We start from the raw sequence: 51,130 nt of genomic DNA, 5'->3' as shown, positions 1-51,130 counted from the left end.
AAAAGACCCTGCAAAGGAGCATTTTCGGCCTCCACCTCATGGATATGCCGGACGAAGGAATGTTTGGATACAATCCTGAGAGACATGGGAGGGTCAGCGACCATGAGTTCTGTGGAGATGGAAAAACGCGCGATTATAGTAAAATTTTCCATCACCTTCCTGGGAAGGTCCGGGTCGTTATCCTCCATTGCATCGGAAAATTCCGAAATGAAATGGATGCAATGAAATCGATGAGGGAGCTTCAATCAAACCCCTGAGAAAATCAAAGTAATTTGGAGTAATTGGAAGAAAATCATTTATTTATAGAGGGAGGTGAAACAAATGAGTGAACAGCGCTTAGAACACGTGGAAGATATGCTTTCCCAGCTCATTTCAATGGTAGGCGGCATGCGAACTGAACAGACTGCGATGAAAGAACAATTGAACGGGGCCGTAAAAGATCAAACTGACATGAAAACACAGTTGAACGACGTCTCTAAAGAGCAAACTGACATGAAAACGCAGCTGAACGGCGTCTCTAAAGAACAAACCGAAATGAAAACGCAGCTGAACGGCGTCTTTAAAGAACAAACTGTTATAAAAGAAGACCAAGCTTCTATGAGGGAAGAGTTAACTTCAATAAAGACAGACCAGTCCTCCATGAGAGAAGTCATGACATCTATGAAAACGGAAAGTGACAGACGTCACCGTGAAATTATGGATGAATTTAAAATTCTCCGAGCCGATCAGGACCATATCTGGAGTAAAACCGTCCAAAACGAACGTGACATCGCCCAATTAAAACATCGATTTTCAAACTAACCCCTAACCCCACAAATTTTGATAACACACAGACGATAAAACAAAACCCTCGTACCATGCTCTCTGACAACATGTACAAGGGTTTTTTATTTTTAGGAAGTGTCACCTGTTCGCAAAGAATTCTTCAGCTTCGTCCAGGTATTTTTCCTGTTCAGGTGTCATCTCATACTCTTCAACAATTGCATCAACCGGGCAGACTGAAACACATGCACCGCAATCAATGCATATATCCGGATCTATGTAAAATTGTTCCGGCCCTTCTTCAATACAATCAACCGGACAAACCGTTACACATTCGCCTGACTTTTCACCGCGGCACGGATCTAATATGACAAAAGCCACACTTTTCCCTCCTTCCAACTATACTATCATGATACACGATACCGCAACTTCCCGTAAACTTCCAGACTCGTATCACCGCTCAAAATACAAATGATAATGCCACGCACATCCCGGATTAAAATCTGCATCACAATTTGGACAGCGGTAACTGCTGCTTAAGTACGCGTTAATCGTCAGTTCATGATGGCAACTGCCGCAAAGAATCGCCCGTTGATCAAAATACTTGCGTGGCCAGACTTTTCGATCGCTACAGCCGTATGCTTCGTGACAGTCAATGCAGGAAAAATATTCACCGCAGCAGTAAAATTTAATTGCAATCCGGTCATTTTGCGCATGATAATGTTTACATCTTGTTTCAGCGTCAATTGCACCTATTACTCGCATACCTCGACCTTGCCTCCTTGTCGCTTATAAAAAACTTTATCATAAGTTATCATTAACCACTACCGTTCAGAGCGAACAATGAAAAAAAATTATATTGACATTAGGCTATAAGTACTATATTATTTATAATAGTTTAATAATTCTGTTAAAGGGGTGGGGAGGCTTATTTAAGTGAAAAAGAATAATTTTATAATCAATACACAGCACATTGAAGATGCCCTTCAAACTGATGAACAAGATCTGTTTATCGGGCGGGAATGGGAAAGAGCTTTATTCCGTCATTATTTGCATTCTGACAACCAGGATGTAAGGGTGCTCTATGTCCATGGTACCGGCGGGGTCGGGAAATCATATTTGTTAAATGAATATCAGCGGTATGCTGCAGAAAAAGGGACGTTTTTTCTCAGCATGGACTGCAGAGATTTTTCACAGACTCCTGAAGGATTTACTGAACACCTTCTTACACTTATTGAACTCCATACACCACTGAATAATGTTACCGAAAAGCCCTCTTTCCGGAAATTATTACAGACCATATCAGAATTAGCCTCGGAAAAACGAATGATTATGGCAATTGATTCCTACGAACATATGGATTCACTCGATCGTTGGTTTCGGGAAGTATTCGTAAAACACCTTCCAAACACAAGTTTTGTTATCATGGCCGGACGCCACGCTCTATCAGGTGGGTGGGTCGAGTCACCTGCCTGGCGCAGGATAACCAAAGCGGTAGAATTAAAGGATTTTTCACTGAATCAGACAAGCGCATTTCTTGAGCACTATGGTATCCACAATAAAGACCTGATCGAAACGATGTGGCGTTTTACCGAAGGGCACCCCTTAACGCTTACATTAGCCGCCATAACAGATGGTGTCATTTCAAAAGACACATTAAATGGCAAAGCGCCGAACATTTTAATCGATCTTACCCGCCGCTGGCTGAGTGAAGTAAAAGATGAGAAATTGCTTTTATTAATTGAAGCGGCTGCACTTTTTTATACGTTTAACCAATCAAACTTGTCTGCTGTTCTTAAACAGGACATTGATAATGCGACGTTTAATGAGCTGACTGCTTTATCATTTGTGAAACCCGCTAAATACGGATGGACGATGCATGATTTAATCAGGGATTCCATCCAGATCGACTTGAAGCTGCGGCACCCTGACCGCTCAGCTTTATTAAATCAGCGGAGCGCTGCGTTTTTTTATAAACGGACCATCGCAAGCCGTAAACCGGAAGATGCCGCATCTTTCTTTTATCATCTGGACAATGATTTTATAAGAAGTGTGTTCTTTCAGTCGGAGATGGATAATTCGATGTATTTTGAACCAATTGGTGAGTATAACTTTGAAGAAGTGAAACAATTTTTCGCCTTTCAGCGCAAACGTTCAATCGAAAGTGAGGTACAGTTTTATAATCGTGGCACAAATGAGTCGTTCCGCTTTCATGCTTCAGCCGAACATAACCAAAAAGAAATGGAGCTTATTGATGCCAGCTATATTAAGAAAATCAATTATACAGGTGCACGTTTTTTAAAAAACAGCGACGGAACCGCGTTGGGAATGTCAATCATCGTTCCTATTAACAAAAAAACATTGGGACTGCTGGCTAAGGAACCGGTCTCCCGATCCTATTTCAGCAGATTAAACACGCACGAGCTTGGATCTTATTCCGTGCCTGAAGATGAGGTTGGCGGTTGGTTCATTCGATATTTGGACTATATTGACCCTGTAGACACAGCAGTCCGATCATACATGCTTTATAATTTGTTTCCGCTTTTAGTTACCGGTGGCCGGATAGTTGTATCAACCCCGCTCCCCTTCTTCCAGCAGCTGCTCGAAAATTTCGGGTTTGAAATCATTCCCGAAGCAACACATTATGACTATGGCGAAAATTGTCCGGCAACAACTTACCTTCTTGATGTCCGCGGCCCGAGACTGGCAAACTATTTACAGCACTTCATGTCCGCACCTGCGGCAGAAAATGATATGAATGTGATTGCATCAACATTCAACTTAACCGAACGCGAAATCGAAATCGTTAAACTGATACTCGAAGAACAAACCAATGCGGCCATTGCGCAGCAAATGTATTTAGCAGAAATCACTGTCAAAAAACATATCACACGTATTTTCAGAAAAGTTGATGTTAAAAACAGGTCCCAGCTCGTTAACCGTCTGTTAAAAATCATTTCTTAACGGACACGGCAGGCAAACTGGAAGCCTGCCGTGTCCGTTTAATTTATCAGCTTAAAACTGCCGATCAGCGGTAATTGCTTTTTCTTACCATTGGATGCGTTTATAATCCCGATGATTAAAAGAATAAACCAGAATAACGTTCCAAAAGGCAATACGATCAGCCAGCCTATTATCGGCACAATTGATCCAATAATCCATGTGGCCATGCCTAACAGAAACAGGTTGAGGCCCTGATTGGCATGATACATGGCAAACTCAGAATCCTTAGCAGCAATCAGCGGAATAAAAAAGATAATATACGCTAAAATTGCCATTCCTTTATTATCTTTCACGTCAGCAGATTCTTCCCCTGTGATCACATTTGACGTCTCCGTCTTCGTATCGTCCCTCATACTAACCCCTCCCTTAGTTAAATAATTCGCTGTCTTAAAATGACCTTCAATCAGTTGGGAACTTTCTTATTCCCTACTAATTATAGAAACTTTTAATAATTAAATAAATTTTACCATGCTGAAACCTTATCTGTAATGTATACTTGGGTATACAATTGCGCGTCGCTGTGCAAAAAAGAATGAAGCAGTCATTTGACCACTTCATCCTCACAAAAAACAATTAATCATTCGGTTTTTCTTTTAATTCTTCGCCGTTCTTTCCTTCATATCGCAGTCCCCATCCAGTCAATGCCGCAATCAGCATGATAATAAACAGGAACCAGCCTTGGAAGACGAATGGAAACACCGCATTCGGTTCAACGATGGGTAACCAGCTATATGATTGCTCTTTCATCGTTTGGATCGTTGACCAGCCTAATAACACCGGTGCTCCCCATGGAAAAATATAACCCAATGCTGATGTTACCGCATCAAGCATATTCGCCATCCGATAGCGGTGAATGCCGTATCTCGTACCAATTTCTTTTACAAATGGCGCCGCTGCAATTTCAGCTGCCGTGTTGATGGTGATAGAACTATTCAGCAAAGCAACAATCGCCCAAATTGCTACCTCAGCTTTACGGACGGAGTTTTTAATCCATTTAACCAGGCCTTCCGTGATGGCTGCCATTGTTCCGCCCAGTCTCATCAAGTGAGCTGCCCCTACTATCAGCAGAATTAGGATCGCCATATTAAAATAGCCGGTTAAACCAGAAACCAACGCACCTTCTACAACAGCATCGGAGTCCGGGTTAAAGTTTAAAATATCCCCGAATGTTCCTAAATTCAGCAACAAAATCAACGGTATAGCAGATATAATCCCCCATGTTAATGAGGTCAGCAGATGCTGTCCAGACAGAGCAAGGATAAGGACGATCGCGAAGGGTACGAGCATAATCAGTCCGCTTGCATTGACAGAATCCATTACAGAACTGATTGAAGCTTGATCGGCCACGGAACTTCCACCACCGCCAAAGATGGCAAACAAAATAACTGCCGGTACAGCAGCAACAATTGAATATTTGAAGCGGCTTCTTACCACACCGGGCACATCGGCATCCTGTGTTGTTGCAGATACAATTGTCGTATCGGAAACCGGCGCGAGGTTGTCCCCGAATACCGCTCCGGCCAAAATCGCAGCAAACATAAACGTCGGGTCTGCCCCTACAGCTACACCTGCGGGATACATCAATGTACAGAACGCGACGGTTGTGCCATATCCGGTACCGACAGCTGTTGAAAACGTTGCTGCCAGCAAGAATGTCAGGGCAACAAACATGCCGCCTTCAACACCTGTTACCGAACCAATCCAGACCAGTCCTTCGACAAGTCCGCCAACCTGAAGTACCTGGGCGAACATGCCGGCATAAAACCATGCCACCATGGCAATAACACCCACGGGCTGCGCCAGTCCATCGAACAAACCTTGTGCATAGTCTTCCCATTTACTTTTACATAACAGCAATCCGAGTGTCAGGCCCATAATAGCACCCAGCACAAGTGCAACCTCAGACGACAGCTGCATGACACTGATGGTAATTGCCCAAACGACAAAAAACAGTAAAGGAACCGCTGCTCCAAACGGACCAAGGCGAAATTCCAGCTTTTGCACAGTCTTATCCCCGGTCGCTTTTGCTAACTCTTCATTCTCTGACAATTTTTTTCCTCCCCCATAGCACTTCAATTATGTTTTCCCCCTGCAGTTTAGCAAAGGTTCAGAAAATTATCAATGAATAAAAAGACCTCTTCATTAGAGGCCGTATACATTTGCCCGTTTGAATACTGACATTTTCACAAAAACGGTACAGTCTTATAAATCTTTACTACTGGCAGTTGCAGGGTATTTTATACATGAACAGTGATCCCCGGACCAAATGGTATGCCAAGCAACACAAAAATTAAAAATAGGCTAATCCACAGAATCAAAAATATAAGACTGTATGGCAGCATAAGCGCCAACAACGTTCCTAATCCGGCTTTATTATCGTATTCTTTCATAAAAGCCAGGACAATGACAAAATATGGGTTCATCGGCGTCACAATATTCGTGGATGAATCGGCAACACGAAAGGCTGCCTGAATAAACGCCGGATGGTAGTCCAAAAAATAAAACAATTTTAGAAACACTGGGGCCTCAAGTCCCCATTGAGCCGAACCGCTGTAGACAAACAAATTTAATAAAGCGGTTAGGAGGATAAACAACACAACGGCTGTTATGCCTGTCAAATTAACCGATTCCAGCAATGAGGCACCTGTTATCGCCAGCCATGAACCAATATTTGTCCATTCGAAATAAGCAATAAACTGGGAAACAGCAAAAATAAGCACGATAAAACTTGACATGTCTTTCATAGCTTCTCCCATATAACGAGCAACTGAGCGCGAATCTTCAATTTTATTTACCGTGATACCATATGCCATACCAACCGTTATAAAAAACAGCATAATAATTGGAACAATACCGGATATAAACGGGGATGGAATCATACCACCTTGATCATTGCGCAATAACGACTCCGGCCATGCGATAAAAAGAACCAATAACGCCACATAACCGACAGCAGCCAAAAAAGCATTTCGGAGTCCTTTCTTTTCTTTTATTGTCGTTTCTTCAAACGATTTACTTAATCCTCCTGCATATTGACCAAGCCGCGGTTCAATTATTTTCTCGGTTACCAACCCACCGGCTGCCGTCAAAACCAGTGCGGACACAACCATGAAATACCAATTATCAACCGGTGTAACAATAGGCGCACCCTCAATGGTCTGCATCACTTCGGTTGAAATCCCGGATAAAACATTGTCGGTATTCGCCACGATAAGATTGGCCGTAAAACCGGCGCCAACACCGGCGAATCCAGCTGCCAAACCTGCCAGCGGATGTCTTCCCACACTGTAAAAAGCCATCGCTGCAAGCGGCGGTACAATCACAAAAGCAGCATCTGCAGCAAGATTTCCGAGAATACCGGTAAAGACAACTGCATAAGTGATTAATCGTTTTGGAGCACGAAGAATGGTGTTTTTCATAAAGGCTTCCAACAGCCCGACTTTATCCGCTAATCCAACCCCAAGCATCATCGTAAGAACAATCCCGAGCGGTGCAAATCCGACAAAGTTTTCAATAACGGATGTAACCATGAATCTTACTCCTTCAACAGACAGCAGGTTTTTAATCGATGTCTGTTCATCACTGCCGGGCTGTGTAAAGGTCACATCAAATAATGAAATAAATCCCGATAATAGCACCACTATAACAGCAAGGGTTACAAACAACATGAAAGGATCAGGTAGTTTATTGCCAATGCGTTCAATAACATTTAAAAATTGTCTGAAACCCTTATTCTTTTCTGTCTTACTCGTCATGTATCATGTCACCTCCACTTTGGTATGTAAATCAAAAGTATGAATTATCATTTAATTACATTAACATAATCTCACTTATAAAACTATTATCCGTTTTTAATGCCTGCTCTCTTTGTTTATTATGCAGGAAACTTTCTGGGTAAAGCAGTAAACAGCCTAAGCTGTTTAAAGTCAGAGCAAAAATAAACAGTTCAGTTTCCGGTTTACTGAACTGTTTATTTACGGTTTGGATTTAGTATCCTGCTTCATGTTTAACGCGTTCGTTACCAAAATATTATTGAAGCCATTGAACTAAACAAAAAGCTTCCGCGGCAACTTATTCCTTCAACTTGGACAAGGCATCTGCCAGTGCGTTGTTCTTAAAGCCGTCATCCTGCTTTTTCAAATATTTATTGACATCTTTTTTGGATACTTTCTTGTTTTTCTCCTGTTCTTTTCGTTTATTGAACGCTGACAGTTTCTCAGAAAAGCCGCACTGACATGTGAATGTCTGACCGTCACCTTCACCGCGCAGCACCATCCGCTTGTGGCAGTTCGGACAGCGTGCGTTCGTTCGTTTAAAAATATTCTTTTTATGGCCGCACGAACGGTCCTGGCAAACAAGCATTTTGCCTTTTTTGTTATCAATTTCCATCATCAGTTTGCCGCAATCCGGGCATTTACTTCCGGTCAAATTATCATGTTTAAATTTATCATCACTCGTTTTAATCTGATAGACGACATCTTTCGTATAACCTTTAATCTCATTGATAAAGTGCTTCTTATTCAATTTGCCTTCTGCAATTTGACTTAGTTTGGTCTCCCATTCAGCAGTCAGTGCCGGGGAACGGAGCTCTTCAGGCACGAGTTCCAGCAGCTGTCGGCCTTTCGAAGTTGTGAAAATGTGTTTACCGCGTAATTCCATTGACTGGCTGTTAAACAATTTTTCAATGATATCAGCCCGGGTTGCAACCGTTCCGATTCCGCCGGTTTTACTGATGGTTTTCGCCAAATGCTTCTCTTCCTGATTCATATAACGGACAGGATTTTCCATTGCCTGCAAAAGGGCCCCTTCTGTAAACCGTTCAGGCGGTTTTGTTTCACCGGCTGTTAAATGAAGGTCCATATCGGAAAGCTGCGCACCTTTTTTCACGTCCGGCAATTGCTGCTCCCCATCTGATTCATGATCACCATATATTTCTTTCCAGCCTTGCTTCTTAATTTGTTTTCCTTTGGCAGTAAAACGCTCTCCTGCGATTTCAGCCTCAATCGTCAGCTGTTCAAACTCATGAGGATCCGACAGTACCGCCAGGAAACGTTTCACAACGAGGTCATATATCTTCCGTTCTTTGTCGTTTAAATCGGCTAAAGCAGGCGATTCCTCTGTCGGGATAATGGCATGGTGATCCGACACTTGCGTATCATTAACAACCGACTTCGGCAATTTCCATTCTTTTTTCATCAGCTTTCCCGCCGTCTTCGCATACTGATCCACATTGACAGCTTTTACACGGTCTTTCAGTGTAGGAACTATATCACTGGAAAGGACACGGGAGTCTGTACGCGGATAAGTAAGAACTTTATGCTGCTCATACAGTTTTTGCATCAGTGACAGTGTCTGTTTTCCGGAAAAACCAAATATCCGGTTGGCATCCCGCTGCAATTCGGTCAGGTCATACAATTGCGGTGCATGTTTTTTCTTGTATGACTTATTAACATCGGCAACGGTTGCTGGTTTGTTTTTCAATTGACCGATTATTTTTTCGGCTTTTTCTTTGGAAAAAATACGGCTGTTGTTGTTCGTATCCTGCCATGTCAAACGCATACCCGTGTTTGTTTTAGCTTCAATACCGTAAAATGTCTGTGGCTTGAATTCATTTATTTCTTTTTCCCTTGTCCGCACCATTGCCAATGTCGGCGTTTGTACACGACCGGTGGACAGCTGAGCATTATATTTCGTTGTAAGCGCACGTGTAGCATTCAGCCCAACATACCAGTCTGCTTCAGAACGTGCGACAGCAGCGGCGTATAGACTTTCATATTGTTTACCCGGTTTTAGATTTTTAAAGCCATCCCTGATCGCTTTATCCGTAACCGATGAAATCCAGAGCCGTTTGACAGGTTTGTTGACACGCGCTTTGTCAATAATCCAACGGGCAACGAGCTCGCCTTCACGGCCTGCATCCGTAGCGATTACAATATCACTGGCATCTTTTCGGTTAAGCTGTGTTTTGACCGCGTTGAACTGTTTGCCGGTTTTCTTAATGACAACAAGTTTTAACCGCTCCGGCAGCATCGGTAAATCATCAAGCCGCCATGTTTTCCATTTATCTTCATATACCTCCGGGTCTGCCAACGTTACAAGATGCCCTAAAGCCCACGTTACAATATAGTTGCTTCCTTCTATGAAACCGTCGCCCTTCTTGTTACAGTTCAGTACTCGAGCGATATCCCGGCCGACAGAAGGCTTTTCTGCTAATACGACTGTTTTGCCCATAAAAAAATAAATCCTCTCTCAAAAAATTTCTCTTAATACTGTAACACAAATCCGCCTGATATGTGCGCCTTTCACACCATTCTCCTATTTCCATACACTATGTTAGACAGTTACGAAAGGAAAATGATTCGATGCTTCACTATACCGGATTAATATTATTAATTTTCGGCGTCAGTATCGATGGGTTTGGTGTTGGCATGTCATATGGGGTCAGGCGTGTGCATGTTCCGCTTGCCGCAATTGGGGTTATTATGTTCTGTTCCGGGCTTGTCGTCTATCTGGCAATGACAATCGGCAATGTACTAAAGACATGGATAACACCGGGAATCGCTGACAATATTGGCGGATTTATTATACTCATTATCGGTGTGTATTGCTTATATAACGTGCTGCGCTCCAAAAAGGAAACAATACCGTCCTCCTCATACACTCAAGAGACATGGAGCCAATTCAAAACTGTCATGAAAGAACCGCAGCAGGCAGACCTCGACCAGTCCGGGAGCATCTCATTTTCAGAAGCATTTTTGCTTGGATCGGCGCTTGCTGTCGATGCGTTTGGAGCAGGACTTGGTGCAGCGATGCTTTCATATTCACCGGTTTTGACTGCGTTATCAATTGCGTTGATGAGCGGTATTTTGGTTTTTTGTGGTGTGAGAATGGGACATTTCCTTTCAACAAAAAAATGGACACAACAATTAACCTTGCTGCCTCCATTTTTGCTCATTTTATTAGGTATTTTTAACATCCTCTAATAACAATCGCAGTGTTCTGAATGACTCCTCTGCTGCCGTTTTACAGCATTGAAATAATCCAGCCTATAACAACAATAGCACCTATCACCATTAAAATCGTTCGTAACATACAATTCATCCTTTCATGAGTCACTGTTTAACCATACCTTACCCTGAAAGGTGAGTCAGGAAACATATATAGTTGGTTATGTGATGATATTAAGTAAAACGGTAACTGTAACAATGCTGACTAATGTGGTGACAAGCGTAATACTTGAAACAAGGTCAGGTTCGGAATCGAACTCAATTGCATATATTGTCGTTGTAGCGGCACTTGGCATTGCAGCAACAATCACAAGCACTGCACCAACAACAGAGTCCACCGGAACAATCCAAATAAACAGCAATGCAAGCAGCGGTGAAATGACCATTCTTGTTACTGAAGCTGACAAAATAACCTGCCAGTCAAACTTCAGTGATGTAATGGAAGCAAGCTGCATACCCAGAATTACCATCATTAACGGAATCGCCGCATCACCAAGCATGGTCAGTGTCGAATAAACGGATTCAGGCATATTGACGGACAACATTTGGAACCCTATCCCCAGTAAGGCAGCATATGTTGCAGGCATCTTAAAAATTGTTTTAAACGCCCGAAGAAAGCCGCTTGTACTGCGGGAAGCATAATAAATGCCGAACACGTTCATTAGCATTGTTTGTATGACCATTAAAAAAATAGCATAAGGCATCGCCTCTTCGCCGACACTGAACAAAATAACCGGTACACCATAATTGCCGCCATTCATAAACGCCGTTGTCAAAATCGATCCGCTTTCGACTGATTCACTCCAGCGGAAAGCTTTCGCAAATAATTTTATAACGATTATCATGACAAATAATAACAGGAAAGCATAAACAGCAATCACCGTGTATCCTTGGTTAAAGGTCGCTTCATATAAATTTGTAAACACCAGCGCAGGCAAAAATATATAAATTGAGGCTGCTGCCAGCGACTTGACATCAAGAACCCGAATCCGCTGCAAAATAAAACCAGATCCAAATACTGCCATAATTGGCAATACGACCTGAAAGAATATAGCCATATAAAAACATCTCCGTTAAAACAATCAATCGCCTATAACTGCTTAAACAATCTTATATCAGTCTATCATTCACTTGATGAAGATGCCAGCCAGTTGACAACCGGTAAGTTATGTAGTAAAGTTATGGAATTGGAAGTAAAATAAGACTTCATTTCTGGCATTCTGCTAGTTCGTTTTTGAAGATGCTTAATCACACTGGCGCGGCTTCGGGGCCGCAAGGACGTCAGAGCAGGTAGGGCTGACGTTGCTTAAGTTTAGAAAACACCCAGTGGAACATAGACCGCGGTAAAGAAATATATAAAATGAAAGCTTATGTGTTACTTTAGAAAACAAAGGGGTACTCTTCATAATAAGGGTACCCCTTTTCCAATACATAACAGGAAAGAAGGCATGAAAATGAAACTAGGAGCAATTCAGACGATGAAAATCATCCGTGAGACAAAATCGGGATATATGTTACAAAATGATGTGTTTTTGCCTAAAGAAGCGGCTGATGCCGATTTTTCTGAAGGGCAAAAAGCTGAGGTTTTTCTTTACAATAATCGCAAAGGCAATGTTTTCGCCACAACCAACCTTCCCGCCGTCCAAGTGGATGTGTATGACTGGGTTGAGGTTGTTGAGGCCGTCTCCGGGCTCGGTGTCTTTGTTGATATCGGGATCGAAACAGAGGTCCTCGTATCGCAAGAAGATCTCCCGCCTATAGAAAGTGTTTGGCCGGCTAAAGGGGATATGCTGCTTGTCAATCTGGACACGGATAAAAAAGGGCGCTTGATTGCGGTGCCTGCTGGTGAACATTTAATTAGAAAACATTGGCAGATTGCACCGAGCGACCTCCTTCATCAATCCATCGGCGGTCGTGTTTACCACACCAGCAAAGAGGGTTCCGCGCTTATTTCAGAAGATGGCTATCGCGGATTTATCCACCATACAGAACGCAAACACGAACCTCGTCTCGGTGAATGGGTGGAAGGACGCGTCATTGACGTGAAGGATGATGGCACGCTGAATGTTTCACTAAGACCGCTTAAACAAGACAGCATGCACGAGGACGCGAAAACGATTCTTAAATACCTTGAAGTAAACGACGGCGTTATGCATTTTAGCGATAAAAGCGATCCCGAGGATATACGCGGAACTTTCAACATAAGTAAAGCTGCCTTTAAGCGCGCCCTCGGCAAGCTAATGAAAGACGGTCACGTCAAACAGGAGGATGGCAAAACATTTCGGATGTAACAATTGTCGTTTAAAACCACAGACTTTCACCGCAAGCTAACCGATTTTGTCTTCCGAACCAAAAATCTTCAATATAAAAGACGAACTATAAGTACGGTCAGCTGAGTATCCCGCTTTCCTTCCTGATAATAGTTCGTCTTTTCATTTACTTTAATTTTTTTGTCCCAGCCTCTTTTTTTCTCGTTTAGGGATGTCTGTACGATTCAACGATTGATGTGACAATTAATGCCAGTGCCGCAGCAAAGAGGCTGGCACCGCCCCATCCACCTAATCCAAGTCCCATCATTTCAATATCAGCAGCCGCCGAAATGGTAACCAAAATGCCGCCGACAACCGCTATTGCAGCTGCAGGTATGTAAATACCATAGCCGCCGGGAGGAGTTGCCACGGTGATTATAATATTAATAATCATAACAATAACGAGTAATGAAATGCCCATTACCAAAGCTAAGTTAAACATGAAATCACCTCAATATATCTTAATGAACTATATATTAGTTTATCTATTCGGAAAGACAAAGTCAATTTAATGCTAATTAAAAGGAAGATTTCAGAAAAAACTGCTGGAAAAGCCAGCAGTTTTTTAATTGAAACGAACCTTTTCTTTATGTTGCATTTCTTTCATACGGTTCTGGAATTCTTTTCCCCCACACTTTATTTAAGATAAAGACAAGGATGATTAATGTTATCACACCAACGATAAGCCCCAATATACTTGAATTCATCATGCCGGCTGTCAAAAATGCTAAAATGCCGCTTATGCCAGCCGTGACCGCATAGGGGATCTGGGTATTAACGTGATCAATATGGTCACTCGATGACCCCGCTGAAGACAGGATGGTGGTATCCGAAATCGGCGAGCAATGATCCCCGAATATACCGCCGCTGAAGACTGCTGCAATAGCCAAGTACATCGATATATCCATCGAAGCGGCCAGCGGCATGGCGATAGGAATCATTATCGCAAATGTTCCATAAGATGTGCCTGTCGTAAAAGCAACAATCGCACCGATAAAGAAAATCAGTACCGGTATGATTGCAGGTGACGTTGTTTGCTCAGCAAAGTTTACGATGTACTCAGCTGTTCCCAGTTCAGTTGTGACACTGCCAATTGACCAGGCAAGCGCCAAAATAATGTAAACAAGTACCATGCTTCTAAAACCACTCACGATGAGCGACATCGATTCTTTGAACGTGTAGAGCTTTTGCTGCATACCCATTAAAAGCGCTACAATCCCTGCTACAAAAGCAGCAATCAAAATCGATGTTGCACCGTCAGCTTCACCAAATGCTGTCACAAATCCATTTTCCGGGTAGCCGCCGGTCCATAGAAACAACGGCGGAATCATTCCGATAAGTACCACAAGCGGCACAATCATATTCCGGATTTTAGGTGTGTAGCCTTCAGCCATCTCGACATCCAGCATTTCATCATCAGATGGCGGAGCGGCATCCTCACGCATTAAATTACCTGTCGTTCTGGCACGGTATTCCGCTTTCGCCATTGGCCCGAAATCCCAATTAGTGAATACGATAATAGCTACAAGCACAAGTGCCAAAATGGCATAGAAATTAAAAGGGATTGTGAAAATATATGTCATGTATTCTGACTCAGATATTCCCAGTTCGGTGTACTGAGCTCCGATCAGCCCCATAACAAATACAACCCAAGTGGAAACAGGTCCCAGCAGGCTGATAGGTGCGGAGGTCGAGTCAACCACATAAGCCAGTTTTTCCCGGGAAACGCGCATCTTGTCTGTCACCGAACGCATGACACTCCCAACTGTCAAGGCATTAAAATAATCATCAAAAAAAACAATTAAGCCGAATAACATTGTTGAGCCGAGTGTGCCTCTAACTGTTTTGGCTTTTTCAGAAATGGCGTTTGCAATCGCGTGTGCCCCGCCCGTCTTTTGCAGAAAAGCGATCAGAACACCGAACAGTCCACAATAGATTAATACTGTTGCACTCCATGGGTCTCCAACACTTGGAATAATAAAATCACTGAAGCTTGCATAAAGACCCATAAATGGATTCCAGTCATACATCATTGTTGCTCCAAGCCACACTCCCGCAAATAATGCAGGTATAACATTTCGAGTAATAAGTGCCAGTACAATTGCGATGACCGGAGGCAACAAAGAAAATATTCCAAACTCCATTTTTAATTCCCCCTTCCTGAATAATGGACATACCCATTAAGAATATATGCTCTATCTTCTCATATTATTTACATTTATAGAAGATAAAATTAGTTACAAAACAAAAAAAGCCTATTCAATTGTTCTCAATAGACTCTAATTCATTCTTTATTTAGAACATTTATACGAAAAAAAACTTTTTTGGATTGTCTGTTACCAAGAACGCGCGTATTTCCTCAACAGTCAGCCCGGCAGCTTTTGCCTCTTTTATGAGAACAATCCATTCTTCATCCAGTTCAATTAAAAAATGATTTTGCATACCGTAATCCCCTCCAAAATATATTATTCGCTGCCCGAAATCATTTTTCTGAATAAACGTAAGACTATAGTTATTAAAATACCACACGAAATAAAAAATGTAATGTATACGCAGGTATATAATCGCTCATCAACAAGAAACAAACCGCCCTGCTTTAGCACAGAACGGTCTGTTTCTAGGACAATGTCACAATACACTTAATGCTTTCTATTGGACATGTCTGATTCGGCGATTTTGATCATTCGCTTGACCATTTCGCCTCCCACAGAGCCATTTTCACGTGCAGTTGTATCTGCTCCGGGCTGGATACCAAATTCCTGAGCAATTTCCTGCTTCATGTTTTCCATCGCATCTTCTGCTCCAGTCACAAGCAAATCATTTTTGTTCGCTGCCACACCTGATCACTCCTTGTGGGGATTGAACAGATGAAAAACCATCCGTTCGTGCTTAGTTTTCGCAAACCCTCACCAATTACCCTTGTTAATATTTACTTAACTAAAACAATTAGCCTGCCATCATCGCATATGCTAAAATGCTTTATAGACCATAAACCATAAGGAGATCGACATGACATACAAACTTTTATTTCTGGATATTGACGGTACTATTTTAAAACCTGATCACACATACTCTGACGCTACAAAACAGGCGATTGCTTCTGTAAAGAAACACGGTATTGACGTTTTTCTGGCAACCGGCCGCCCACTGCATGAAATTAGCGGTTTGGCAAAAGACTTGGATATCCATTCTTTTATTGCTTATAACGGCGCGTTTGCGATACATCAGGATAAAACAATTGTCAATGAACCCATTCCTGAAAGCAACATGGAACGCTTTTTAAATATTGCATATGAAAATAACAATGATCTGGTTATGTATACGCATCGCAAAAACTATTTTACCGATCTTACCAAACCATATATCAATAAATTTATTGATATTTTTAATTTAACCCAGAATGACGTGTTCACACCTGAAATAACCGACAAGATCCTTAGTGCGACCGTTATCGATGCAACACCAGACCAAGCCTCGTTATATGAAATCGAATCTAACTTGCGTCTTTCACCCGTTCATGTTGCGGGAGCGGAACACACGTATGATATTTTGCGCACAAATGTCAATAAAGGCTATTCTGTCGAACAAATATGCCACCTGCTTGGGGTACCGCGTGAAAAGACAATCGCCTTTGGTGATGGGATGAACGATAAAGAAATGCTTGAAGCTGTCGGAGAAGGTTTTGCTATGGGGAACTCGCCTGAGGACCTTTTTAATTATGCAAAACATAAAACAGCAACCGTTGCTGAAGACGGGATTGCCTACGGGCTTAAACAGCTTGGTCTTTTGTAGTTGAGAAGGTCCGTTAATTCGGCCCTTCTCGACCACCGTAATTAGATTAAAATCACCTTTGAAATTGATGCAATAATTGAATGACTTGGGCAGTCTGCTCATACAGCAATTTTTCAGCTTGACCCATACACTCCTGAAGTGACATTGGTTTATTAACAATCGAAAAGCAGCCGGAGAACTTTTCACGGAGGACGCTAACATCACCATCCAGGCTGCCTGAAATTAAAACAGCGGTCGTGTGATGCTTTTGAGCCAAATCTGCAATATAGCCAGGTGCTTTACCATAAAGCGTTTGCTCATCACTCTGGCCTTCCCCTGTTAACACCACATCAGCACCTTGGACCGCTTTTTCCAGTTTCATGGCATCCGCGATCAGCTCAGCACCTGAAATAAGCCTCCCGCCAATGGCCAGCAACGCAAAACCAAGACCACCTGCAGCGCCTGAACCGGGGACCGTCTGCAACTGCTCACCAAGAACGCTTTCTACATTATTTGCGTATTGTTTTAACGCCGTATCGTATTGACTCAGCTCACTTGTTTTCAACCCTTTTTGCGGGCCATAAACATATGTCGCTCCGCTGTCTCCGAGCAGTGGATTGTCGACATCACATGCCACTTCTATATCTGCATCAGCCAGTCTTGAATCGATCGCATCAAAGCTGACTTGGCTTATATGTTTAACATCTTTACCAAAATACCCGGCATCGTCACCATTCGCATTCACCGACTTCATCCCCAGTGCTTTAAGCATGCCAGACCCGCCATCATTCGTTGCACTGCCCCCAAGTGCAATCACAAATCGCCTGCACCCCCGGTCCAGTGCATCCTTAATGACTTCACCGATTCCAAAGGTTGTTGTGAAAGCTGGATGCCGTTTGTTTTCAGGCACCTGAATCAGACCTGCAATTTCGGCGCACTCAATGATGGCTTTATCGGAATGAATTATTCCATATGAAGCATGGATCGTTTCCCCAAGCGCTCCTGTACACGCCACAGTAATTCTTTGTCCTCCCGTTGCGACAAGCATTGATGCCAGTGTCCCTTCACCACCGTCCGCCATCGGTTTTAATGTAACATGATTATGCCGGTCAACCGATTGAACAGCCCGTTTCATAACCTCTGAAGCTTGAATACTCGTCAGACTCCCTTTAAAGGAATCAGGTGCGATGACGATATGCATGATAATCCTCTTTTCCAACAGTTGTTAGCTATAATATAATTCAGTTTGTATTCTATTTCAATTTTTCAGCAATTTTCCATACTTACCGAAATCAGAAGGAAGCATTTTCACGACGTCGCAATTACATCCAGTTAGAGGCGTAACAATATTCTATTAGAAGACAGCTATAGAAAAAAGCCCCTCTCGAGACCCTCATTCTTTCTCACTATCAAATATAATTCCATTTTCTTTTCGTACTTTTTCAGTAACCTCTAGCACATCGTAACTGATCTGTTTCAACCATTCATATGCATCTATATCGCCAGATTCAATGATACGGGCAAATTCTTCTGCTTCATAAACCATGTTGTTTGGATGATCATCTGCCTCGAGCCTAATTTCCTCTTCAGTCCCGTTGATAACAACGCTTGGCGTATACATATTTCCCGGGTTCTCAAAGAATAGCGTTCCTTTTTCACCGTGAATCTCGCAATGGTTTGACGATTGGGCTATTTTTGAGCATAATATTGTGCCGGTGAACTCTGGATACTTCAAAATCAAAGTACCACTGCCATCAACACCGCTCTCGAGCTTCACAGGAAAATAAGCTGCCGTATCAGGTTTACCGAATAGACCGACTGAAAGTGATAAGGGATAAACACCAAGGTCTACCAGAGCGCCTCCTGAAAATTTCGTTGTAAAAATATTCGGCTCCTCCCCCGCCAAATATTTATCATATCGCGATGAATACTGCACAAACGGCAAAACCATACTGCGGACTTGACCGATTTGTTTCAGCCCTTCCTGTAAGCTTTTAAAATTAGGTGAGTGAAGATTCCGCATCGCTTCAAACAGAAAAACATTATTCTTTGAAGCCGTTACATGCGCCTTTTCCCATTCCTTTAAGTTGGAAAATATTGGCTTTTCACATATGACATGCTTCTTATGTTCCAGAAAGGTTAAGACATGATCGAAATGCAATGTGTTTGGTGAGGCAATATAGACAGCATCCAACTCCTCAGCTGCTGCCATTTCTTTTATGTTAGTGAATACAAAATCTGCGTTATGTTTTTCTGCGAACGTTTCAGCCTTGTCCGTTTGTCTTGAATATACGGCTGCAAGGGTCAAGCCTTTTGTTTCCCGTGCGGCGTCTATAAAAGCTTCCGTTATCCAGCCTGTCCCAACAGTTCCAAATTTCATTTTCAAGTCCCCCAAGTTAATAAAAAGGGGTGGAAATTGTCTTCCCCCCTCACACCCTCGAACTGATTCGTCTATTGTTCCAGTTTCTCAATCCGTTTTTCAAGCTTTTCCGTCTGTCTCAATTGTTCGATCATCCGCTTAATCAGCTGTAATTCAGCCTGTGCAGTCATGACATGATCTTGAGCATGAATCATGAAAAAGCTTGGTACGGCTTGTTCGTCCTGACTTTGAATGAGCTCGGTCTGATACTTATGACCTTTCAGAAACTCGTCGTTTGCTTCTTCCAGTAATTTTTCAGCTTCATCAAATTTATATTCTTCAGCTTCATCAAGTGCTTCATATGCTGCACCGCGGGCATTACCGCCGTGCAGAATCAACTGTGTCATTGTCTCTTCATAGTTCATACTTACCACTCCTCTAAACTCGGTTTACGCTTCTACGCTTGCCTGTTCTTCTTTAACCAGTTGTTTATCATACTGTCTGAAGAACGGCCAATAGATGAGTGCCGCTATAACAGCGTTCATAATTTGTACCAATCCGGCGACAACTGAACCACCTGTCGCTATAAAACCACCAAAGAAAATCGGCACGGTAAATGGCGGCTGTACGATAACCGGCGGCATAACACCCGTAGCAAACAAGATATAGTTAATCGTAACAATAACGACCGGGCCCAGCACAAATGGAATAATCAGAAGCGGGTTCAATACAATTGGCACCCCGAAAATCAACGGCTCATTAATATTGAAAAGTGATGGGATAATGGCTGTTTTCCCAACCTGCTTCAACTGCACTGAAGCAGCAAACAGCAGGAATATCGCAAGACCAAGCGTTGCACCGGAACCCCCAATATGTGTAAACATATGGAAAAATGGCTCAGTGACGATACCATTTGCTTCGCCTGGATTTCCGGCACTGATGGCATCAGCGTTTTCAGCCATCTGCGTCATCCAGAATGGGTACGCAACAGAAGATACAACGTTCATACCATGAATACCAATTGACCAAAGCACCAACATCAAGAGAATCATCCCGAGCGCAGCCCAATAAGAGTTTGACGCACTTACCAGCGGGCTGAATAAGTCAAGAACTGCCTGAGGGATCGTAACACCAAGGTTTGACCAGACAATCCATTGCAACGCCCATACAGCAGGCAGTATCAGCAAGAATGGAACGAGCGCACGGAAGGTTCGCATGACATACGGCGGCACTCCCGCGGGCATTTCAAAAGCAACGCCCTTATTAATCAGAAAACGCATCGCTTCGGTTGTTAAAATACCTAAAATGATGGCCACAAATAACCCCTGACCGCCGAGGTAATTCAGAATATCACCGAACGGGACCTGTGTAATATCTGTCACCGGAAATGCTGTCATAAGAAACGCAAGCATTGATAATATACCAGCCATAGCCGCATCCATGTCGTGCCGGGTAGCCAGGCTGTACCCGACACCAAATGCCACCGTTAAAGCCATAATGCCAAACGTTAAATTAAAAGGAAACAAAATTTGTCCCTGAATCGGTTCAATCGCATTTTCCCACGCATTGATAATACCCCAATCAAGTGACGTTGGCGGGTTGGCAATAATCAGAAAGATCGCACCCGTAATAATGACCGGCAACGCAAAAATGACAAATGCATCACGAATTGACTGCAGGTATTTATTTTGAGCAATTTTGCCCAATGGCTCCATTAATTTATCTTCCATCCATTCAACCATGTTCATGACAATTTATCCCCCCATTATTTCTTTAATTTCAGAATTTGATCCAGAACTTTTTCACCATCCATTAAAGCGAAAGCACGCTGATCGACTAGTTCCATTGGAATATCATGTTCGTCCGCCACCTTTGATACTTCCTTTTTAAGATGCCGGACTTGCGGTTCGAGAAGCGCAACATCATATTGACTTGCTTTCTCTTTAAATTCGCCTGTACCGCCGGCGAAAGCTTCAACGTCAAGACCTCGTTTTTCCGCTGCTTCCTGTACTTTCTTCGCCAGTTGACTTGATGTCGCACCCCAGCTGCATAGAATAATAACTTTTGTTTGATCTGCCATAATAAATCGCTCCTTTTAAAATTTATTTTTTAGTTAGAATCTCCTTAGCCATCTGATCGACTTTTTTATAGTGGCCCATCAGCCAATAGGAAAACCATGATGCAGCAAAAATAACAATCGAAAATGCAATACCATACCCTAGGATGAGACTAGCTGACGGTTTGCCGGTTAAGACTGAAAAAAGACCATAGCTAATCCAGATCAGTGCAAAGACCGTTGCGTACGTGATAAAAAATCGTTTCAATTTGTTCATCCTATCCCTCCAATCTATTTATGCAGTTTCCGAGTTAAGGAAACTTCCATGCACCAAATTGCAGTGGATCTGCATCTACCTTTGTTATGCAAAAAACATGCCAATGACTCCAAAAAAAGAGAATGAACGCGTTCAGCACACACTTGTCAAGGGATAACGCATCTCCGGCAAATCAGAAAATGCAACAGAAAAAATGTGTGCAAAGTATTTTGCACACATTCACCTGGAAAGTTTCACTACCTCGCGTTTTATATCATCCGCAAGCTCAATATGAAACGTTTTATTAAGTTGTTCAAATAGCGGATTCCAGATTTCAAATTCTCTTTCTGAAAGAATTGTCGTATTATCCAAAGGCACCGACGACAGGAATTCGTCACTTTGGTCTTTTAATGTTGCAGCCAGAATTCGGTCAATCATACTGCCGATATGCATCCACATGCCAAGTTCGCGGTTGCTGTCCCAACCGTAGTGACCGCGGATAGGCGGCATATATTTTTTTAGCAGATCTGCCATCGTCTTGGGATTAAAATACGTTATGATTTCTTGAAGGCCCCGGATAATCAGTTCATATATCTCATCACCGGAAACGTAGTCATCAAGCTGGGGAACAGCCGACTTCCTTGTAATCTCCAGCAGTTTTTGCATTCGGGAGATACCTTCATTCTGAAGAAGCTCCCAAGCGGGTATATACGGTATCCCTTCAATGGTTACCGGAACAGTACCGATAATGGCAATAACCTCATAGTAATCTGCCAACTCCGTTAAGACTGACGTATCCTTTGTGACAGGATCTATTCTTACTGAACGGATTAATACATCCTGATCGACCGTTGAAAGCTGATCTTCCAGCCACGATTCCAACAGCTGAGCTGCGCCTTCCCCGGTAAAACACACTGTCGCGATCAGACGTTTCTTCTGGATACTGTTTTCTTGCTGATCTTTTTCAGTAAACTTCATTAGCGCAGCTTTTGCCTCATCATACATACCGCCCAGGGTCTGATCAGAAATCAGCGACTGTCTGCCGGCCGCCATAACCATTGGCAAATTGACACTTGATAACGTTTTGACCGGGACATTTAATTCATGCTGGATTGTATCCCCCATTGTTATTAACGATCCTATATCAACCAGCAGCAGAGCCCCTCGGATTCCCATCAGATTGTTTATCGTCTCTTTCACACGATCATAGGTTTCTTCTGCTGATATATCCATCGGCATATCAATTGCAATGATGACATTATTACCAAGTAAATAGTTGGTCACTTCTGCCATGGAGGAAGCAGTCGATTTTCCATGTGTCACAAGTATAACCGCCAATTCCTGCTCAATGGTTAAATCTGATGCCTTATGCTGCTCCGGTGCAAGAAAATGCGCCATCAGTTCAATTTCTTCATGCGGCAAAATCATTCCCAACTCTGCCTGAAGTTGTGAGGCCAGCTGATGTGCAGCCTGACGATATGCTGCGTTCGGATGAACCATGGCTGGTATAGGATCTTTTTTCACATTTTGCTGCAGATGGTTACGATAATTTTGTAAATGCAAGCCAATTATATATAGCTGGCTCTTATGAATTTCATGCGGCACGATTGCATTTAAGTGATCTTGTGTGTTCTGAAGTACCTGAAACAAATCATGATCAATAAGATCCCGCCAGCTGGAAAAAGAAGGGTGCTGATACTCTTTCATTAAGTCCCGTATATAATTTATAACAACTTTTTGCAGGTCATCGTTATCACTGTTTTGATTATGCTTATTTTCGGAATCTAGCCGTTCATAAATATTCGGAAACAAGTGAGCAGATGGTCCGGAGGCACGGTTTGTTTTAATTTTGAAAGCGGTTATGTTTTGCTCATTATTGGCTGTTTTTATAGGATCGTTGCCCGGAAAATCCTCAAGTTTAACGAGCACTTTGTTATTTTCATCGTTCAAAAACCGTAAATACGCGTGAGCACAGGCAATTTGAATATCACTTTTCAGCTGGCCGATGTTTCCGGGACATTCGTAGGTAACGAAAGCTTGGCGGCACGTTTCTTCAATCGAAAGCTCGGTTTTCATTTTCGCTGCTTCTTCGCTCAAAAAATAATCAATGAGTGCCTCGCGTTCCGCCGTCGTCCGTTCCCTTAGCGGGGGTACATCGAGTTTTACAGAAAATCGCCTCAGAAGTGTCGAGAGCAAATAAGATTCAGAATCCTCAGTAGTGGCCCCAATCAGAGCCACTTCCGCCCGGCGTTCTTTCGTTGCTTCGCCAAGCCTGTGATAGACACCTTTATCCATCAAATAAAACAGCATCTCCTGACCCGATGGAGGGAGTCGGTGAATTTCATCCAAGAACAAAATGCCACCGTTTGCCTGTTCCACCAGACCGATTTTATCCTCATCCGCTCCGGTGAATGCGCCTTCTTTAATACCGAAGATTTGACCGACAAGCAGTTCCGGATTTTGCGCATAATCGGCACAATTAAAAGCAATAAACGGCGCATCTTTATTATCCTTTGTGTTCTCAATTGCCATATCGGACAGTTTTTCAGCCAAATATGACTTTCCCGTACCTGTTTCACCCGTTAAGAGAATCGGAAGCGGTCTGACCGGATACAAAAAGGCGGCCAAACCGGTTTCCAGGAGTGGCTGAAGACTTTCGCCGGACCCGATAATATGACTTTCTGCGCGATCCTCATATGCAGACTGTGTTACCGCATACCTCACAGGTTTCCCCGGTTTTTTAATCACACGCCTGGCTTTTACAAGATCGTTTAAATAACGGCTGGCTGTTGAACGATTAATTTGCATGATATCGCCTATTTCCGCAGCAGTTGCACCGTTTGCGCCCATTTTCTGCAATTGTTTATAAATATCCATAATTCGACTCATCGGTACGTGTTACCTCATTCTTTGACAAATTAAATTCTACATCTATTGTATCAGGAATAAGGCAATCATTCATGCTGCGTCCATCATAACTTACCGTTTTAATGATTTTGCTTTATCAGCATATCCGGCAATGACCTCATCAGCCATATTGATGAACAGGCCGGTTTCGACAACACCTGTCAGCAGCTTTAATTGTTTATGAAGCTTTTCCGCGTCAGTTATAATGCCAAAGTCACAATCAACAATATAATTGCCGTTATCAGAGACAAAAGCTTCACCGTCTCTCTTTCGCAAGACCGTCCTGCCGCCGAGGTGGGCAATTCGCTCTGCCGTTACTTCCCATCCAAATGGCAAAATTTCCACCGGCAGATGAAAATCGCCTAAACGTGAAACGAGTTTCGATTCATCTGCAATGACCACAAATTTTTCGGCTGCATCTGCAATGACTTTTTCCCTGACAAGTGCACCGCCGCCGCCTTTAATTAGATTCCACGCTTCATCAACTTCATCAGCCCCATCGATCGCAACATCAATGTGCTGAGTCTCATGGAAGTTCGTCAGAGGTACGCCAAATTCCGCTGCCCAAGTTTCAGTTTGCCTTGAGGAGGCAATCCCTTTAACGTTAAGCCCTTCTTTTATATGTTCTCCCAGCTTTCGCATCATCCAATAAACGGTCGACCCTGAGCCAAGCCCTATTGTCATACCATTTTCAACGTGTGTGAGTGATGCTTCGCCTGCTAATTTTTTGGCATTATCCTGTTTTGTCATACTGAATCGACTCCTTTATCTGTTTGGTGTCAGTTGTAATTTCATTCCATCATTTTCGTCAAGCCGCGTCACATGATAGGCTCCTTTTGCCCAATCACCCATCTGGTCATGGTACCACTCGCTTCTGAAATGACCCGCCTGGCCTGGGCCTACCAGTTGATAGCTTTTCGCCTCAGCTGTATCGATGACAAACCGCCAAGAGGCGCCGTGATTTACAATTCCCGTTTCGGCATTATAGCTCGCTGCCATCGGTGTGACACTGCTGCCGCCCACCGGTATTGGGATTTCACGATTGAAAAAGAATGCAAGAATTGGACTGACCCCCGATAGCGGATGATCAAATTGAACCTGATGATAGTCACCCCACCGCCAATCTTTCATGGTACTGCCATACTCATCGCTCAACACACGCACTGTCTTATGCAGCGATGTTTTAAGGACTTCTTGCATGCCGTCATTTTCCCTTATCCAGATTGACTCATCGCCAGCCCTCAGCAGTTCATCGGTTGTCTGACCCTTGCCGCCAAACAAGTCCATCATGTCATCTGGTAATTCATCATATAATATCGATTCAATTTCGTCCATCCAGCGGTGAAATATCAGTGGCTGGGGAGCATCCTTAACGTCGGTGTAATCCCAATCGGACAATAATTTCAGCGCATCATGCTGTTCTTCACTTAGATTTGCGTTTTCAAGGGTATCCAGAAACACTGGTACAAATTCGCGTGCCTGCAAATTGGTCTGGTCCATTTGCAACGCTTTCATGTCTTCAACAGTCAAATCCTCGCCCTTTGAAAGAACTTCAGAAATACGTTCGTATCTGTATGGCTGTGCCCAGACATTGCTGATGTGATACGGGTAATTGTCAGTTGCAATTTTATTATTGGCGGTAGCGATAAAGCCTTTGTCAGGATTAATAACCGTCGGGAGTTCAGCAAATGGTATATAGCCGCGCCATTCATTTTCCTTATTCCAGCCTTCAAGCGGTAACAGCGCATCCTCACCGTTGTTATAAATTGGGATATTGCCATTCGCTTTATAAGCTATTGTCCCATCTTTTCCGGCAAACACAAAATTTTGCGCCGGGGCGAGAAATTTTTCCAGTCCTTGCTCAAATTCATGCCAATCTGACGCCTGGTTGATCTCCAAAATCGCCTCAAGCTCTGTCGTCGCCTCCAATGCCGTCCATTGAAGCGACATAACGGTATCACCGGAAGACTCTTCGGCAAACTCAGAAATCACCGGTCCATGCCGCGTCTCCACAACCTGATAATCAATTGGTTTGTTGTCTTTCACTTTAATCGGTTCTTCAATCACCTTAGCTTTTTCCCATTTATTCTCGTATAAAAATTCATGCGGCTGTTCGGGGTTTTGCTTTTCGACGTATAATTGCTGAACGTCGGGTCCGGTATTGGTGACACCCCAGGCTATTGATTCATTATGACCGAGTATTATTCCAGGAACACCGGCAAAAATTACACCACTCACATTCATTGATGGCGATGATAAGTGCATTTGATACCAAATTGAAGGTGTTGCCAAACCAAGATGCGGGTCATTTGCCAGTAGTGGCAGACCCGATTGGGTTTTCTCGCCGCTTACAACCCAATTATTACTTCCATTAAAAGCATGCGGGATGACAGCATCTTTAAAACTTACCGCTACATCCACCTCGCCTTCTCCAATAATTGTCGGTTTATTCTCCGGGTAGAACGGAAAAAGTTCATATGCTTTTTCTTTAGGAAGATTATTTAAAACATAATAGTTAAAGGCCTGACGCTCCCAATGACCGCCCAGATCAAACGCCATATACTTGCCAATTGTCAGTGAATCAATTGGTGTCCATTGCTCAGGCTCTGATCCAATCAGTGTGAATTCGACCGGCAGGCTATTTGAAGCTTTTGCCTCACCGATATACGCATTCACGCCATCCGCAAACCATTGCAAAACTTGCTTACTTTCTTCGGTATAGATATCATACGACGCTTCAGCCGCCCGTCTTAAGCCAAGTGTTCGAAAAAATTTGTCCTGTTCCACAGAGGCCTCGCCGACAACCTCGCTTAATGTGCCCGAAGCCTGCCGCCGTGACATTTCCATCTGAAACATTCGGCTGTTTGCCTGAATATAGCCTTGTGCCATGTACAAATCATGTGCATTATCTGCGTTTATGTGAGGCACCCCGTTCTCATCGGTTATAACCGTAACCGCATTTTCCAAGCCCTGCATCTCAATCTCCCCCTCAACCTGAGCGATTGAGCGATTTATGTACATATTGAGAAAAATAAACGCCAGAATCGCGATAACCGCGAAGACGGCAAATATTGTGAACACTATTTTCTTTTTACGTCGTTTTCGTTTCACCGGTGCCTTCAAAGCTTCTTGTGTCTCCAATAAATACTCCCCCTTTAAAATACCCTCTTTCATTTTATTTCGCTACCATTTTCTATAATCCTGCAAAACGAATAAACGCATTTCTAAGAGTCTATTGTTTTTGACAAAAAAATTCGAAAACAGTAGATTAGTTAGTGCGTCGTACACCGCTTCGGAAATACACTTGGTGCTCGTCGTGTTGCAAGCAAATTCGGTGAAGAAGCACTCCTCGCAACGCGCAGCGGATTCGGCGGATGTTTTGCTCGTCGCTTTCCGCGGGCGGCTGGTGAGCCCACCGGAAAGCGAGTGTATTCCAGCTGCGTCGCTAGAGAGGCTGATGATATTTTCACTACGTCGCATTTTACAACAACTTGGCGATTTAAAAAGCAGTAATCTTGATAAATGTCATGTAAATAGGCGGAAAGCACTGCTTCTCCTTAAAAGTCTGTAACTAAGATGAAACTAAATTGTAAGATTATTTTCTTTAAAAACGGTAATAAGTATATAGAAAGGTATAAGAAATATGAGCGCTAAACAAATCTTTCAGGGAGTGATTTGCATGAAAGGCATTATACTGGCAGGCGGCAGCGGTACACGGCTGGCTCCGAGCACAAATGGCATTAATAAACATTTATTGAACGTTTATGATAAACCAATGATCTATTATCCCCTCTCTGTTCTTATGCTCGGCGGCATTAAAGATATTATGATTATAAGTACCCCGGAAGACTTACCGCGTTTTCGGGAAATGCTGGGTGACGGTTCAGATTTTGGTCTTAACTTGCAATTTAAGGAACAGTCTGAACCAAACGGCATTCCTGATGCATTTATTTTAGCAGAGGACTTTATCGGATATGATGATGTGACGTTAATTCTCGGCGACAACATTTTTTATGGGCAAGGGTTCACGACATTACTGCGTGAAGCACTGCATCATCACAAGAACGCCACCATCTTCGGTATCCGGGTGAAAGATCCGAGACGATTTGGTGTTGTTGAATTCGATGAAAATCAAAAAGTTATCTCCCTGGAAGAGAAGCCGGATGATCCAAAATCCGATTTCGCTGCAGCAGGGCTCTATATTTACGATTATCGTGCGGTCCAAATCGCCAAGCAATTACCTTTTTCCGAGCGCGGCGAAACGGAGATTACCGACTTGAACAAAGAATATTTAAAAGGGGACCAGCTCGATGTGCAGCTACTTGGCAGAGGATTCGCCTGGATGGACGCGGGCACTCATGAAGCCCTGTTTGACGCTTCCGAATTTGTCAAAATAACCGAACAGCGCCAAGGGTTCAAGATTGCCTGTCTCGAAGAAATCGCTTATTATATGGGCTACCTCAGCAGGCAAGCATTGCAAGAAAAAGGTGAACGCATGAAGAAGACCGATTACGGGCAGTACCTTATGGAAATTGCTAATCGTAAACACACGGAACAATATTGGGAAAAAATCAATAAAAACCCTGTACTGGAGCTGGTTCAAAATGAGTAAATCGCTGTTGGTAACAGGCGGTGCCGGGTTCATCGCCTCTCATTTCATCCATTATATGAGGCAGAAGTATCCAAACTATCACATTATTAATATGGATAAACTAACCTATGCCGGATCAAAAGAAAATTTAGAAGCGGTAAATGAAGACGACAACTATGTATTTATCGAGGGCGATATTTCAGATGAAGAACTTGTGACTACTATTTTTTCTGATTACGACATTGACGGTGTTGTAAACTTTGCGGCTGAGTCTCATGTTGACCGGTCAATAAAAGATGTAAAGACATTCATCGAGTCAAATATACTGGGAACCGCTGTTCTTCTGCAAACTGCCAGGCAAGCCTGGGATAACGCCGGTGAACTTCACAAACGGCGATTCCATCAAATATCGACAGATGAGATCTATGGTTCGCTCGACTTAGATTCAAACGAAAAATTCAATGAGCACACACCTTATGCACCGCGCAATCCCTACAGCGCATCCAAAGGCGGCGCTGATATGCTTGTCAAAAGCTTCGGACACACCTATAACATGAACGTTGTGACCTCCAGCAGCTCGAATAATTATGGCCCGGGACAGCACGAAGAAAAACTAATCCCGACCATTATAGACAATGCCTTGAGAGGTCAGCCCATCCCCATTTATGGTGACGGAAAAAATGTGCGTGACTGGCTTTACGTCAGAGACCACTGCCACGCGCTCGATTTAATTTACCATAATGGCAAGACATTGGAAAAATACAATGTCGGCGGCAGCAATGAAAAGACTAACCATGAACTGGCGATGATGATCTGTGATATTCTTGACCATTTAAAACCGGGGCCTTACAGTCACAAAGAGCTGATCACATTTATTGATGACAGGCAAGGACATGACCGGCGCTATGCAGTAGATGACAGAAAAATAAAATCAACACTTGGCTGGAAACCTTCAACCCCGTTTGAAAGCGGCATGCATGAAACAGTCGAATGGTACGTGGCGAAATGGGAAAAAGTCTCCCTTTAATTTCGACCGTCGTTCCTGTCTTTGGCTGCAAGAGCTGTTTGAAAGAATTGTGCAGACGTGTGATAACCACAATCGAGTCGATTCCAGCCGACGTCGAAATTATTCTGGTCAATGACGCAAGCCCGGACAATGCGTGGGCAACAATTCAGGAGCTTCATGAACAGGACAAGCGAATCATGGGAATTGACCTTGCCCGAAACTTTGGCCAGCATCACGCCATTACAGCAGGACTGGATTATTCTTCAGGTGACTGGACAGTGGTCATGGACTGTGATCTTCAGGATCGGCCTGAGGAAATAAAAAAACTGTATGAAAAAGCACAGGAAGGCTACGAGGTCGTCTTTGCTAAACGCGTCGAACGCCAGGATAATTGGTTTAAGAAAAAAACGTCCCAGCTGTTTTACCGTGTTTATGATTATTTCAGCGGGACTGCCTCTGATCATACCGTCGCCAACTTTAGCATCAGCCAAAGGAAAGTGATTGAAGCTTATCGCGGCATGCGTGAACAAAACCGTTTTTTCCCGCTTTTCATTCAATGGATGGGGTATGAAACCGGAAACGTCCCGGTTAAGCACGATGCCCGTGTAGAAGGCAATACCGGTTATAACCTGAAAAAATTGATTACGCTTGCCACAGATGCGATTATATCCCAATCAAATAAACCGCTCCGGCTGTCCATTCAATTTGGATTTTTGCTGGCGCTTGGCTCACTCGTGTATGGCTTGTATTTGTTCATACGCTATTTCTTTCTCGACCAACATGTTCAGGGCTGGACGAGTGTTATGGTTTCGATTTATTTTATTGGGGGGTTAATTTTTTTCAATTTTGGCGTCCTCGGTCTCTATATCGGAAAGATTTTTAATGAAACTAAAAACCGGCCGCTCTACCTCATACGAAAGACGACAGAAGATAAGGATGAAGGAAGGTGATGGCATGACCCATCTGCGTGAAACCCCCTGGGACAAACGAAATTTTAATATTAACACATATGAAGTATTGACGACTGACGACGAAGCATTACAGGAAACCGATCAAAATGAAGGGCATTATACACTCAAAGTCAGACCGCTCGAAAACCCTAAACCATTACTTGATCATGGTTTTTATTATGTGGATACATTAATTGAACCTGTCTGCAAAAAAGACAATCTAACACGCTTTTCCGCCGAACATGCAAGTCTTTCCAAAGCATACGACCCGGAGGAGATCCTGAAAATTGCCAGCGAGGTTTTCGTCCACGGACGTTTCCACAGAGACTTTAATATTCCTAATTCCTTGGCTGACAAACGGTATATGAATTGGGTTAATGATTTAATTAACGACGAAAAGATTATCGCGTTAAACTATGACAATGACACCGCCGGCTTTTACGGATTGGATGGGGACAAAGTGCTCCTGCTTGGCATGCGTGAAGAATACCGCTCCAGAGGCCTTGCGAAAGCTTTCACAAGCATGGCGTGCAGCGAGCAGCTGAAATCGGGTTATGATGAATTACGCACGTCCATATCTGCTGCCAATGTTGCGTCATTAAACTTGTTTTATGCCCTTGGGTTCCGGCTGAAGAACACGGTGGATGTCTATCATAAGCTGAACGGCGAGGTAACGTGATGGGCTATTATTATATTTTTTCAACGGTCATTTTTACGGTTTACGGCCAGCTCGTTTTAAAATGGCAAATGGATCAGGCGGGAGCCTTACCCGCCGGGCTGTGGGATAAACTTATGTTTCTGATCCAGCTTTTATTAAATCCATGGATTTTATCCGGTTTTGCCTCTGCATTTCTTGCCGCTTTGAGTTGGATGGCCGCCATGACCAAATTTAATATCAGCTATGCCTACCCATTTATGAGTCTTTCATTTCTGCTCGTGTTTTTACTGTCCGTTTTCTTATTCGGAGACCCCATTACCGTTCAAAAAGTTGTAGGCCTCGCTTTGATAATTGCGGGGATTATCGTAACCAGCCAGTCATTGTGAGGTGAGAGAAATGCTGAACTTTAACAAACCATGCTATATTGGAAAAGAAGAAACTGCAATACAGGAAGCTATAATGAATCAAACCCTTGCCGGCAACGGGCCCTTCGGTGAAAAATGTGTCGACTGGCTTGAGAATTATCTCGACTGTGAACGGGCAATCCTTACCCCTTCGTGTACGGCTGCTTTGGAGATGACTGCTCTGTTAATTGACACAAAACCGGGCGATGAAATTATTATGCCGTCCTATACGTTTGTCTCAACCGCGAACGCTTTTGCACTCAGAGGCGCTTCGATTCAATTTGTGGACGTGTCACCTGATACAATGAACATATCCCCGGAAGCTGTTGAAGCTGCTGTAACCGAAAAAACAAAAGCCATTGTCGTCGTCCATTATGCCGGCATCAGCTGTGATATGGATGCGATTATGAAAATAGCTGATAAAAATAGCTTGTGGGTCATTGAAGACGCCGCTCAGGCCTTAATGAGTACATATAATGGCAAGCAGGTTGGTACGATCGGTCATTTCAGCACCCTCAGCTTTCACGAAACGAAAAATATTACGTGCGGTGAAGGCGGCGCATTGATTATTAATCACGCCGCTTCAATTGAACGCGCCGAAATTTTACAAGAAAAAGGCACCAACCGGCAGCAATTTGCCAAAGGAATGGTCGATAAATATACATGGCGGGACGTCGGCTCTTCTTACCTGCTGAACGAATTGAGTGCGGCTTATCTTTGGATTCAACTTCAGCATGCCGAACAAATCACAGAAGACAGATTGTTAACATGGCACAGCTATTATGAAGGATTAAAACATATCGGAGCCATTTCGATCCCTCATATACCAGCGGAGTGTACGCATAATGCACATATGTTTTTCGTTAAAACCGATCATCGTGATGCGTTAATGAAATACTTAAAAAGCAACGGCATCATGGCAGTATCGCATTATGTCCCACTGCATTCTTCTTATGCGGGTAAAAAATTCGGCCAATTTGCCGGTGATGATAACTATACAACTGCAGAAAGCGAAAAACTGGTCCGTTTGCCTTTGTATTATGGCATGGAAGAAAAGGATGTGACTCATGTCATCAACCATATCAACGATTTTTTCAAGACATAAACATATACTGATTGCGTGTCTGATTATCGCTGTGTATCTATCACCCTACTATATTTTGGGTGAAGATACACATATCCGCGTGCACGATAATCTGGATTCAAATATTGTTTGGTACAAATTACTTGCGGAAAGCGGTCAATTTTTTGCGATGTCTGAGCTGCCCAACGTTATCAATGGCCTGCCCCGGAGCACGCTTGCCACGCCCTTTGATTTCATGGTATGGCTTTATGTCTTGTTTGAGCCAATGACGGCTTACACGATCGGTCAGACCGTTATGCGTTTTGCCGCTTTCATCGGTATGTATTTACTCTTGAGACGATTTATTGGTTCCAAATGGATTATAGCCGGGGTCGCGATGACATTTGCGATGCTGCCGTTCTGGCCTTCAGGCTGGTTGTCCATAGCAGGATTGCCGCTTGCATTTTACGTGTTTCTGTCCATCCGTGATCGTGGGTGGCAGACACCTTGGTACCATTGGCTGACGTTAATTCTAATGCCCTTTTTCTCTAGTTTCATCCTAACGTTTGTCTTCTTTCTTAGCCTGATGGGCGTTCTGTGGCTGTTTGACTGGATAAGGCGGAAACAGAGCAATTGGGCACTATTTACAGCGACTGCTGTCATGAGCAGCATTTATCTGATTAAAAATTACATGATCCTCTATTCAATGTTTATCGATGAAGGGTTTACATCGCACCGTGAGGAGCTTGACCTGGGCCATAACAGCCTTTCTGAAACGTTCAGCCTGTTTTCCGAAAACTTTTTAACCGGGCACACGCACGACATGGCCATAAATACATACATAGTTCTGCCGGTAATTGGCATCGCCCTTCTTGTAGCAGCTTTCCACCGCGTCAAACCTAAATGGCTTCTTATCATGGTTCTCACCAATGCAGCACTTTCACTCTGGTACGCGTTTTGGTACTGGGAAGGCTGGCGCATTGTCAAGGACAACTTCATGATTGCCAATACGTTTAATTTCAGCCGGATTCATTTTTTCGATCCGATGCTCTGGTATATCGCATTGGCGCTTGCTCTATGGATTTTATGGAAACATATGCGGTTTGGAAAGACATTTGTTGCGCTTATCATTATTGCCCAGTCCTTAAGTTTGTTCTGGCTGAATGAAGAAGTGAAGTACGAAAGGCTCGGTATGCCAACATATGCCGAATTCTATTCAGAGGAACTTTTTGAATCAATTGAAGACTATATCGGACGTGAACAGTCTGAGTACCATGTCGTAAGTATTGCGATGCACCCAACTATTGCACAGTTTAACGGTTTTTATACACTTGATACGTACAATAACAGTTACCCGCTCAATTATAAACACCAGTTTAGAGAAATTATTGCACCGGAACTGGAAAAAAATGCTTCATTGGAAAACTATTTTGATACGTGGGGCGGCCGCTTGTATATGTATGTCGCCGAACTTGGCGAAAATTATATTTTTACGAAGAACAGCGATAAAACGCTTGATAATTTGAACATCAATACCGATGCACTCCGTGAAATGGGCGGAGATTATATCTTCTCAGCTCTGCCAATCGAAAATCATGAAGAAAATCAGCTTGCATTTGAACGCAGCTTTGAGAATAGTGAGTCGATTTATAAAATTTATTTGTATCAGGTGGAAAATGAACAAGAATAGTGATTGAACAAAAATGAGCTGTCAAATTGCCGAAAAAACTATTCAAGGTGCCATTCTTACATGATGGCGCCTTTAATTTACCTATTATAATCCCAAAGTATCTTCCACTCACCTTCAACTTTGGTCACATAGGTGTTCTGCACGATGCTAAAATTCCCGTATTTTCCTTCGAACACTTGCGTAACCGGCACTTGATAGACTTTACCATTTACTTCTGCTTCTCCCTCAATCGTCCAATCCTCAATCGCTGTTGCTTCGCCTAGCGTAAAGCTAAATGTTTCCACACCAAAATGGTCCATGATTACATGGGATCTTTCCTGCAAATACTCAATTTTGTCAAATTTCTCTTTCATTAATGGATGAAACATCTCCCACGAACCTGAAAAATTTGCCTCCTGTTCATATGAATAGAATTCAGAAACTGCTCCAGTCGCTTCGTCATCTTCCGGTTGATGAAGCAGCATAAATATGACAGCGCCGATTATTGCCAAAATGAGGATGGCTGCTACCTTTCGCATCGAACCCCTCCTGCAATCCTACTATCATTTTATTAGCCAAAGCATCGAAACAGTACTTGGTCACAAATCTTTTAACGTCCAACAACATAAACTTATCATTATATATAAGTATTTAATATCACTTTATTCAATTTTAATTATTTATTTTTATATATAAATGGTGTATTATTATAAGTGAGGGGAGGCAAGACACTCCTTCCCAGAACCCTCTTTGTGGCCACTGAGGTTTCATTTCCAACACTTTTGGAGGTGATTCACATGTCTAATAAAAAAACGATGGTCGAACAGCTTGCAGATTGGGCGCACGATGCCGATTGGAGTATGTTGTCCGATGAAGCAAAAGAAGCATTAAAAGGGCGGGTACTCGACTCAATTGGTGTTGCAATTGGCGCACTTAACGGTGAGCCGGTAAAAAATATTCGACAAATGACAGAGAATCTCGGCGGTGAAAAGCTCGTCACATTGATTGGCGGTGGCAAAACGACGCCTGATTACGCAACATTTTACAACGGAGCGGCTGTCCGCTATCTCGATTTCAATGACTCATATCTGGCAAAAGAAGAAACCGGACATCCATCGGACAATATTGCACCCGTTCTGGCAGCAGCTGAATATGCAGACGCAAACGGAAAAGACTTTCTGCTCGCCCTGGCGATTGCCTACCAGGTACAATGCCGCCTGTCAGACGTTGCACCGGTTAGAAAATACGGGTTTGACCATACTGTCCAAGGTGCATACGGTGCAGCAGCCGGAGCCGCTCGGGCAATGGGATTCGACAGCAGCGAAATTGCCAACGCGGTCGCAATTGCCGGAACAGGCTACAATTCCCTCCGGGTAACACGAACCGGTGAATTGTCAAATTGGAAGGGCCTCGCCTACCCGAATACAGCTATGGGAGCGATGCATGCAACGATGCTTGCCAAATATGGCATATCAGGCCCGAGAGAAGTTTTTGAAGGCAATAAAGGCTTGATGGACTCGATTGCCGGTGAATTCACAATCAATTGGCATAACGAAAACCTCGAACGCGTCACCGATACGATTATTAAACGCTTCAATGCTGAGATTCATTCACAATCTTCCATTGAAGGTCTGCTTGAACTTCGGGACCGCGAAAATATAAAACCGGAAGACATTAAAGCCATTCGCCTCACCACGTTTGATGTTGCATATAACATTATCGGCGGTGGTGAAGAAGGCGGCAAGAAACTGATTCGCTATAAAGAAGAAGCCGATCATTCGCTGCCATATATGCTCGCGGCAGCTTATTTGGACGGCCAAGTGATGCCTGAGCAATACGATTCTGACCGGATCAACCGGGGTGATATCCAGGAACTGCTGCAAAAAGTTGATGTCAAACCTGATGTTCACTACAGCAGCCGGTTCCCGGATGAAATGGCGTGCCGGATTGAACTGGAAACAAATGACGGACAAATTTTTGAAATTGAAAAAAGTGATTACAAAGGCTTTAAATCAAAACCGGCAAGCTGGGATGTTCTAATGGCAAAATACAATAGCCTGACCCGTAACATTGACAGCGATCTTGCCCATGAAATAGCCGAAACGATACGGAATCTGGACAATGTGAATGTCAGCGACCTGACGCAATTACTTGATCAAATTCAAATCAAGGAGGATGTATCAATATGAGTAACCAACGCGCTTTCCAAAAAATTCGGATGAACAGCCGCCAGGAAAAACCGCGTAATAAAGGCCTGACCGAAATCCGCGGTCCATATTATGCCGTTATGGGCACCAATTACTTGCGTGATATTATGGAAACGATGGGTGACTACGTCGACATTTTGAAGTTTTCAGGCGGGGCGTTTACGCTGTATCCGGAAGATAAATTGCGTGAACTGCTTGATCTTGCTCATGATTATGACGTGAAGGTATCCACGGGCGGCTTTATGGAAACCGTTCTGACACAAGGTCCTGAAGCAGTTGATCATTACCTTGATGAGTGTAAACGCTTGGGCTTTGATATTATTGAAATATCCACCGGGTTCATCACCATGCCGACCGACGACATCGTCCGTCTTGTTGAAAAAGTGCAGAAAAAAGGGCTTCTTGCCAAGCCAGAAATCGGTGTTCAATTCGGCGCCGGCGGAACCAATACAGCCGAACAAAATGAAGCTGAAGGCATCACCGACCCGTCACAAGCCATTGAAGTCGGCAAACGCTGTCTTGAAGCAGGAGCCTATATGCTGATGATCGAATCTGAAGGCATTACTGAAAGCGTCAATGACTGGCGGACAGAAATTGCCACCCAGTTCGCCCGTGAACTCGGCACTGAAAACGTCATGTTTGAAGCAGCCGATCCGGACGTTTTCGAATGGTATATCAAAAACTATGGCCCTGAAGTAAACGTCTTTGTTGACCACAGCCAGATCGTTCAACTGGAAGTCCTGCGACGCGGCATCTGGGGAACCAAAGATCTCTGGGGACGCGTCCTCACCTTTCATGAAGACTAATAATAGAATCACAATCCCTACACAACCGGGCAAATAATTGCCTGGTTGTTTTTATACAGGAATCTGGTATATACACCTCCTGCCCTATTCAGTTCTCAAAAAGGGTATGATTCGTTATAATAGACATCACCGTTACAACGTTTGAAAAGGAGGTGTATGTGTGAACAACACGATACGCGACATATTACTGATTATCATCGGCTCGTTCATATTTTCAATTGGTGTCAACTATTTCGCCATACCAAACCGTTTATCAGAGGGCGGCGTTATCGGGGTCACAATTGTTCTCCACTATCTATTCGATTGGTCACCGGGCGCTGTCAACTTTGTGCTAAACACATCGCTTGTCGCGCTTGGCTATAAATTTTTCGAAAAACGCGTCACCATCTATACGATTATCGCAATTATTTTTTCATCACTTTTTTTGCACATCACTGTTGACTGGGGTAGCGAAGTTAACGATGATATGCTGCTGGCAGCATTATTCGCCGGTCTTGGTGTCGGATTGGGGCTCGGCCTTATTTTCCGGGCTGGCGGGACCTCTGGCGGGTCAGCAATTCTGGCGAGGCTTGCCAATCAGGCTTTCGGATGGACTATTGGAAAAGGAATGCTGATAATCGATATTGCCGTTATTGCCGGTTCAGCGTTTGTTATCGGGCAAGAACGGGCTATGTACACGCTCGTATCCGTATATGTTGGTGCAAAAATAATCGATGTGGTTGTTGAAGGCGCCAATGAGCGAACGGCTGTCCTGATTGTTTCCAAATCTTCCGATGAAATTTTGGAAGCTGTCACAAATAAGATGGCACGGGGCGTTACGGTGCTTGATGGACAGGGTGGTTATACCCGTACACAACGGGAGGTCCTTTATCTGGTCATCAACCGGTACGAAATTGTACCGTTTCGAAAAATCATTTCTGAAACCGACCCGGATGCCTACGTTACTGTCCACCCTGTACAGGAAATTTTCCGAAAAGGATACAAAGGCAGATAAAAATAAAAACCTTTCACCTCCCCCTGGGGAAGTGAAAGGTTTTTTTGTGTTTAGCCGCCGTATTGAATAGGTGAGCCTGGGCCCAATGGAAGGCCAGTCAGCATCCAGACAACCAGCATGATTGTCCAGCCTACAAGGAAGTACAACGAGTATGGCAGCATAACCGAAATCAATGTGCCAATCCCCATTTTCTTATCATACTTTTGTGCAAAAGCAATAATAATCGCGAAGTAAGTCATCAACGGTGTAATGATATTCGTTGTTGAATCAGCCACACGATAAGCCATTTGTGTCAATTCAGGCGAATAGCCGAGCTGCATCATAATCGGTACGAATACCGGGGCCATCATCGCCCATTTAGCTGAAGCACTTCCGATAAACAAGTTAATGAAACCAGTGATAATAACAAACATCAGAATTAACGGAATGCCTGTCAGGTTGATGCTGTCGAGAAATTCGGCGCCATAAACACCAAGCACCAGACCCATATTCGATTCGTTAAAATAGGCAACAAATTGACCTGCTGTAAAAGCAAGCACGATAAACATGCCCATTGAAGCCATTGTATCCGTCATTTGTGCTGCAACGTCTTTGTCATTACGGATTACTTTTGTGACCATACCATAGACGAGTCCCGGTATGAAGAATAATATCGCTATAATCGGCACAAGCGAACTCATGAATGGCGACTGGATGATCTGATCCATATAATTGCCCTCAGTCCCGCGTAACGGGGCGTTTTCCGGCAATATAAGCAAGGCTGTCAATATCAGACCAACAAGCAAGGAGATCCCTGACCAGATTAAACCTTTCTTCTCGACAGACTTCAGTCCTTCAAGCCTGTCGTTTTCTTCTTCGTCTTCCTCTCCATCTTCACCTTTATACTCGCCCAAGCGCGGTACAACAACACGTTCCGTTACCCAAGTACCAATAAACGTCAAAACGAATACCGATACAGCTATGAAAAACCAGTTCATGGCTATATTCATCGTTTCAGCATAAGCCGGATCAATTGTTGAAGCTGCGGCAATCGTCAGCTCACCAAGCATAACGTCAGTACCTGAAAGCACCAGATTAGCACTGAAACCTGCCGATACACCCGCAAACGCAGCCGCCAGACCAGCTAAAGGATGCCGGCCCATCGCAGCGAAAATCAATGCACCAAGCGGCGGCAAGACAACATATCCGGCATCTGATGCAACACTCGACATAATACCAGCAAACACAAGTCCTACCGTAATAAACCGCGTTGGCACGGATAATACAAAACCGCGCAATAACGCGCTAATCAACCCGGTCCGCTCTGCAACACCGATACCAAGCATTGTAACAAGCACAACACCAAGTGGTGCGAAGCCGATAAAGTTATCTGTCATGTTTCCAAAAATATATTCAAGGCCTTCAGCGTTCAGCAGGTTATTGATTTCAACCATTTGACCTTCTTCGCCAGGATGTTCCACACTGATTCCCAGCGGTTGCAAAGCAGCGGATAATATAAGAACAATTCCTGCTAAAATAGCAAACAGTGTAACCGGATGCGGCAGTTTATTGCCAATAAATTCAACGCCGTCCAAGAAACGCTGAAATACGCCATTTCGTTGCTTTCCCATCAAATTCTCCTCTCAACCATCTTTTGGATAAAATTCTGAAAAATAATCATTTAAAGTGCACTTTCAACATTATAAAACGTGCGCGAGAGAATTTAAATACTTAAAGAATATTTGCGAAAAATAAAATTGTTATGAAGGTTTACGAAAGCAACAAGAATCATTTAACGATGGGGCTGAAACAAAAGAGTTTTCTTTGAAGGAAAATCCGAACTAACCAAGTAAACGGGGGTGCAAACAACCCGCTCCAGAAATATACTTCGCTTTTCGCGGGCGGCTGGTGAGCCTCCTCGGGCTACGCCCTGCGGGGTCTCACCTATGCCTCTGCTCCCGCAGAAGTCTCCGTATATTTCTTCCGCTGACTATCAATTTGTTCTTTTTCACAATGCTCTTTTTAGTTTGTCCCACCCTCATGAAAAAGACCCCTCCACTAATTAAAGTGAAAGGTGTCAACCTAAAACATATTTACTCGTGTTATCAGGCTTCTTTTAGTTAACCATGGACGCTAAAGCAGATTATTCATCAAAGCTATCAGGATTCATGCCGGTGCGTTCATCCTTATTCAAACGGCTGATCCGGCGCATGTCGTCATCGGCTAAAGCAAAATCGAAAATATCCGCATTTTCCTTGATTCGGTGTTCATGTGTTGACTTTGGGATTGTAACAACATGGTTCTGCACGTCCCAGCGCAGAATAATTTGCGCAGGTGTTTTGCCGTGCTTTTCAGCAAGCTCTGAAATCACCGGTTCATCGAACAGTCTGCCGCGTTTCAACGGCGCCCAGGCTTCAAGTTTGATATCATTATCCTCACAAAATGCTCGCAATTTTTCCTGGGTCAGATGCGGGTGATATTCTACCTGATCAATCACAGGTTTCACCTGACTGTCTGACATCAAATCCTCCAAATGGTGAACATGGAAATTACTGACACCAATTGCACGTACTTTTCCTTCATTGTACAATTTTTCCATGGCTTTCCAAGTATCTTTATATTTTCCTTTAACCGGCCAATGAATCAGATATAAATCAAGATACTCCAATTCTAGCTTCTTTAGGCTTCGGTCAAATGCTTCAAGCGTTTCTTCATACCCTTGTTCGTCATTCCATACCTTTGAGGTAATAAAGATCTCTTCTCTCGGAACGCCGGATTCTTTAATTGCTTGACCTACCCCTTTTTCATTTTCATAAAATGAGGCCGTATCAATGCTTCGGTAGCCATTGTTTAAGGCTACCTTTACTGAATCAATCGCAACATCCTCTTCAACTTTATAAACACCCAGCCCGAAGCCCGGCATTTTGACACCATTATTTAACGTCACCGTATCTTGCAAATGTTCAATCATCACACTACCTCCCACAATTTTCGATCAATCTCTGTTTCCCATTATACTAGAACGGTCCATTCACACAAAAAAACCAGCCCTCCCCCGTAAGGACGGACTGGTTAAGCATAAAAATTCATTTTAAAAAATTTCGTTAACCTAAAGCCCTCGCAACAGATGTAAAGTGCGACACAGTGAAAATCCTTCCTTCTGTATGTCGCTAGGTTAGGCAGCTATTTTCCAGTCTAGATAGATTACTAGGCGATCTTGTGTTCACGATCATGATATTTCCTGGCATGCCGGTTGCCCAGATAGCGCAGAATGAAAAACTGTGCAACAATACCGGCGATTAAGAGCACAATACTGCTTCCGACCACGGAATACAACAAATACATGACACCTGCAATACTTGCCGGCACCAATGCATACGGCGCTTGTGTGTTAACATGCGCGATGTGATCGGATTCAGCAAAAATCGATGCCATAACTGTTGTGTCCGATATCGGCGAAACATGATCCCCAAAAATAGCACCAGCGAAAATTGCACCAATAACAATCGGAATAAGTTCCTCACCGCCAAAGTTAAATGCCATTGGTATAGCAATCGGTGTCAAAATAGACATCGTTCCCCAGGACGTACCCGTTGCAAATGATATAAACATGGCGATAATAAAGATCAAAAATGGCAGAAGTGCCGCTGTCATCCAGCCTTCCGTAGCTGAAACAACAAATTCAGCGGTCCCCAGCTCTGAGGTAACCGTACCAATTGACCAGGCGAGTAAAATGATTATGAGAGCCGGTAGCATCGTTCTGATACCGCCAAGCAAGGTATCTTCACAATCCTGAAGGCTCATCCCCTGGACAAGACCCATAATGAGACCAACACCTGTCATCGCAAAAGCGCCCCACGTCAGGGCAATTGAAACATCCGTTTCGGCGAGCGCATCCATAATTGTATTACCTTCTGCACCGCCGCCAACATACCATAGAGCCCACATACTTACTGAAATAAGTGCAACAAGCGGCAGGATAAAGTTCCACACACTCGCATCCTTTTTATGTGGTTCGCCTAAATCCTCCCCAACCGAGGACAATGGTGTCGAGCCTTCTGGAATCAGTTTGCCTGTTTCTTTGGCGCGCTCCTCTGCTTTAGCCATCGGCCCGAAATCCCGCCCGGCAATAATCATCGGAACCGCAACCAAGCATAGAATGGCGTAAAAATTCCATGGGATCGATTGAAGAAAGGCAAAGTATGGCTCCAATCCAACAATGGCAAGGCTGGCAAAAGCGCCTGCTATTAACGAGACCTGAAAGCCAATCCAATCGGATACCGGCCCAATTGTTGCAATCGGCGCAGCCGTCGAATCCAGTACATAGGAAAGTTTTTCTCTTGAAATTCTATGTTTAGCAGCAATATCTTTTGAAGCATTGCCCACAATGACTGAATTCACATAATCATTAAAGAAGATAATGAGTCCTAAGAAGTAAGTTAAAAACTGCACGCGTTTTCCAGTGGTTAGTCTGCTCTCCAAAATGTTTATCAAACCTTGTGAACCACCTGTTTTAAACATAAAGGCTGCCCCACAGCCGAGCAATGCCGTCATGACAAGAAAACGTGCATTCCACGGATCAACCATGACATCTTTAATCCATGTAAATGTGACACTGACTGCTTCAAACGGATTCCCGCCAGCAGCAATAAGACCGCCAACCCAAATACTTATAAAGAGTGACAGCAAAACACGTTTAGTTACAATAGCCAAAACTACAGCTACAATCGGTGGAACGACTGATAAGAAATCCATTGTGCTCCCCTCCGTCATAATTTCCTAATATTTAGATAATTATATTTATAACAAGCCTTATTTGTAGATTCTTTCCACGCGTTCTTTTAAACCTGCCAGCACTTCATCAACAATACTTCCCATCCAACCGGCTATTTCACGTGCGGAAATGTAATCGCCGTTTTGCTCACCCATTAATACGACCTCATCGCCGTCATTCGCTTCCGGTATACCGGTCACATTAATCAGCGTCTGATCCAGCGAAACCTCGCCGATTATTTCAGCACGCTTCCCGTTTACAAGCATTTGTCCGTTATTGGACAATGCCCGGTGATAGCCGTCACCATGTCCTATAGGAACGACAGCTATTTTTTCATAACCGGTTGTAACATAACTGCCGCCATACCCGACAGGCGAACCAGGCGGCAGTTCATGAACATGCAAAAGTCGCGATTTCAGTCCCATCACCGGCTTGAGTGAAATCATACTGTCCTGACGCTCTTCAGGCGGATAGCCGAACAAAGCAATGCCGCATCGGACCATGTCTAAATACATATCCTTTCGCTCAATTGCGATGGTAGAGGCGCCGGCGTGGTGAATCGGAAATTGATAACCGTTTTTCTTAAGCATTTCGATCGTATTCATAAACGATGCGTATTGCTTTTCGGTTGTTTTCCATTCTCCCTCGTCCGCACTGGAAAAATGGGTGTAAACCCCTTCCCATTCCAAACCGGGGATCCCATACCATGCCCTGCAAAAATCAAGGGCTTCCTCAGGGTGCACGCCAAACCGGTGCAGCCCGGTATCAATTTTTAGATGAACGGAAACGGTCTTATTTTGATGGACAGCTTCTCTGCTCAGCGCATTTGCCAAATCAGAAGTGGAAACCGACGCCGTAAGATCCCAGGCAACAAGATCCGCTGCCTGCCAACTCATGATTGAACTTAAAATATGGATGGGCACGTTGATACCCGCCGCCCTGAGCTGTGCCCCTTCCTCCACCATCGTCACACCCAGCCGGTCAGCGCCGGCGCGCACAGCCGCCTCCCCGACAGGCACAACACCGTGCCCATAAGCATTTGTTTTAATGACGGCCATGAGTTTACTTTTCCCGGCACGCTTTTTAAAAGTTCTCACATTATCTTCAAATGCACCCAGATCGACTTCTGCTACCGTCGGACCATATGCGGTTAAAGTTGATGGATGTGCCAAAGCTACTCCCCCTTATTCAACATGAGACGTAATGCGATTTGAGACTGGCCGGCAAACATGCACGCGTCTTACGCTTTGTGATGATGGGTTTCTTTTTGATAAAGTGACCGGAACGCCTGTAATATCTTGTGTGTTATTTTACCAGCCCGGCCATCGCCTATCGTTTGGTCGTCAACCTTCAAAATTGGAACAATGTCTTGTTTTGTAGCTGAAATAAAGACTTCATCAGCATTCAGCAAATCATCAACCGTATATGTTTGTTCGTTCACTTTAATACCCAACTCGCCGCTTAACTGAATTATTTTTCTTCTTGTAATGCCATTTAATATATAATTATCAGCAGGGTGGGTATATAACTCACCGTCTTTAACGATAAAAACATTCGATGCGCTTGCTTCTGTCACAGTATTGCCTCTGTGCAGGATGGCTTCCACTGCGTCATTCTCGACAGCTTTTTGTTTGGCCATGACGTTAGGGAGCAGGTTAAGTGTTTTAATATCACAGCGCAGCCAGCGAATATCTTCAGCAAGCACTGCTGTTCCGCCATTATCTTCAAGGTCAGACTGCCGGGTCTCTTCACGTGTATAGGCAACGGTGACAGCCTGAGTGCCTGGTTCAGGAAATGCATGTTCACGAGAAGCGATGCCACGGGAGATTTGCATATAGATAATCCCTTCTTCCAGCTCGTTGGCTTCCACCAATTTCTCGAGGTTAGCTTTGATATCCTTGACGGGAGCAGGCAAATCCAGCCGCAGTTCACGCGCACTTCTTTCCAAACGCTCCATATGTTCATCCATCATCAGCGGGGTGCCGTCATACACACCGATGACTTCATATACGCCATCACCAAATTGATACGCGCGGTCCTCAATATCCATCACGCTTTCCCGCTCCATAATCTGATCATTATAAAGCATTTTTCCCACTGTAAAACCTCCTTCTGCTAGTTAACTTCCGGGACCATAATCACCGTACTTTTTCATAACGTCCATTATTGTTTCCGTATCAACACTGCAGCCACTGATAACAACGACGCCTTTTGAACCCAGTGTGAAGCGGTTATTCAAGATTGCACCGACACCTGAAGCAGCGGCCCCTTCCACCATCATACGGTGTTTATCCAGCATGAAAGCCATTCCCATTCCCATTTCAGCTTCATCCAGCAACTGGATATCATCAACATATTGCTGCACCATGTTAAACGTATACTTATTTTCCAGTCCGATACCACCAAGCAGACTATCAGCAAGCGTATCCTGCTCTTCTATCACGACCGGTTTTCCTTTTTGAATGCTTTCATACATTGCGGGGCCTTTTTCGGTGGAAGCACCAAAAATTTGAATCCCGGCATTAGCTGATTTCAACGAAACACCAAGACCGGAATGAAGGCCGCCGCCTGATAAACCGCCGATTACCGTGTCTACATCCGGCAAGTCTTCCAGTAATTCAAGCCCGATCGTTCCCTGACCAGCAATGATATGCGCGTCATCAAAGGGATGGACCACTGTCAATCCTTGCTCTTTTTCAAGCTGATAACTGCGCTCCTCTGCATCATCCTGCGAGTCGCCATAAATTTCAATTTGTGCGCCGGAACGTTTTAAAGCATCTACTTTCGCTTTTGGAACGCGTCTGGAAATGCAGATAATCGCATTGATACCGAGCTGTCTCGCAACATATGCAACACTCATTCCAAAGTTGCCTGTTGAAAATGTTGTCACACCCCGCGCTTGTTCTTCGCTTGATAGGCTCAGAATTTTGTTGGCAGCCCCTCTGATTTTAAACGAATGACTGACATTCAAGTTTTCCAGTTTTAAATGAATCGGAATCCCGGTGTATTCTGAAAGCTGTTCAGAGAATATTAATGGTGATTTCGAAACAATCGGTGCAATCCGACGTTTAGCATTCCAAACATCTTGTTGGGTAACTTGATTTATTGCCATGTCACCCCCCCTTTTTGGATGGTATGATTGCTATTTCTGTTTATGTGTCAATAAGCCAATTCAAACAGTATCCAGCTACTACGGTGACCCATTATTTAAAAAGCGCCGCGCTGACTCAGCCAGAATTGCTGTCCCGACAGGCAATACATTCTCATCTATATCAAAATGCGGCGTGTGCAAATCACGAACCTTATCATCTCCGACTGCGCAGCCAAGAAAGAACATTGCGCCAGGGGCCTCTTGTGTCATATGGGCGAAATCCTCGCCACCCAGCCCAAACGGTGTATTAAGCATTAAAAAATCGGGATATAATTCGCTGATTGTTTGTCTGACTAGCTGGTTGACGACGGCATGATTGTAGAGAGCGGGATCTTCAGGTTTAATCGTCAAGTGATAATCTCCATCAAGCGCCCGGACTAATGAAAATGCTTTTTCCAGCTCGTTATGCAGCAATTCACGAACCTTGGGATGATAGCTGCGAATCGTACCTTTTACATGAACTTCTGAGGGGATGACATTGCTTGCAAAACCGCTTTGAATACTGCCAACACTGACCACAGCTGAATCAAGCGGTGAAACACGGCGCGCAACAATTCCATGAAGCGCTTGAAGCACGGGACCAAGCATCCACACCGGATCTTTGCCGAGGTGCGGGTATGCACCATGACCGCCACTGCCGGTAACGACTGCTTCAAACACATCCACGTTGGCCATGCTGTATCCGTCATGAACTTTAACCTGACCAAGCTCATCTTCCGGGCTCATGTGAAGTGCGAGGACACAATCAGCACCTTCCAGTGCCCCAGCTTTGATCATATACGGGGCCCCTGTTGAACCGTATTGATCTGCAGCTTCTTCGGCCGGCTGGAAGAGAAATCTGACCGTTCCTTTTAACTCACCTTTTTCAAACAAGTCACCTATTAAACTGGCAGTTCCCAGTCCAATGGTTGTGTGGGCATCGTGTCCGCATGCATGCATAACCCCATCATGCAATGATTTATAGCTGCACTCATTTTCTTCCTGAATCGGCAATGCATCCATATCTGCCCTGATGACCACAGTTGGTCCGGCACCATTTGTAAGCGTTCCCATTACAGCTGTTGGATAACCGACTCCCGTGGTTACTGTCATATCTGGAATCGCCTCCAGGTTTTTTGCAATAAAATTAGCCGTTTCAGTTTCCTGGAAACTCAATTCCGGATGCCGGTGTAAATGCTGCCGCCATTGTGATAATTGCGTTTGCATATTTTTTGCAGCTGACTTTATATCGCTCGACAATCTTACCCCCCCTGCTTTAAATTCTTAGTGAGAAAAGGGAATCGACACCCAAGCCGATTCCGTCACACGTTTCTATTATTCACTTTAACTATTTACCGCTCCACCGCGGCGATTGCTGTTATTTCGACATCCGTTTCCAAAAGCTGGCTTCCGACGGTGATCCGGGCAGGTTTCACATCAACGTCGTGAAAATAATCCTCATAAGCTTTATTAAATTCGCGAACCGTCTCATCGTTTAAATCTGTCAAATGACACGTTACATAGACCAAACTTGATAAATCAGCATCTTTCGCCGCCAGTATATTGTTAATATTCTCGAGCGCGGCAGTCGTTTGGGCAGCAATTGATGCCCCGACTGACTCACCGTTCGCCTTTACACCATCCTGTCCGGAAACAAAGATGAATGACTCAGTCTTAACGCCCTGTGAATATGGTCCGCCCGGCTGAGGCGCGTTCAGCGTTTGGATGGCTTCTTTCATCAGATACTCATCCTTTCTGAGTGCTTATTTCATGCCGATTGCTACATACTGTGATTCCACAAATTCCTCGATTCCTTCATGACCGCCTTCACGGCCGATCCCGCTTTCTTTCATGCCGCCGAATGGCACCTGTGCCGCTGACGGAGCACCATTGTTCCAGCCGACAATTCCAAAATCAAGTTTTTCAATTAACTGTGTGCCTCTGGAGACACTTTCGGTAAAGACATATGCTGCCAGCCCATACGGCGTATCGTTAGCCATCTTGACCGCTTCTTCATCAGATTTGATTTTCTCAACAGGGGTAACGGGACCAAATGTTTCTTCCTGCATGACGACCATTGATTGGTCTACATCTTTAATAACTGTGGGCTGATAAAAGAGCCCTTCACTCCCGCCAGCTGTTTCACCGCCGGTTTCTACAGTTGCGCCTTTTGAGACCGCATCATCAACATGACGTTTTACTTTATCCAGACCATCCTGGTTGATTAATGGTCCAATTTGGTTAGATTCGTCCATGCCGTCCCCGACGTTCAATTCTTTAACAGCTTCGGTCAGCTTCTCAACGAATTGATCATAAATACCTTCCTGCACATAAACCCGGTTAGCACAAATACATGTCTGCCCCGAATTGCGGAATTTAGATGCGACTGTTCCCTGAACTGCAGCATCGAGGTCGGCATCGTCAAGAACAACCAAAGGCGCGTGCCCGCCAAGTTCAAGCGATAACTTTTTCACCTGATCGGCGCTCTGACGAATTAATGTTTTGCCGACCTCGGTTGAGCCGGTGAATGTCACTTTGCGCACTTTGCTGTTTTCCATCGATACTTTCGCAATCTTGGATGATGAGCCTGTTACAAGATTGACGACCCCTTTTGGAAATCCGGCTTGCTCGACCAGTTCCATCAGTTTAACAGCCGTGAGCGGGCTATCACTCGATGGCTTCATGATAAAGGTACAGCCCGAGGCAAGCGCCGGTCCCATCTTACGTGTCAGCATAGCTGCCGGGAAGTTCCATGGTGTAATAGCGGTTACGACGCCAACTGGTTTCTTCCACACTTGAAGCCGTTTATCACTCCCGTGGGTCGGTACCGTTTGACCATAGATGCGTTTTCCTTCTTCTGCAAACCATTTCAAGAATGAAGCGGCATATTTAACTTCGCCTCTCGATTCATTAATCGGTTTCCCCATTTCAAGCGTCATGATTTCAGCCATTTCTTCCTGGTTGTCGAGCATTAGCTGGTTCAATTTTTCCAGGTATGCTGCGCGATCATACGCTGTCAGTTCGGACCATGGTTGAAAAGCGTCATAAGCTGCATCGACAGCCTGCTCAGCTTCTTTTTCACCGCCATATGGAACCGTCCCAATCACTTCGCCATTAGCCGGATTCACAACGTCCATCGTATCAAGATCACTGCCAACCCATTCACCGTTAATACACATTGAATAGTTTTTCGTTTGAACTGCCATCACTGCATCACTCCTGTGTTTTAGTCTATTGGCTGGCACAGGATTTAACCCGCTGCCAGCTTTTTTGAAATGTTTTTTCGAATATGGCCTAAACTTTTACGCTGGCTGTCGCTGCTTCAATTGCCTCTTCAAGAATCTCCAAACCTTCTTCCAGCTGTTCATCAGTAATCACCAGCGGCATTAACAGGCGGACAACATTGTCATAAACACCCGCTTTCAAAGCAATCAGCCCACGGTCACGCGCTTCTTTTAATACTTGCGGGGCCATTTTCTTATCCGGTTCTTTGCTGTCCCGGTCCGTGACAAACTCAAGCGCACACATGGCACCAAGACCACGGTAATCACCGATGGCATCAAACCGGTCGTACATTTCACTGAACTTCCTCATAACTTTTTCACCGATTGCAACCCCACGGTCATTCAAGTTTTCTTTTTCCATAACTTCCAATACTGCAAGACCTGCGCGGCAGCCAAGCGGACTTCCACAATATGTGCCGCCCAGTTCGCCTGCTCCGGCTCCGTCCATAACTTCCTGCCGGCCAATCACGCCGCTGATCGGCAACCCGGCAGCCATGGACTTGGATACAGTAACCATATCAGGAGCAACGTCGAAATGCTCCATTGCAAAATATTTGCCTGTTCGGCCAAACCCTGTCTGGATTTCATCAGCGATAAACAGGATGCCATGCTGCTTGCATAGTTCATATACCCCTTGGACGAACTTTTTATTCGGGATGATAAACCCGCTCTCGCCCTGGACCGGTTCCATAATAAACGCGGCCACTTGTGTCGGATCGACTTCCGTAATGAAGAAATCCTCAACTTGTTTCAGCAAGTATTCAGCATATTCATCTTCACCCATCGATTCAGGTCGGCGATAATTATACGGGAACGGTGCATGATAAACTTCGGGAGCAAATGGGCCATACTCAAATTTGTACGGTTTCACTTTCCCTGTCATTGACATCGTCATCAGTGTCCGGCCATGAAAGCCGCCGGTAAACGAAACAACCGCTTGGCGACCGGTATATTTCCGGGCAATTTTAATGGCATTTTCATTCGCTTCGGCACCACTGTTAAGAAACATGACTTTTTTGTCAAAGCTGCCTGGCGCAAGTTCTGCTAGTTTTTCTGCAAATTCGATATACGGGTCGTACATCATGACGTTAAAACCTGTATGAATATACTTAGCAGCCTGATCCTGTAAAGCGCTTACAACGGTGTCATGGCTATGACCGGCATTAATAACGCCAATCGCCCCGG

The 51,130-nt window shown here is 44.0% G+C and carries 47 protein-coding genes (1 of these 47 running past the window's edge); 16 read left to right on the top strand and 31 right to left on the bottom strand.

From position 1 onward, the window contains the following. The coding region (locus BMZ22_RS17150; RefSeq protein WP_218144061.1) for a hypothetical protein at nucleotides 1–257 on the top strand (257 nt) is incomplete at its 5' end. 64 nt (nucleotides 258–321) lie between these two features. Continuing rightward, complete coding sequence (locus tag BMZ22_RS13490; RefSeq protein WP_090086493.1) at nucleotides 322–801, top strand: hypothetical protein; 480 nt, start codon at nucleotides 322–324, stop codon at nucleotides 799–801. Between the two features lie 102 nt (nucleotides 802–903). Here BMZ22_RS13490 and BMZ22_RS13485 read toward each other — a convergent pair whose 3' ends face one another. Together BMZ22_RS13485 and BMZ22_RS17450 are read right to left on the bottom strand one after the other, a co-directional pair. Then, on the bottom strand, nucleotides 904–1,143 hold the full coding sequence (locus BMZ22_RS13485) for a ferredoxin family protein (RefSeq protein ID WP_090086491.1): 240 nt from the start codon (nucleotides 1,141–1,143) through the stop codon (nucleotides 904–906). A gap of 173 nt (nucleotides 1,144–1,316) precedes the next feature. Continuing rightward, complete coding sequence (locus BMZ22_RS17450; protein WP_342710577.1) at nucleotides 1,317–1,508, bottom strand: hypothetical protein; 192 nt, start codon at nucleotides 1,506–1,508, stop codon at nucleotides 1,317–1,319. A 190-nt stretch (nucleotides 1,509–1,698) separates the two neighbouring features. Between BMZ22_RS17450 and BMZ22_RS13475 the strand changes: the two genes are divergently transcribed. Further along, nucleotides 1,699–3,726: a LuxR C-terminal-related transcriptional regulator gene (locus BMZ22_RS13475; RefSeq protein ID WP_090086486.1), complete on the top strand. Its 2,028-nt coding sequence runs from the start codon at nucleotides 1,699–1,701 to the stop codon at nucleotides 3,724–3,726. Between the two features lie 38 nt (nucleotides 3,727–3,764). Here the strand turns inward: BMZ22_RS13475 and BMZ22_RS13470 are convergent, their stop codons facing one another. The 4 genes from BMZ22_RS13470 to BMZ22_RS13455 all read right to left on the bottom strand — a co-directional run bounded on the left by BMZ22_RS13470 (nucleotide 3,765) and on the right by BMZ22_RS13455 (nucleotide 9,996). Beyond that, a complete protein-coding gene (locus tag BMZ22_RS13470) occupies nucleotides 3,765–4,118 on the bottom strand; it encodes a DUF4870 domain-containing protein (protein ID WP_090086484.1) in 354 nt (117 codons plus the stop codon). A gap of 220 nt (nucleotides 4,119–4,338) precedes the next feature. Next, nucleotides 4,339–5,814: a Na+/H+ antiporter NhaC family protein gene (locus BMZ22_RS13465; protein WP_090086482.1), complete on the bottom strand. Its 1,476-nt coding sequence runs from the start codon at nucleotides 5,812–5,814 to the stop codon at nucleotides 4,339–4,341. Between the two features lie 188 nt (nucleotides 5,815–6,002). Continuing rightward, entirely contained in the window at nucleotides 6,003–7,520 is a 1,518-nt protein-coding gene (locus BMZ22_RS13460) for an AbgT family transporter (protein ID WP_090086480.1), read from the bottom strand. Nucleotides 7,521–7,836: 316 nt separating this feature from the next. Next, a complete protein-coding gene (locus tag BMZ22_RS13455) occupies nucleotides 7,837–9,996 on the bottom strand; it encodes a DNA topoisomerase III (protein WP_090086478.1) in 2,160 nt (719 codons plus the stop codon). A gap of 131 nt (nucleotides 9,997–10,127) precedes the next feature. Here BMZ22_RS13455 and ytaF point away from each other — a divergent pair, with 131 nt between their 5' ends. Further along, entirely contained in the window at nucleotides 10,128–10,748 is a 621-nt protein-coding gene (ytaF, locus tag BMZ22_RS13450; protein ID WP_090086476.1) for a sporulation membrane protein YtaF, read from the top strand. Nucleotides 10,749–10,933: 185 nt separating this feature from the next. Here the strand turns inward: ytaF and BMZ22_RS13445 are convergent, their stop codons facing one another. After that, nucleotides 10,934–11,830, bottom strand: a complete 897-nt coding sequence (locus BMZ22_RS13445) for an AEC family transporter (protein ID WP_090086474.1) — start codon at nucleotides 11,828–11,830, stop codon at nucleotides 10,934–10,936. Between the two features lie 396 nt (nucleotides 11,831–12,226). Here BMZ22_RS13445 and BMZ22_RS13440 point away from each other — a divergent pair, with 396 nt between their 5' ends. Then, the gene (locus BMZ22_RS13440) at nucleotides 12,227–13,063 is read left to right on the top strand and encodes a CvfB family protein (protein WP_090086472.1); all 837 of its coding nucleotides are present in this window, start codon (nucleotides 12,227–12,229) and stop codon (nucleotides 13,061–13,063) included. Between the two features lie 184 nt (nucleotides 13,064–13,247). Here the strand turns inward: BMZ22_RS13440 and BMZ22_RS13435 are convergent, their stop codons facing one another. The 4 genes from BMZ22_RS13435 to BMZ22_RS13420 form a co-directional block, all read right to left on the bottom strand. Then, complete coding sequence (locus BMZ22_RS13435; RefSeq protein ID WP_090086470.1) at nucleotides 13,248–13,523, bottom strand: hypothetical protein; 276 nt, start codon at nucleotides 13,521–13,523, stop codon at nucleotides 13,248–13,250. A 145-nt stretch (nucleotides 13,524–13,668) separates the two neighbouring features. Next, nucleotides 13,669–15,225, bottom strand: a complete 1,557-nt coding sequence (locus BMZ22_RS13430) for a Na+/H+ antiporter NhaC family protein (protein WP_090086468.1) — start codon at nucleotides 15,223–15,225, stop codon at nucleotides 13,669–13,671. A gap of 160 nt (nucleotides 15,226–15,385) precedes the next feature. Then, nucleotides 15,386–15,523, bottom strand: coding sequence for an anti-repressor SinI family protein (locus BMZ22_RS13425; RefSeq protein WP_090086466.1), 138 nt, complete (start codon nucleotides 15,521–15,523; stop codon nucleotides 15,386–15,388). A 197-nt stretch (nucleotides 15,524–15,720) separates the two neighbouring features. Further along, a complete protein-coding gene (locus BMZ22_RS13420) occupies nucleotides 15,721–15,918 on the bottom strand; it encodes an alpha/beta-type small acid-soluble spore protein (protein WP_090086464.1) in 198 nt (65 codons plus the stop codon). Nucleotides 15,919–16,090: 172 nt separating this feature from the next. On the opposite strand from BMZ22_RS13420, the gene BMZ22_RS13415 reads away from it, so the two are divergent. After that, complete coding sequence (locus BMZ22_RS13415; protein ID WP_090086462.1) at nucleotides 16,091–16,873, top strand: HAD family hydrolase; 783 nt, start codon at nucleotides 16,091–16,093, stop codon at nucleotides 16,871–16,873. A gap of 52 nt (nucleotides 16,874–16,925) precedes the next feature. On the opposite strand, the gene BMZ22_RS13410 is transcribed toward BMZ22_RS13415, so the two are convergent. The 9 genes from BMZ22_RS13410 to BMZ22_RS13370 all read right to left on the bottom strand — a co-directional run bounded on the left by BMZ22_RS13410 (nucleotide 16,926) and on the right by BMZ22_RS13370 (nucleotide 27,604). Continuing rightward, complete coding sequence (locus BMZ22_RS13410; protein ID WP_090086460.1) at nucleotides 16,926–18,053, bottom strand: glycerate kinase; 1,128 nt, start codon at nucleotides 18,051–18,053, stop codon at nucleotides 16,926–16,928. Between the two features lie 192 nt (nucleotides 18,054–18,245). Continuing rightward, entirely contained in the window at nucleotides 18,246–19,232 is a 987-nt protein-coding gene (locus BMZ22_RS13405; protein WP_090086458.1) for a Gfo/Idh/MocA family protein, read from the bottom strand. 71 nt (nucleotides 19,233–19,303) lie between these two features. Beyond that, nucleotides 19,304–19,636: a PTS lactose/cellobiose transporter subunit IIA gene (locus tag BMZ22_RS13400; protein ID WP_090086456.1), complete on the bottom strand. Its 333-nt coding sequence runs from the start codon at nucleotides 19,634–19,636 to the stop codon at nucleotides 19,304–19,306. Between the two features lie 24 nt (nucleotides 19,637–19,660). After that, complete coding sequence (locus tag BMZ22_RS13395; RefSeq protein ID WP_245745429.1) at nucleotides 19,661–20,959, bottom strand: PTS sugar transporter subunit IIC; 1,299 nt, start codon at nucleotides 20,957–20,959, stop codon at nucleotides 19,661–19,663. A 17-nt stretch (nucleotides 20,960–20,976) separates the two neighbouring features. After that, complete coding sequence (locus BMZ22_RS13390; RefSeq protein ID WP_090086454.1) at nucleotides 20,977–21,291, bottom strand: PTS sugar transporter subunit IIB; 315 nt, start codon at nucleotides 21,289–21,291, stop codon at nucleotides 20,977–20,979. A gap of 22 nt (nucleotides 21,292–21,313) precedes the next feature. Then, on the bottom strand, nucleotides 21,314–21,544 hold the full coding sequence (locus BMZ22_RS13385) for a hypothetical protein (RefSeq protein ID WP_090086452.1): 231 nt from the start codon (nucleotides 21,542–21,544) through the stop codon (nucleotides 21,314–21,316). 219 nt (nucleotides 21,545–21,763) lie between these two features. Next, the gene (locus tag BMZ22_RS13380; RefSeq protein WP_090086450.1) at nucleotides 21,764–24,412 is read right to left on the bottom strand and encodes a sigma 54-interacting transcriptional regulator; all 2,649 of its coding nucleotides are present in this window, start codon (nucleotides 24,410–24,412) and stop codon (nucleotides 21,764–21,766) included. A 90-nt stretch (nucleotides 24,413–24,502) separates the two neighbouring features. Next, a complete protein-coding gene (rpiA, locus tag BMZ22_RS13375) occupies nucleotides 24,503–25,180 on the bottom strand; it encodes a ribose-5-phosphate isomerase RpiA (RefSeq protein WP_090086448.1) in 678 nt (225 codons plus the stop codon). Nucleotides 25,181–25,195: 15 nt separating this feature from the next. Further along, entirely contained in the window at nucleotides 25,196–27,604 is a 2,409-nt protein-coding gene (locus BMZ22_RS13370) for a penicillin acylase family protein (protein ID WP_090086445.1), read from the bottom strand. A gap of 505 nt (nucleotides 27,605–28,109) precedes the next feature. Between BMZ22_RS13370 and rfbA the strand changes: the two genes are divergently transcribed. Genes rfbA through BMZ22_RS13330 form a run of 7 tightly spaced genes read left to right on the top strand, consistent with a single transcriptional unit; the run spans nucleotide 28,110 to nucleotide 34,792 of the window. Beyond that, nucleotides 28,110–29,042, top strand: a complete 933-nt coding sequence (rfbA, locus tag BMZ22_RS13360; protein ID WP_090086440.1) for a glucose-1-phosphate thymidylyltransferase RfbA — start codon at nucleotides 28,110–28,112, stop codon at nucleotides 29,040–29,042. Further along, nucleotides 29,035–30,048, top strand: coding sequence for a dTDP-glucose 4,6-dehydratase (rfbB, locus tag BMZ22_RS13355; RefSeq protein ID WP_090086439.1), 1,014 nt, complete (start codon nucleotides 29,035–29,037; stop codon nucleotides 30,046–30,048). Before rfbA ends, rfbB begins: the two co-directional genes overlap by 8 nt. Next, nucleotides 30,012–30,977, top strand: coding sequence for a glycosyltransferase family 2 protein (locus BMZ22_RS13350; protein WP_245745427.1), 966 nt, complete (start codon nucleotides 30,012–30,014; stop codon nucleotides 30,975–30,977). Before rfbB ends, BMZ22_RS13350 begins: the two co-directional genes overlap by 37 nt. Nucleotides 30,978–30,981: 4 nt before the next feature. Beyond that, nucleotides 30,982–31,656, top strand: a complete 675-nt coding sequence (locus BMZ22_RS13345; RefSeq protein ID WP_090086505.1) for a GNAT family N-acetyltransferase — start codon at nucleotides 30,982–30,984, stop codon at nucleotides 31,654–31,656. Next, nucleotides 31,656–32,021, top strand: coding sequence for an EamA family transporter (locus BMZ22_RS13340; protein WP_090086436.1), 366 nt, complete (start codon nucleotides 31,656–31,658; stop codon nucleotides 32,019–32,021). Before BMZ22_RS13345 ends, BMZ22_RS13340 begins: the two co-directional genes overlap by 1 nt. Nucleotides 32,022–32,031: 10 nt before the next feature. Next, the gene (gene rffA, locus BMZ22_RS13335) at nucleotides 32,032–33,144 is read left to right on the top strand and encodes a dTDP-4-amino-4,6-dideoxygalactose transaminase (protein ID WP_090086434.1); all 1,113 of its coding nucleotides are present in this window, start codon (nucleotides 32,032–32,034) and stop codon (nucleotides 33,142–33,144) included. Continuing rightward, nucleotides 33,107–34,792, top strand: coding sequence for a DUF6044 family protein (locus BMZ22_RS13330; RefSeq protein WP_090086432.1), 1,686 nt, complete (start codon nucleotides 33,107–33,109; stop codon nucleotides 34,790–34,792). Before rffA ends, BMZ22_RS13330 begins: the two co-directional genes overlap by 38 nt. Before the next feature lie 77 nt (nucleotides 34,793–34,869). On the opposite strand, the gene BMZ22_RS13325 is transcribed toward BMZ22_RS13330, so the two are convergent. Continuing rightward, on the bottom strand, nucleotides 34,870–35,310 hold the full coding sequence (locus tag BMZ22_RS13325) for a hypothetical protein (RefSeq protein WP_090086429.1): 441 nt from the start codon (nucleotides 35,308–35,310) through the stop codon (nucleotides 34,870–34,872). Between the two features lie 258 nt (nucleotides 35,311–35,568). On the opposite strand from BMZ22_RS13325, the gene BMZ22_RS13320 reads away from it, so the two are divergent. From BMZ22_RS13320 to BMZ22_RS13310, 3 genes are all read left to right on the top strand, one after another. After that, nucleotides 35,569–36,960, top strand: coding sequence for an MmgE/PrpD family protein (locus BMZ22_RS13320; RefSeq protein ID WP_090086427.1), 1,392 nt, complete (start codon nucleotides 35,569–35,571; stop codon nucleotides 36,958–36,960). Next, nucleotides 36,957–37,784, top strand: a complete 828-nt coding sequence (locus BMZ22_RS13315) for a phosphosulfolactate synthase (RefSeq protein ID WP_090086425.1) — start codon at nucleotides 36,957–36,959, stop codon at nucleotides 37,782–37,784. The genes BMZ22_RS13320 and BMZ22_RS13315 overlap by 4 nt, the downstream gene beginning before the upstream one ends. Before the next feature lie 160 nt (nucleotides 37,785–37,944). After that, nucleotides 37,945–38,778: a YitT family protein gene (locus BMZ22_RS13310; protein WP_090086423.1), complete on the top strand. Its 834-nt coding sequence runs from the start codon at nucleotides 37,945–37,947 to the stop codon at nucleotides 38,776–38,778. A 50-nt stretch (nucleotides 38,779–38,828) separates the two neighbouring features. Here the strand turns inward: BMZ22_RS13310 and BMZ22_RS13305 are convergent, their stop codons facing one another. The 10 genes from BMZ22_RS13305 to gabT all read right to left on the bottom strand — a co-directional run. Continuing rightward, nucleotides 38,829–40,388 carry an AbgT family transporter gene (locus BMZ22_RS13305; protein ID WP_090086421.1) on the bottom strand — a complete coding sequence of 520 codons (1,560 nt, stop codon included), beginning with the start codon at nucleotides 40,386–40,388 and terminating at the stop codon, nucleotides 38,829–38,831. 512 nt (nucleotides 40,389–40,900) lie between these two features. Next, the gene (locus tag BMZ22_RS13300) at nucleotides 40,901–41,728 is read right to left on the bottom strand and encodes an aldo/keto reductase (RefSeq protein WP_090086419.1); all 828 of its coding nucleotides are present in this window, start codon (nucleotides 41,726–41,728) and stop codon (nucleotides 40,901–40,903) included. 236 nt (nucleotides 41,729–41,964) lie between these two features. After that, nucleotides 41,965–43,512, bottom strand: a complete 1,548-nt coding sequence (locus BMZ22_RS13295) for a Na+/H+ antiporter NhaC family protein (protein ID WP_090086417.1) — start codon at nucleotides 43,510–43,512, stop codon at nucleotides 41,965–41,967. Between the two features lie 57 nt (nucleotides 43,513–43,569). Next, on the bottom strand, nucleotides 43,570–44,703 hold the full coding sequence (alr, locus tag BMZ22_RS13290) for an alanine racemase (protein WP_090086415.1): 1,134 nt from the start codon (nucleotides 44,701–44,703) through the stop codon (nucleotides 43,570–43,572). A 68-nt stretch (nucleotides 44,704–44,771) separates the two neighbouring features. Then, nucleotides 44,772–45,629: a D-amino-acid transaminase gene (gene dat / locus BMZ22_RS13285; RefSeq protein ID WP_177183447.1), complete on the bottom strand. Its 858-nt coding sequence runs from the start codon at nucleotides 45,627–45,629 to the stop codon at nucleotides 44,772–44,774. Nucleotides 45,630–45,650: 21 nt separating this feature from the next. Continuing rightward, nucleotides 45,651–46,643, bottom strand: coding sequence for a pyridoxal-phosphate dependent enzyme (locus BMZ22_RS13280; RefSeq protein ID WP_090086412.1), 993 nt, complete (start codon nucleotides 46,641–46,643; stop codon nucleotides 45,651–45,653). A 78-nt stretch (nucleotides 46,644–46,721) separates the two neighbouring features. Beyond that, nucleotides 46,722–47,888 carry a M20 metallopeptidase family protein gene (locus BMZ22_RS13275; protein ID WP_090086501.1) on the bottom strand — a complete coding sequence of 389 codons (1,167 nt, stop codon included), beginning with the start codon at nucleotides 47,886–47,888 and terminating at the stop codon, nucleotides 46,722–46,724. A 125-nt stretch (nucleotides 47,889–48,013) separates the two neighbouring features. Continuing rightward, on the bottom strand, nucleotides 48,014–48,400 hold the full coding sequence (locus BMZ22_RS13270; protein WP_090086410.1) for a RidA family protein: 387 nt from the start codon (nucleotides 48,398–48,400) through the stop codon (nucleotides 48,014–48,016). Nucleotides 48,401–48,424: 24 nt separating this feature from the next. Beyond that, nucleotides 48,425–49,867, bottom strand: a complete 1,443-nt coding sequence (locus BMZ22_RS13265; RefSeq protein WP_090086408.1) for an NAD-dependent succinate-semialdehyde dehydrogenase — start codon at nucleotides 49,865–49,867, stop codon at nucleotides 48,425–48,427. Between the two features lie 88 nt (nucleotides 49,868–49,955). Further along, a protein-coding gene (gene gabT, locus BMZ22_RS13260) for a 4-aminobutyrate--2-oxoglutarate transaminase (RefSeq protein WP_090086406.1) crosses the window boundary here: on the bottom strand, nucleotides 49,956–51,130 show its 3' portion. Its footprint extends 178 nt past the window's final position; 1,175 of the gene's 1,353 nt are visible here — the last part of the coding sequence; its start codon lies beyond the right edge, outside the window; the stop codon is at nucleotides 49,956–49,958.

The organism is Lentibacillus persicus, assembly GCF_900112705.1.
GTDB lineage: Bacteria > Bacillota > Bacilli > Bacillales > Amphibacillaceae > Lentibacillus > Lentibacillus persicus.
The sequence above is the reverse complement of the archived record's forward strand: the minus strand, read 5'-3'. Positions and strand labels throughout refer to the sequence as shown.

Bases quoted from the DNA above. Each gene is read 5' to 3' on its own strand.
- BMZ22_RS13490 (WP_090086493.1), top strand. From the start codon at position 322: ATGAGTGAACAGCGCTTAGAACACGTGGAAGATATGCTTTCCCAGCTC.
- BMZ22_RS13470 (WP_090086484.1), bottom strand. From the start codon at position 4,118: ATGAGGGACGATACGAAGACGGAGACGTCAAATGTGATCACAGGGGAA.
- BMZ22_RS13460 (WP_090086480.1), bottom strand. From the start codon at position 7,520: ATGACGAGTAAGACAGAAAAGAATAAGGGTTTCAGACAATTTTTAAAT.
- BMZ22_RS13455 (WP_090086478.1), bottom strand. From the start codon at position 9,996: ATGGGCAAAACAGTCGTATTAGCAGAAAAGCCTTCTGTCGGCCGGGAT.
- ytaF (WP_090086476.1), top strand. From the start codon at position 10,128: ATGCTTCACTATACCGGATTAATATTATTAATTTTCGGCGTCAGTATC.
- BMZ22_RS13445 (WP_090086474.1), bottom strand. From the start codon at position 11,830: ATGGCTATATTCTTTCAGGTCGTATTGCCAATTATGGCAGTATTTGGA.
- BMZ22_RS13440 (WP_090086472.1), top strand. From the start codon at position 12,227: ATGAAACTAGGAGCAATTCAGACGATGAAAATCATCCGTGAGACAAAA.
- BMZ22_RS13435 (WP_090086470.1), bottom strand. From the start codon at position 13,523: ATGTTTAACTTAGCTTTGGTAATGGGCATTTCATTACTCGTTATTGTT.
- BMZ22_RS13430 (WP_090086468.1), bottom strand. From the start codon at position 15,225: ATGGAGTTTGGAATATTTTCTTTGTTGCCTCCGGTCATCGCAATTGTA.
- BMZ22_RS13425 (WP_090086466.1), bottom strand. From the start codon at position 15,523: ATGCAAAATCATTTTTTAATTGAACTGGATGAAGAATGGATTGTTCTC.
- BMZ22_RS13415 (WP_090086462.1), top strand. From the start codon at position 16,091: ATGACATACAAACTTTTATTTCTGGATATTGACGGTACTATTTTAAAA.
- BMZ22_RS13410 (WP_090086460.1), bottom strand. From the start codon at position 18,053: ATGCATATCGTCATCGCACCTGATTCCTTTAAAGGGAGTCTGACGAGT.
- BMZ22_RS13405 (WP_090086458.1), bottom strand. From the start codon at position 19,232: ATGAAATTTGGAACTGTTGGGACAGGCTGGATAACGGAAGCTTTTATA.
- BMZ22_RS13400 (WP_090086456.1), bottom strand. From the start codon at position 19,636: ATGAACTATGAAGAGACAATGACACAGTTGATTCTGCACGGCGGTAAT.
- BMZ22_RS13395 (WP_245745429.1), bottom strand. From the start codon at position 20,959: ATGAACATGGTTGAATGGATGGAAGATAAATTAATGGAGCCATTGGGC.
- BMZ22_RS13390 (WP_090086454.1), bottom strand. From the start codon at position 21,291: ATGGCAGATCAAACAAAAGTTATTATTCTATGCAGCTGGGGTGCGACA.
- BMZ22_RS13385 (WP_090086452.1), bottom strand. From the start codon at position 21,544: ATGAACAAATTGAAACGATTTTTTATCACGTACGCAACGGTCTTTGCA.
- BMZ22_RS13380 (WP_090086450.1), bottom strand. From the start codon at position 24,412: ATGAGTCGAATTATGGATATTTATAAACAATTGCAGAAAATGGGCGCA.
- rpiA (WP_090086448.1), bottom strand. From the start codon at position 25,180: ATGACAAAACAGGATAATGCCAAAAAATTAGCAGGCGAAGCATCACTC.
- BMZ22_RS13370 (WP_090086445.1), bottom strand. From the start codon at position 27,604: ATGAAAGAGGGTATTTTAAAGGGGGAGTATTTATTGGAGACACAAGAA.
- rfbA (WP_090086440.1), top strand. From the start codon at position 28,110: ATGAAAGGCATTATACTGGCAGGCGGCAGCGGTACACGGCTGGCTCCG.
- rfbB (WP_090086439.1), top strand. From the start codon at position 29,035: ATGAGTAAATCGCTGTTGGTAACAGGCGGTGCCGGGTTCATCGCCTCT.
- BMZ22_RS13350 (WP_245745427.1), top strand. From the start codon at position 30,012: ATGGTACGTGGCGAAATGGGAAAAAGTCTCCCTTTAATTTCGACCGTC.
- BMZ22_RS13345 (WP_090086505.1), top strand. From the start codon at position 30,982: ATGACCCATCTGCGTGAAACCCCCTGGGACAAACGAAATTTTAATATT.
- BMZ22_RS13340 (WP_090086436.1), top strand. From the start codon at position 31,656: ATGGGCTATTATTATATTTTTTCAACGGTCATTTTTACGGTTTACGGC.
- rffA (WP_090086434.1), top strand. From the start codon at position 32,032: ATGCTGAACTTTAACAAACCATGCTATATTGGAAAAGAAGAAACTGCA.
- BMZ22_RS13330 (WP_090086432.1), top strand. From the start codon at position 33,107: ATGTCATCAACCATATCAACGATTTTTTCAAGACATAAACATATACTG.
- BMZ22_RS13325 (WP_090086429.1), bottom strand. From the start codon at position 35,310: ATGCGAAAGGTAGCAGCCATCCTCATTTTGGCAATAATCGGCGCTGTC.
- BMZ22_RS13320 (WP_090086427.1), top strand. From the start codon at position 35,569: ATGTCTAATAAAAAAACGATGGTCGAACAGCTTGCAGATTGGGCGCAC.
- BMZ22_RS13315 (WP_090086425.1), top strand. From the start codon at position 36,957: ATGAGTAACCAACGCGCTTTCCAAAAAATTCGGATGAACAGCCGCCAG.
- BMZ22_RS13305 (WP_090086421.1), bottom strand. From the start codon at position 40,388: ATGGGAAAGCAACGAAATGGCGTATTTCAGCGTTTCTTGGACGGCGTT.
- BMZ22_RS13300 (WP_090086419.1), bottom strand. From the start codon at position 41,728: ATGATTGAACATTTGCAAGATACGGTGACGTTAAATAATGGTGTCAAA.
- BMZ22_RS13295 (WP_090086417.1), bottom strand. From the start codon at position 43,512: ATGGATTTCTTATCAGTCGTTCCACCGATTGTAGCTGTAGTTTTGGCT.
- BMZ22_RS13280 (WP_090086412.1), bottom strand. From the start codon at position 46,643: ATGGCAATAAATCAAGTTACCCAACAAGATGTTTGGAATGCTAAACGT.
- BMZ22_RS13275 (WP_090086501.1), bottom strand. From the start codon at position 47,888: ATGCAAACGCAATTATCACAATGGCGGCAGCATTTACACCGGCATCCG.
- BMZ22_RS13270 (WP_090086410.1), bottom strand. From the start codon at position 48,400: ATGAAAGAAGCCATCCAAACGCTGAACGCGCCTCAGCCGGGCGGACCA.
- BMZ22_RS13265 (WP_090086408.1), bottom strand. From the start codon at position 49,867: ATGGCAGTTCAAACGAAAAACTATTCAATGTGTATTAACGGTGAATGG.